Raw genomic sequence first — 57,399 nt, forward strand, 5'->3', positions numbered from 1 at the left:
CCACCCGGCACCAGCTGGTGTCCAAGAGGAGAGACGATGGCATATCGAGGGTCCGAGGCATATCGCCTCGACATGGCCGAGAGACAGGCCCGGTGGCAGGATCACGAGCCGTTTTCTATCGTCAAGGGCGGGGGCCGCGACGCCCGCGAGCGCGAGGGCGTCTCGACACAGTTCATGGGACGCATCAGGCTTGCCCTCGTCTGCATCGTCGCCGTCATTGCCCTGGGCGTCGCCCGCGTGGTGCTCACGACGGCGACGGTTACCGCCCTACAGGCAAACGGCGTCACGCAGACGGAGCTCTCCGATGCCCAGGCGCTCAATGTGTCGCTGCGGATAACGAATGCCGACCTCTCCAACTCCGCGCGCATCGACCAGATTGCGACCGAGAACTACGGCATGGTCTACGCTCCCGCCCCCGAGCGCGTCTCGACTCAGGACCCCTCCGCGGCCGCATCCGACTCCGGCCAGGCGTCGTCTGCAGAGCCTGCGCAGACTCAGGCGCACTAGCACGCTCCCGGTGCCAGGGCTCTAGAATGGTGCGTCGTGAGAGACACGGGCACATATCGAGACGGGCGTCCCCGCCAGGGGACGACGGGGAGGGGCTCCGAAGGCGGGGCCCCTCGCCAGGCCTACGGCGCGCAGGCTCGGTTGGGCGCAGGGGTGCGCGGGAAGGGTGACGCGCCCCTTGGCGTCGAGGAGCGTGACGTTGCCGTCTCGGGCAGGACGATCGCCATCGTGCTCGCCGCCCTGCTTGCCATCGTGTCCATGCGCCTCGTCTACCTACAGGTGATCGACGGGCCACGCCTCAAAGAGCTCGGAACGAGCGTCCGTTCCAACGAGTTCCCGGTCAAGGCCAAGCGCGGCACCATCTACGATCGAAATGGCAAGGTGCTTGCCACGAGCGTCGCCTGCACGACCGTCACCTGCAACCCCAAGGAGGTGACCGATCAGACCGCCGTGGCGCAGATCATGGCACAGGACCTGGGTGGAGAGCCCTCCTCGTACCTCTCGGCCCTCTCGGGTGACACGACCTTCTCCTACGTGCGCCGTCAGGTTGACACGGACAAGGCCGACCAGCTCAAGAGCGACCTCGCCGCCGCCAGGCTCCCGGGCGTCTACTACATGGATGACATGCGCCGCGAGTATCCCTATGGAGCGGCGGCGAGCCAGGTGCTTGGCGTGGTGGGCGTCGATGGCGATGGCCTCACGGGTCTCGAGAAGTACTACGACGGCGTTCTCTCGGGCACCAACGGCACGCTCACGCTGGAAACGGGCAATGGAGGCATCCCCATCGCGGGCGGCGCGCGCACCCAGACGACGGCGGTGGGCGGCACGGACATACAGATCTCGCTCGACATCGACGTCCAGCAGAAGGCCGAGGAGGTCATCAGCAGGGGCGTCAAGGACTACAAGGCGGACTCTGGATCGGTGATGGTGAGCGACCCCAGGACGGGGGAGGTCATAGCCGCCTGCTCGACACCCCTCTTCGACGTGACGGACACCTCACGGATGGAGGAGGGGGCCACCTCGCTCAAGCCCGTCTCCTCGTCCTTCGAGCCCGGTTCCATCTTCAAGCTCATCACGATGTCCATCGGCATCGAGGACGGCCTCATCACGCCAGACTCGACCTTTGACGTGCCCGCCCAGGTGAAGGTGGGCGATGACATGGTGCGCGACGATGACAAGCGCAAGCAGCGTATGGACATGACGATTCGCGAGATGCTGCGACGCTCCTCGAACGTGGGAACCGCGCTCGTGGCCCAGAACGTCATTGGGGCGGATCGCTTCGCCCAGGGGCTTCAGTGGTTTGGCATCGGAACCGCCACGGGCATCGACTTTCCGGGCGAGGCCAACGGCATCGTGAGGCAACGCAGCGAGTACGACGGCGCCAGCCTGGGATCCATGTCGTTTGGGCAGTCGCTCTCCATCCCGCTCGATCAGATGGTCAAGGCCGTGGGCTCCATCGCCAACGATGGCGTCCTCGAGACGCCGCACTTTCTCCTGAGCAAGGGCGGCGAGCAGGCGAGCTGGCCCAGCCCGGGAACCTCCGTCTCCCCATCGACCGCCTCTCAGGTGACGGACATGATGCGTACGGTGGTGAAGGAGGGAACCGCCGAAAAGGCCCAGGTACGGGGTTATGACATCGCAGGCAAGACGGGTACGGGCGAACAGGCGAGCGAGAGCGGCGGCTATGAGGCCAACAAGTACGTCTCGTCACTCATAGGCTTCGCGCCGGCGGGTGACGCACAGGTCCTGGTGTATGTGGGCCTCAACGGGACCCCGTACCTCGCGACGAACTCCGCCGCCCCGCTCTTCTCGACTATCATGGGTGAGGCCCTCTCCGAGCTCCAGATCCCGCCGGGGACGTAGGCGTCTGGCCCGCAGGGACACGATCGAACGGTTTCGCATGCCAAAGGGGTTGTGATGGTTTGCATGACAGTGGGGGACATCGTTGGCGCGACGCGGGCACGCCTTGCGGGTGGCGCCGATGACGTCCAGGTGAGGGGGGTCGCCATCGACTCACGTATGGTGGGGCGGGGAGGGCTCTTCGTCTGCTTTCCAGGTGAGCGGGTCGATGGCAACGACTATGCCGTGGCGGCCATGGGGGCGGGGGCCGCGGCCGTCGTCATGACCCGCGAACCCGAGGCCGAGGTGCTGGCGGAAGCCCGCGACCTGGACGCCGCGGTCCTCGTTGCCGAGGGCGGCGATGCCGAGGAGTTCATGCTGCGCCTCGCTGGCGCCTGGCGCACGCGCAATCCCCAGTGGGTCGTCGTGGGCGTGACGGGCTCGGTGGGGAAGACCACCACCAAGGACATGCTCGCCGTCGCACTCGCGACGCGCTACAAGGTGCATGCCACGGAGGGCAACCACAACAATCTCATCGGCCTGCCGCTCACGCTGCTCTTGGCCTCGGCCGACGACGAGGTCGTGGTGGCCGAGATGGGCATGAACCACGCTGGGGAGCTTACGCGCCTCTCGGCCTGCGGCCGTCCCACCGTTGCCGTGATAACCAACGTGGGCACCAGCCACATTGGCAACCTGGGCTCCCGCGAGGCCATCGCCCGTGCCAAGGCAGAGATCCTCTCGTCCATGCAGCCCACCGTTGCGGGGTGCGGGAGGGCGAGATCCTGCCTGGTCATGACCTCCGACAACGACTACGCCACCCTCATCGAGGACGAGTATGCCCGCCCCCGAGGCATCGAGGTGCTCTCCGTCGGCGCGGACGGGCGCTGTTCCGTGCGCGCCGCACGCGTGGCGCTTGTCGGGGATGGCCGCGCCCATGTCGCCGTCACCTGCTCGGATGGCTGGAGGGACGAGGTCACGCTGCCGATGCCCGGTCGCCATGTGGTGAGCGACTTCCTGCTTGCCCTGGCCGTCTCGTGGCGTGTGGGCGCAGACCGCACGGCGGCCTGCACGGCCATGGCGCACATGCCCCAGACGCACATGCGCATGGAGATCGCCGGCGGCCCCGGCAGGCCCCGCGTGATCGACGACTCCTACAATGCGAGCCCCAACTCCACGGCCGCGGCCCTCGACGTGCTTGCGTCACTGCCCTGCGAGGGTCGCCGCGTGGCCGTGCTGGGTGAGGTTGCCGAGCTGGGGGAGGCGGCGCCCCGCCTGCACGGCTACATGGGCGCCTATGCCGCCGCCAAGCCGCTCGACCTCCTGGTGCTTGTGGGCACCGATGACGCGGACCGCATGGCCGAGGCCGCCCTCACGATGGGGTTCTCCGAGGATCGCCTGGAGCGCGTGCGCGATGTGGACGAGGCCATACGGGTCATCGCCCCGATAGTGGACGAGGGAGACCTCGTGCTGGTCAAGGCGTCGCGCGCCGCACGACTCGACGCCTTCGTGAGGGAGGTGCTTGCCTAATGATCGGAGATCCCAGCTACCCTACCTACCAGGTGTTCATCGCCGCCGCCGTGGCGGCGGCACTCACGGCGCTCGCCATGCCCCTCTTCATCAAGGCCATGCGTCACGAGGGGATCGGCCAGCAGATTCGCGCCGATGGTCCCCAACGGCACCTCGTGAAGCAGGGCACGCCCACCATGGGCGGCGTCGTCATGCTCCTGGCGACGGTCGTGGCCTGCGCCGTGCAGGGCACCTGGAGCCTGGGGCTCGTCCTGGCCGTGCTTGTCATGCTCGTCACGGGATCGCTCGGCCTGCTCGATGACATCGAGTCCGTGGCCCACAAGCGCTCGCTTGGCCTCACGCCCTCCCAGAAGATGGTGGGCCTCGTCCTCATCTCCGTGACGTTCTGCCTGGTCGCCGTCAACGGCTGCGGCATCTCCCCGGTGGTCGAGCTGCCCGGTGGCCTTGGCATCGACATGGGTGCCCTCACGACCTCCGTTGCCGTGGGCGACGCCACCATCGCGGTTCCCTGGATCTATATGCTCTTCGTCTTTCTGCTGATGGCCGGCCTCTCCAACGCCGTCAACCTCACGGATGGCCTCGACGGACTCTCGAGCGGCTGCGTGCTCGTGGTCATGATCGTGATGTCCATGGTCGCGTTTCGCTTTGGCTCGGTCGACCTCGCCGTGTTCGCCGCGTCCATCGCAGGCGCCTGCATCGGCTTCCTCTGGCACAACTGCTATCCGGCATCCATCTTCATGGGCGACACGGGCTCGCTTGCGTTGGGCGCCGCCCTCGCCGCCCTCGCCGTGCTCACCAAGACCGAGATAACGTCCCTGGTGATGGGGGGGCTCTTCATTTGCGAGGCGCTGTCCGTCATCATCCAGGTGGCGAGCTTCAAGCTCACGGGCAGGCGCGTGTTCCTCATGGCGCCCATACACCATCACTTCGAGAAGCTGGGCTGGAGCGAGACGAAGGTGGTCATTCGCTTCTGGATCGTGTCGGCCGCCTTTGCGTCGCTCGGCTTCGCCCTGTTCTTCCAACTGGCCTAGGAGGTCGCGATGTCTGAGAGTGCCATTCAAGCGAATCGGCCCCTGGGCAGCGTCTGCGTCCTGGGCCTCGGCCGCACGGGGTGCGACGTCGGGCGCTACCTGCTGGGCCTTCCCAAGGGCAGGGTCTCCTCCGTCACGGTCTTTGGGGGGGCGAGCTCCACCGTGGGGGGCACCACCCGTGAGCTCGAGGCGCTGGGTGCCGTCGTGCACGTGGGTACCGAAGAGGTCTCCGGCAGCTTCGACCTTGCCATCGCCTCCCCGGGCATTCCCGAGTCAAGTGACTTCCTTGCCTCTGCCAGGGCGCATGCCACCGAGGTCATCGGCGAGCCCGAGCTCGCATGGCGCGAGAGCCCGCACGACTGGGTGGCCATCACGGGGACGAACGGCAAGACCACCACGACCTTGCTCACCCAGGCATTGCTCGCCCAGGGCGGGTTGGACGCCGCCTGCGTGGGCAACATTGGCACGCCCACCATCGACGCCGTGGAGGATCGCCCCGCGGGCCGTTGGCTCGTGGCGGAGCTTTCCAGCTTCCAGCTTGAGGAGACGCGCCTGCTGCATCCGCGCTGCGCTTGTCTGCTCAACATCACGCCCGACCACATCGAGTGGCACGGTTCCCTGGAGGCCTATGCGGCCGCCAAGGAGAAGGTCTTTGCCAACCTCACGGACGGGGACCTGGCCGTCATCGGCGACACGGACGACCGGTGCCGTGCCGCTGCCGGTCGCCAGCGCGCTCGCGGCCTGCGCACGCTGGTGGTGGACGTCGAGCGGGATCCGGGGGGGCCTCACGCCGCCTTCGTGCGCGGCGGCGTCCTCGTGGTGCGCATCGACGGCGTCGAGCACGTGCTCCTTCGCGCGGACGAGCTGCGCATCAGGGGCGCCCATAACGTGGAGAACGCCCTGGCGGCGGCATCCATGGCGCTCGAGCTGGGCGTCTCCGCCGAGGATGCCAGCGTGGGCCTGCGTGCCTTCAACCCCATCGAGCATCGCATCGAGCCGTGCGGCGCGGTGGGGGGCGTCCACTTCGTGAACGATTCCAAGGCGACCAACCCCGACTCCGTCGAGAAGGCGCTCACCGCCTTCGACCAGGGCAGGATCGTGCTGCTCCTGGGAGGCCACGACAAGGGGCTCGACCTCGACCCCCTTGCCCGCTCCGTCGCCTCCCGCGCCCGTGTCGCCGTCTGCTTTGGCGATGCCGGCGCACGCCTCGCCCAGGCCTGTGCCACGGAGGGCATGGGGAAGGACAGGGTGCTCGTGGCCGGCAGGCTGAGGGATGCCTTCAAGGCGGCCGTGTCCGCGGCATGCCCCGGCGACACGGTGTTGCTCTCGCCCGCCTGCTCCTCGTTTGACGAGTTCCATGACATGGGGGAGCGCGGCAGGCTCTTCAAGCGGCTCGTGAGCGACCTTGCCACCTCGCGTGAGGGCGTCCGCTAGATGGCACGCCGTCGACGGACAGACACCGCGCGCTTGAAGGGAGGCGAGCAGGCCCCCACCCGCACCGCGCACGGGGAACGCTCGGCCCGCCTCATCATGGGCGTGCCCGCGCGCATCATGATGCCACGGCTCGTCTTTTTGGTGACGGCGCTGGCCCTGCTCGCCTTTGGCCTGCTCATGGTGTATTCCAGCTCGTCGATCACGGCGCTCTCCAGCGCGGCCTTGGGCAATGACCCCACCTATTACCTCAAGCGCCAGGCGCTGTTTGCGGGGCTGGGCATCCTGGGGGCGGCCGCCATCGTGGCGTTTGGCTACCACAGGCTCCTGGGGAGGCTCATGCGGCCCCTCTGGGGTGTGACCATACTCCTTCTGGCGTTCGTGCTGCTGCCCTTTGCCGGCAGGGACGCCTACGGCGCGACCCGTTGGATCTCCCTGGGGCCCTTCTCGCTGCAGCCCTCGGAGTTTGCCAAGATCACGGTCATCCTGGTGGCCGTCCGCCTCTTCGACCGCTTCTACGTCGCCCGTGACATCGATCAGCGCACGTTTCTCAGGGGGGTGGCCCTGGGCATCGCGGTGCCCCTCGTCCTCATCATCTGTCAGCCCGACAAGGGCACGGTCATGGTCATCGCGCTCTCGCTGGTGGTCATGGCCTACATCGCGGGCTTTCCCGTGCGCTATCTCCTGCTGTTCTTGGCCGTGGGCATCATCGTGTTCCTGGCGCTCTCGCTCAAGGACGACTACTCCCGTGCTCGCCTCATGGCCATGCTCGATCCATGGTCCGATCCCTACAACAACGGCTACCAGCTCATCCAGGGCTTCTATGCCTTCGGCGCGGGTGGGCTCTTTGGTGTGGGCATCGGCATGAGCAAGCAGAAGTACAACTACCTGCCCTTTGCGCATAACGACTTCATCTTCGCCGTCATCGGGGAGGAGTGCGGCGTCGTGGGCACGGTGGGCATGCTCGCGGGCTTTGCCGTGCTCCTGTGGGCGGGCTATCGCATCGCGATCAATGCGCCCGACCTCGCCGGCCGGCTCGTGGCCATGGGCTGCTCGTCCATCCTGGTCATACAGATGCTGCTCAACGTGTGCGGCGTCATCGGCATCTTTCCCCTGTCGGGCAAGCCCATACCCTTCGTCTCGTATGGCGGGTCCTCCATCATGTCGAGCATCATGATCGTGGGGCTCGTCTTCTCGGTCTCCAAGGAGTCGCGCATGCCCCTCTCGGAGTATGATGAGCGCCGCAGCGCGTGGAGCGTGACCGCGGCACAGGGCACCCCGCTTGGCCCCACGGAGGGTGCGGGCGCGCCAATGCCGCGTTCGGGGCGCCCTGTCGGGCGTACGGGCTTTCGGATGTATGGCGGGGGCGAGGTGGCATCTCGCGTGCGGCCGACGAAGCCCGCCAACGTGCGCTTGGGAAACGCGCGGGCGCCGCGCATAGACCTTGGACCGGATGCAGGCGACCGCCTGCGCGGTGATGACTCGAAGCCACACGTCAGGGGGACGCGCGGCGGCAAAGGGAGCTGATCTCATGGCGAAGAGCCTGTGTGTGGCCATTGCGGCCGGCGGAACCGCAGGGCACATCAACCCAGCGCTGGCACTTGCCGAGGAACTGCGGGACCGTGGCCACGAGGTGCACTTCTTTGGCCAGGCCACCAGGCTCGAGGCGCAGCTCGTGCCCCAGGCGGGCTTCGACTTCACCCCCATACGGGTCACGGGCTTCGACCGCGCGCGTCCCTGGACGCTCGTCTCCGCCCTGTGGCGCATGCGACGCGCGCAGGCGGCCATCGGGAGGCACCTCGCCGCCACGCGCCGTCCCGACGTGGCCGTGGGCTTTGGCGCCTATGTCGAGCTTCCCCTCCTCAACTGGTGTGCCAGCCAGGGCATCCCCGTCGTGCTCCATGAGCAGAACTCCGTTCCGGGCCTCGCCAACAAGGCGCTTGCGGCCAAGGCCGCGCGCGTGTGCGTGTCGCTCCCCGTCGCCATCGACGCCTTCAGAGAGCGCGTGGGTGCCGCGACGCAGATCGTGGTCACGGGCAATCCCGTGCGCTCCAGCGTCATCAGGGCAAGCGGGGCGGCCGGGCGTGCCCACAACGACATCCCGGCCGACGCCACGCTGCTTGTGGTCTTTGGCGGCTCCTTGGGTGCGGCACACCTCAATGAGGGCGTCATCGCCCTCAAGGACGAGCTTTTGGGCCGCGAGGGGCTCTACCTCATCCACTCCACGGGCCAGAGGGACTATGACCATGTGGTGAGTGCCCTCGATCTCACGGACGAGGAGGCAGGTCGTTGGCAGGTGCGTCCCTACATCGATGCGATGGGGGAGGTCCTGGCGGCATCCGACCTGGTGCTCGCGCGCGCCGGTGCATCCTCCATCGCCGAGATCGCCGCCTTGGCGGTTCCCAGCATGCTGGTGCCCTATCCCCATGCCACGGCCGACCACCAGACCACCAATGCCACCTACCTCGTTGGGGTGGGCGCCGCGGTCATGTTGGCGGATGATCGGATCGATACGCCCGCGTTCTCCCATGAGCTGCTCTCGCTCGTGGATGATGGCGCCCGGCGCGAGGCGATGCGTGTGGCGGCACGTGGCCTCGGTCAGGATCGCGCCGCCTCCGCTCTCGCAGACCAAGTGGAGAGTGCGGCGCAGACGGCCGGGTAAGCCGATCGATGAGCTAGAGTAGTCAAGGCACAACCGAGTGCCCCTTCTCACGTTGCCATCGACTTTGGGAGGATCCCCCCATCATGTCCATCACCACCTCGCAGGACTTCAAGAGCGCACACTTCATCGGCATCGGTGGTGCGGGCATGAGCGGCATCGCGCTCGTGCTCCATGAGCGTGGCTATGCCGTGACGGGTTCCGACCTCAAGTCGTCGCGCTATGTGCGCGACCTCGAGGAGGCTGGCGTCAAGGTGTATGTCGGCCATGCGGCAGGGACCGTCGACGAGGTCGCGCCCGACGTCGTGGTCATCTCCTCGGCCATCCCCGAGACCAATCCGGAGGTCGTACGCGCTCGTGAACTGGGCATCCCCGTCTGGCCACGCGCAAAGATGCTCTCTGCGCTCTCGGATGGCGCCGAGACCATCGCCGTCGCGGGCACGCACGGCAAGACCACCACGTCATCCATGATTGCCACCATGCTCGACCACCTGGGCAGGGATCCCTCCTTCCTCATCGGGGGCATCGTGGAGGAGTACAGGACCAATGGCCGCAATGGCAACGGCGGCTACTTCGTGTGCGAGGCGGACGAGTCCGATGGCTCCTTCCTCTACCTCAACCCCAACGTGGTCGTGGTCACCAACATCGAGGCGGATCACCTGGATCACTACGGCACGCTCGAGAACATCGAGAGGACGTTCTGCAAGTTCATGGACCTCGTTGGTGACGATGGCGCCGTCATCATCAATGGAGACGTGGAGCACTATGTCGAGCTGGCCACGTCCACGGGGCGTCACGTCGTCACCTATGGCTTCGACGAGTCCTGCGACTATGTCTGCGCACGCAGGAAGGTCGTGGGTGCCCACAAGCTCGAGAGCGACCTCACCGTGCGCACGCCTGCCGGCACCAGCGTGAACGTGAGCCTCATGGCTAACCCGGGGGACCACAACATCGCCAACGCGACGGCCGCCCTTGCGGTCGCGGACGTCTGCGGCTTCGACATGGGCGAGGCCGCGTGCGCCCTCTCGCGCTTCAAGGGCGCACATCGCCGCTTCACCCACGTGGGGGACGTGGATGGCATCACCGTGGTGGACGACTATGGCCATCATCCCACGGAGATCAGGGCCACGCTCACTGCCGCCAAGGCGCTGGGCTTCCGGCGGATCGTGTGCGCGTTCCAGCCCCACCGCTACAGCCGCACCCAGGCCCTTGCCGACCAGTTTGCCACGGCCTTTGACGATGCGGACGTGCTGGTGGTCACGGAGGTCTTCTCGGCGGGGGAGACGCCCATTCCCGGCGTTTCGGGCAAGGTGGTCGCCAACCAGGTGAGCGAGCGGGGACACGTGGCGGACGTGAGCTTTGCCGCCAACCCACGCAAGCTCGTGGAGCGCCTGCTTGCGGTGTGCCGGGAGGGCGACCTGCTCATCACCCAGGGTGCCGGCGACATCACCGCCATCGGGCCCGCCTTCATCGAGGCCAGGCACGAGGCCGACGCCGCGGCCCGGGCCTAGGCGGCTGGATGGGGACGTGGGCATCTACAACGCATACATGACCCTCTCGGGGGCGTATGACGCGGACGTCACGCGCGACGAGCGCATGGCGCGCCGCACGACCTGCCGCATCGGTGGGCCGGCGGCGCTCTTCTGTCACGCTCACAGCCTTCAGGCGCTCAGGAAGGTCCTTGCCGTTCTCGCACACGAGCACGTGGAGTGGGTCATCCTGGGCAAGGGGTCCAACATCCTGGTCTCAGACGGGGGCTACGATGGCTGTGTCATCGAGTTGGGGAGGGAGTTCTCGCGCATCTCGTTCGGGGACGATGGCATCGTGACGGTGGGGGCGGCCGTTCCCCTGTCCAGGCTCGTGCGTGAGACGCTCTCGCATGAGCTTGCGGGCCTGGAGTTCTGCATTGGTATCCCGGGGACGCTGGGCGGTGCCGTCTCGATGAACGCGGGCACGCGCCGCGACTGGATCTCGCGGTGCATCGAGAGCGTCGTCACCTGCGACCTGCACGGCATGCTGCACCGCCTGTCGGCAGACGAGGTGGCATGGGGCTATCGCACCACGTCCATCGACCCCGCGTCGGTGATCCTCGAGGCAACGCTGCGCCTGCGGGGTGGCACCAAGAGGGACATCTCGGCTCGCATGAACGCGCTCATCGCCCACAGACAGCGCACGCAGCCCGTGGGCAGGCCCTCCTGTGGCTCCGTGTTCCGCAACCCCGCGGAGGGTTCCGCCGCGTCGCTCGTGGAGGGCTGTGGCCTCTCGGGTGCGCGCGAGGGTGCCGCCCAGGTGAGCGAGAGGCATGCCAACTTCATCATCAACACGGGTGGAGCCACGGCTGACGACGTGATCAGGCTCATGACGCGCATGCACGACGCGGTCATGGACACGTACGGCACGGACCTCACGCCTGAGGTCAAGTTCCTGGGATTCGGGGCCTAGCATGGCTGGCATGCGACCCACACGGCGCGGCTCCACCCCACGGCCACGTGCTGCCCCGGGCGTGAGCACGCACAGGACCAGCTCCCGCCCCACGAGGCGGGGGGGAGCGCCCAGGCGGGTGGGGCGCGTGGGCGCCCGGGGCGGCTTGCACCCGAAACGGGACCGTCGTTCCGCCAGGCGCGAGCTCACGCCCGACCGCCGCGGATCGGGTGCCGAGCGCTCCCAGAGGTATCTCCCGATACGACGCCTCATCATCGGCACCATCGTCATCGCCTCCCTTGCGCTCGTTGGGCTGCTCGCCGTGCTCATCCTCTCGTACACGCCCGTCTTCACCATCACGGGCGTCGATGCCGACGCCACCGCTCACATGGACTCCGACTCCATCGTGCGCCTCGCCGCCGTGGATGACGGCGCGACCCTCCTCAACCTGGACGAAAGCAAGGTCACGAACAACCTGCGCAAGAATCCCTGGGTTGGGTCGGTCGAGTACGTGCGCGAGTTCCCCGATCGGCTGCGAATCGTGGTGCATGAGCGGGACATCGAGGCCATCGTGGTCATGGGCACCGGAAGCGTGGCGTGGTGCCTCGGGGCAGACGGCGTATGGGTGGAGCCCTATCCCATCGACGTGCCCGACGGCTCGTCGATGGGCGACGTGGCGCTGGGCGAGGCGCAGTCGCTGGGAGTCCTGCTGATCACCGACGTGCCGGCGTCCGTCAGTCCCGTTGCGGGCACGACGGCGACCGATTCGGTCATCACGGCCGTCAGCTCGTATCGCAATGGCTTCTCGAGTGCCATGAACGCGCAGGTCGTGAGTTATTCCGTCCCCAGCCTGGATTCGATCGCGTGTACGCTGTCGAGCGGCGTGGAGGTGTCGCTGGGGGCGCCTACGGACATCGAGGCCAAGGAGACGGCCGTGGGTGCCATCCTCGCCGCGCACGAGAACAAGGTGACGTACATCAACGTGCGTGTGCCCTCGTCACCCACGTATAGGGCCATCGCCTCGGACGACGTGCAGGCGGGGACGGGCGCCACGGGCTCTGCGACCTAGGGGACGTACGGCTGTGGGGTGTCGGGGCCGTGCGCATGTGACGTGCAGTCGAAGTCAGAGACCCACAGGCAGATGGCTTGCCGCCTCTGCAAGCACCGAGCTGCCCTCCCCACATAGTGAGGAGGGCTCGGGGGAGGGGCGCGTCCACCGAGCCATGCGCCATCCCTGTCCCTCGGATGCTCGCAAACTCTAACCCTCAAGGCCTGCCTGAGGGACTCAAGGGTTCTAAAAACAGGACTCTACCTGCTGACTTCATGGAACGAACAAATTTGACAGCACAAGGGCCTCCGGTGTGCAAACATGACGCGCCTTGTATAAGCCATAGGGTTCTACCTGAGGTTTAGGGTTGCTCATCCAGCATGTTGGCTGCGCGATTCACAGGCGGGAAGGTTCGTTGCACACGAAGTAAGGTCAAACCATGAAGTCGAAGACAAAGGCGCGCCGTCTCGATGTCGAAGCCAACCGTGGCTTTGCCACCAAGCAGGGGCTGGCGAGTGTCCAGGGGGCAGAGGCGGCCGTCTCCGCTGCCGGCGCCGAGCAAGGAGGAGCAATGATGGACAACGACATTCCGAGCAACTACATGGCCGTCATCAAGGTGGTGGGCGTAGGCGGTGGCGGCACCAATGCCGTCAACCGCATGATCGAGGAGGGCATCCGCGGCGTCGAGTTCGTTGCCATCAACACCGATGCGCAGGCCCTCGCCATCTCCGATGCCGACATCAAGGTGCACATTGGCCAGGACATCACGCGCGGCCTGGGCGCAGGTGCCAACTCCGAGGTGGGCGCCGAGGCGGCCGAGGACTCGCATGATGAGATCAAGCAGGCCCTTGCCGGTGCCGACATGGTCTTCATCACCGCGGGCGAGGGTGGTGGCACCGGCACCGGTGCCGCTCCCGTCGTTGCCGACATCGCCAAGAACGATGTGGGCGCCCTGACGGTCGGCGTCGTCACCAAGCCGTTCTCGTTCGAGGGACGTCCTCGCTCCAACCGTGCCGCCGATGGCATCCAGTCGCTCTCCGAGAGCGTCGATGCCCTCATCGTGATTCCCAATGATCGCCTGCTCGACCTCTCCGAGAAGAAGACCTCCTTCCTCGAGGCGTTCCGCATGGCGGATGACGTGCTGTGCAAGGGCACCCAGGGCATCACTGACCTCATCACGGTCCCGGGCCTCATCAACCTCGACTTTGCGGACGTCTGCACCATCATGCGCGGTGCCGGCACCGCCATGATGGGCGTGGGTACCGCCTCTGGCGACAACCGCGCCACCGATGCCGCCGAGGAGGCCATCGCCAGCCGCCTGCTGGAGAACTCCATCGATGGGGCCACACGCGTGCTGCTCTCCATCGCCGGCAACAAGGACCTGGGCATCCAGGAGATCAATGACGCCGCTGACGTCGTTGCCAAGAACGTCGACCCCGAGGCCAACATCATCTTCGGCACGGTCGTCGATGAGAGCCTGGGCGACCAGGTGCGCGTCACCGTCATAGCCACGGGCTTCAAGGATGCCAACATCCAGCAGCCACTGCCCACGCTCTCCGCGGATCGCTCCCGTAGCGCCAGCCGTCCCGCTGCGCCCGCCTCCAAGGCCCGCACGTCCAGCCCCTCGTCCTCCAATCAGAATGGCGAGAACAAGGAGTTCGACATTCCCGAGTTCCTCAAGCGGAGCCGCATCTAGCATGTGCTCCATGCTGCGTGAGCGACACGGCGGGCATGGTGTGACCCTACTTGGCGGGACCGACCGCCCAAGTGGGGTCACGCTTGCATTCACCGAGCGTGCGGGAGGGGTCTCGACAGGGGCGTGGTCCTCGCTCAACCTGGGCTCGGCCTGCGGCGACGATTCGGCGCATGTGGCCGAGAACCGTCGTCGCGCGCTCGAGGCCATGGGGTTTGCCGGTGGCCTCGGGCGGCTGGTTGTTCCGCGCCAGGTGCACGGTGACCATGTGGTGTGCGTCACCGCGAATGACGACGCGTCTGTCGCGCGGGCACGCGAGGAGGCCGCGGCTGGTGCCGATGCCATCGTCTGCACCGTGTCCGACGTCGCCGTGATGCTGTGCTTTGCGGACTGCGTCCCCGTGGTGCTGACCGCTCCTGATGGCTACGCCGTCGTGCATTCGGGTTGGAGGGGAACGCTCAGGCGCATCGCCGCGACCGCGCTTGCCAGGCTGTGCGAGCGGTCGGGCGCCGCACCCCAGGACGCGCGCGCCTACATCGGACCCCACATCATGGGAGAGGACTACGAGGTGTCCGCGGAGCTGCTCGATCGGTTCGTGGGAAAGTTCGGCCCGCGGGCCCGCGCCAGCGAGCGCCATCTCGATCTGGGGGCCTGCGTCCGCACGGCCCTCGTGGACGCGGGGCTCCCGCAGTCGGCCATCGAGGGCACGGGCATCTCCACGCCCCGGGCTACCGACCGCTTCTATTCGTACCGAGCGGAGCGGGGTGCCTGTGGCAGGCATGCGGCCGTTGCCTTCAGGGAAGGGTAGGGTGATGAACATGGCAGACAGTCCGGAGGGCTATGATGCCTTCCTACGTGAGCGACGGGCCCAGATCATGGGCCGCATCGCCGATGCCGCCCGGCGCTCGGGTCGGAGCGCGGGGGACGTCGCGACCCTCGCCGTCTCGAAGACGGTCGGTCCGGACGAGGTCTTTCGGGCCTGGCAGGCGGGATGGCGCGCCTTTGGGGAGAACCGCCCGCAGGAACTCAAGCGCAAGCTGGCCGGCGTGGCGGCACATCCCGAGATGGCCTCCGTTCGCTTCGACATGATCGGCAACCTGCAGACCAACAAGATCAACCAGGTCATCGGTAACGTCGCGCTCATCCATTCGGTCTCCTCGGAGCATCTTGCCTCGTCCATCTCCAAGCGTGCCCGGGCTCGTGGGCTCACGTGCGACGTGCTGCTGGAGGTCAACGTGAGTGGGGAGCAGTCCAAGGGCGGGTTCTCTCCCGATGAGGTCACGGCGGCCATGGACGCGCTCATGTCGCTTGAGGGCATCGCGATCTGTGGCCTCATGACGATGGCACCGGCTCACCAGCCGGACCGGGCACGCAGGACCTTCTCGGGCCTGCGCGAGCTGGCGGAACGGCTGCGGGGTGAGACGGGCCTCGCGCTCGATGTGCTCTCGTGTGGGATGAGCGACGACTTCCCCATCGCCATCGAGGAGGGGTCGACGCTGGTGCGGCTTGGCAGGGTCGTGTTCAGCGATGGATACCGGCTGGGATAGAATTAGTCACGAGGAGGGTGCCGCACCGCGGCAAGGAAGGTGGGAACCATGGGATTCTTCGACAACCTCAGGGATAGGCTCCATCCGCAGGATGACGGCTACTATGATGACGACGAGTACGACGAGTACTACGACGAGGGATCCGATGCGCGCCCCGCGAGGCGGGGTGTCGCGTCGCCGGACCCTGGCACGTCCGGTGTCTTGGGCAACACCCGTCGCCCCGAGGCCGAGAGCGTCTCCGTCTACACGCGCTCCGGCAGGCCTGTGGACAACAACCGTGGCGGCGGCTCGTATGCCCAGCAGGCGGAGGGCTATCGCCCCGCCGCACCAGCCCGCCGTGCCCCCGAGCGCGAGTATGCTCCGCGCGAGCGCGAATACAGCCGCCGCAATGACTACAACAACGCCTATGGCGCGGGTGGCTACACCCAGGAGGAGACCGCGCCCGTCGCCTCCCACGGCGCATCCGTGCTGGGTAACACCACCGATGGCAGTACCCCCGCCGACATCGGCCTCAAGCCCATCCCGCGCCAGAGCACCTCGGGCAAGCTCCCGCCCTATGTGCTCAAGCCCGCATCGTACGATGATGTCCAGATGGTGGTGCGCCGCGTGCGCACCGGCCAGCCCGTCGTGCTTGCCTTCAAGAACACCAACATCGACACCGCCAAGCGCATCCTCGACTTCTGCTTCGGGCTGTCCTGCGGCATCTCTGGCTCCGTGGAGGAGCTGGGCGACCGCGTGTTCGCCGTCATCCCCCAGGGCATCGAGCTCTCGCAGACCGACGTCGACAAGCTCGTGCAGGACGGAACCATCGAGAGGTAGGACATGCCCCCTTCCACAGAGAAGACCATTGCCGTTCTGGGTGCCGGTGCGATGGGCGGCTCCATCGCCCGGGGCCTGGTGGCGTCCCACACCGTTGATGCCGCGCACGTGCTTGCGTGCGACCCCAGCCAGGACAGGCTGGACAGCCTGGCGCTCCTGGGCATCCAGACCTTCGCAAGTGCCCAGGACATGCTCGCGGGTAGCCTCGACGTGCTCGTCGTGGCCGTGAAGCCCCAGGTGCTTCCTGCCGTGCTCGAGGACGTCGCGGACAAGTTGGAGGACAGGCTCGTGATCTCCATAGCCGCTGGCGTCTCGCTCGAGACGCTCACGGAGCTCGTGCCCAGCGCCCGCCTCGTGCGCGCCCTGCCCAACCTGCCGGTGCAGGTGCTCTCGGGCGCCACGGCCCTCTGCCTGGGCGACACGGCCACCCCACAGGACGGGGAGCTCGCCGTTGCGCTGTTCTCGTGCCTGGGCTCTGCCCATGTGATGCGCGAGGATCAGCTGGACGCCGAGGGCGCCGTCGTGAGCTGTGGTCCCGCCTACGTGGCGCTCTTTGCCGACCTCATGGTGCGCGCCGCCGTCGAGCACGGCATGACGGCCCCTGCCGCCCGCGAGATGGTGCTTTCCACCATCTGTGGCGTCTCACGGCAGCTGCTGGGGTCGGGCGATCATCCGCGCGCCTATATGGAGCGCGTGACCTCGCCTGGCGGTACGACCGCCGCTGGCCTGCGCGCCATGGAGCCCATCCTGTTCGATGCCATCGAACGGGGCGTGGACGCAGCGCTCGAGCGCACGGGCCAGCTGGCCGACAAGGGGAGGGCATAGCCCATGCCCGTCCTCCTGAGCCGTCTGCTCACTGCCTATCAGCTCCTCATCTTCGTATGGGCGCTGCTCTCGTGGATCCCCTCCCCGAGCGGGGCGCTCGTGGAGCTCCGTGCCACGTTGGGCAAGGTCGTCGAGCCCTTTGTGGGCATATTCCGGCGCTTCATCCCCATGGCGGGTGTTGTGGACTTCTCTCCATTTGTTGCTATCATCGTGCTGCAGCTCGTTCAGCGTCTTTTGCTGTAGGCAAATGCGATAGACTGTCGGACGTCAGTAATGCATGAATGCTGCACCATCGCAATTCGAAAGGGGCAAAGATGGCTATCACTCCCGCAGACATCGAGTCGATGACGTTCTCTGAGGCCAAGAAGCACGGTTACAGCACCGAGGAGGTCGATGCCTTCCTCGATCAGGTTTCCACCGAAGTCGATGCCATGCTCAAGAAGATCGCGGATCTCAAGGGCCGTCTGAACAACAGCGAGCAGCAGCTTGCCGCTGCCCAAGCTCAGGTCGCACAGCTCCAGGAGCAGCAGAGCGAGACCATGGCCGCCCCGGCTGTCGAGTATGTGCCCGCCCCCGCCCCCGCCGCCTCCGGCGAGAGCAGCCTCTCTGCCACGGAGCGCCAGATTTCCCAGGTGCTCATCGTCGCCCAACAGAGCGCGGACAAGATCGTCTCCGACGCCCGCGCCAATGCGGAGACCATACGCTCCGAGGCCGACCAGAAGGCGCGTGAGGTCATTCGCCAGGCCCTCGCCGAGAAGCAGAGCGAGCTGGATGAGATCGATCGTCTCAAGCAGTCGCGTGAGGAGTTTCGCAACGAGTACAAGAAGCTCCTGCAGCACTTCATCGACGACGCCGACTCCGTCTTCCCCCAGCGCAGCCTGGTGACTCCCAACGGCTCCGCTGCCGCCAGCGTCAGCATTCCCGAACCCCAGGCTGCGGCCCCCACTGCAGGCGGCACCGTTCCCTCGTATCAGCCTGCGGCGAGCGACACCAACTTCAGCGATCTCGACTAGCGGGCGGGCACCGAGCCTGGTCTCAGCCAAGCCAGACATCCTCCCGATGGGATTCCTGGGGAGGGACGGCGCGGTGCGTTGTCCCTCCCCTTGTTGCAGCCTGTTGTAGGCATGTGGTACCTCCCGCCCCGCGGCGGGGCGGCTAGGCGTCCGCGAGCTCCGTGAGGTTCTTCCAAAGGCGCTTGGGCATGAGGCCCACGCGGAGGTCATATCCGCGCTGCGAGGCGTCCCGCCCCGGAAGGGCCACGGCGCCGTAGAAGTTGCGCCAGAGCATGCGGGCAAGCTCCTCGTCCCCCGCAACCTGGCGTCCACGATCCAAGAGGCCATCCAGGAGGGCGCCCCTGACGGTGAGCAGATCCGCCCGCCTGGCACCCCACTGGTGGAAGGCGGCAACATGGTGCACGGGATCCACGATGAAGAACCGTTCCGTTGGCATGCGCCTGACGAAGTGCTGTGCGGTGAGGGGGATGGTGTTGGCCGTGGGTTCGAAGCGCGCCATCCAGCTGCCATCCGACAGGTGGGAGAAGCGAACGAACTGACGCGTGTGCTCGCACTCGGAGAGGGTGGAGCGGGCCAGGCGATTGAGCTCGAGACAGCGCCCGTCCGCCACGAGGTCGAGGAGGGCCGTGCCGCGGGAGAAGCCCAGGCGCACATAGCGGTGGATCGCCTCGGCCGCCCCCGCGTCGTCCGTGGCGGCAGCCAGGACCAGCCGTCGGGCGCAGGTGGCCCCGCAGCGCTGCCGGAAGCCTCCAAGGACGCGGGTGGCCAGCTCCACCATGCCCTCCTCGCTGGGGGAGGGCGCCTCGAGGTAGGCCTCCCCGATGCGCGGCTGGGCGGCGCCGCGTGCGACCAGGCGCAGGCGGCGAGCGTCGGCATGGGCCAGGTACCCCAGGCCCGTGGCGGCAAGGATGCCCTCGAGCGAGGGATCCACCGCCACGGCGACCGGGGACCCGCGCCCGAGGAGCCCCGCCAGCTCACGGACCGTGTCCTCGAGGATGGGGGAGAGGGGATCCCTCCTGCGCGGGACGGCTGCCTCAGAAGAGGGAGAGCTGGCCTTCTGCCGCACGACGTGCGCGGTTGTAGCGGGAGGACGTGGCATCGCTCACCACCCTCTGTCGGATGAGCTCGGCGTCGAGCGGGCTTTCGCGGTCGCGGACTCCCGAGCAGGTGAGGAAGTGACGAGCCCGCTTGAGGGTGACCCCCAGCCTTCCGAGGTCGCCGAAGTCCAGACGCTGGGCGCGACGGGCGCTCATGATGCGCCGGGCACCGACGGGCCCCACGCCCGGCACGCGCAGGAGCATGGGGAGTGGGGCATCCATGACCTCCACGGGAAAGCGGGCGATGTTCCTGAGCGCCCAGGCGAGCTTGGGATCGAGGTCCAGATCGAGCCAAGGCTCGGTGGGGGTGGCCAGCTCGTCGGGCGAGAAGCCGTAGTAGCGCATGAGCCAATCGGCTTGGTAGAGCCTGTGCTCGCGCCTGAGGGGCACGGGCGTGTCCCTCTCGGGCAGCCGGGCATCCTCGATCATGGGCATATAGGCGGAGAAGAAGATGCGCTTGAGGTCGAAGTGCTGGTAGAGCGCTTGCGAGAGCCGCAGGACGTGATGGTCGCTCTCGGGCGTGGCGCCTATGATGAGCTGGGTGGACTGCCCCGCTGGGGCAAAGCGCCGACGTGCCGTGGGCACGGGGCTGGGGGACCTGCCCAGGGTGAGCGCGTTCGCGTTGACGAGCAGCGAGCGCCCATCGCGCTGACGCCCCTGCGGGTGATGGGACGGGATCCCCGTCCCGCGGGTGGCTCCGGACGCAAGGAGGCGCTGCCCCTCTTGGGCATGTCCCTCGGCGATCTGCCGCATGGGGGCAAGCACGGCTCGCTGGCCCTTCTGGGGACAGAGGGTCGTGAGCGAGGCGGCACTGGGCAGTTCCAGGTTGACGCTGAGCCTGTCCGCCAGGCGGCCCAGGGCCTCCACGAGCTTGGGCGACGTGCCCGGTATGACCTTGGCGTGCACGTAGCCGTTGAAGCGCAGCTCGTCCCTGAGGATGCGCAGGCACGCGATCATGCGCTCCGAGGTGGCGTCCGGCGTGCCCAGGACGCCGGAGGAGAGGAAGAGACCCTCGATGTAGTTGCGCCTGTAGAAGTCAACCGTGAGCTGTGCGAGCTCGTGTGGGGCAAACGTGGCCCTTTGGCAGCGGGCACCCGATCGGTTGACGCAGTAGGCGCAGTCGTAGCTGCAGGCATTTGACATGAGCACCTTGAGCAACGTGATGCAGCGGCCGTCTGCCGTGAAGCTATGACAGCAGCCCGCAGGGGAGGTGCAGCCGAGCCTCCCCGCCTTGGGCCCGCGACGTGCGCCAGAAGAGGTGCAGGCGGCATCGAAGCGGGCCGCCTCCGCCAGTATCGTGAGCTTGTCCATGACATCCATGCGCCCTCCCCAATGCGGAACACTCGTTCGCCTTCTTAGTATAGGCGATGGCCCTGAGGACGTACACATGTTCTATGAATAGTGAGAAGGCTGACACAGGCGTCCGGGGCCACTATGCCGAGTGGGAGACGCCACTACCCGTGTGTGCCGCGATGCGGTTGATCAGCATGTCGATGGCCACCTCGTTCTGGCCGCCCTCGGGGATGATGACGTCCGCATAGCGCTTGGAGGGCTCGACGAAGGCCTCGTGCATGGGCTTGACCGTGGTGAGGTACTGGGAGATGACGCTCTCGAGCGAGCGGCCGCGCTCGCGCACGTCGCGCTGGATGCGGCGCAGGATGCGCACGTCGGCATCGGCGTCCACGTAGATCTTGATGTCCATCTGGTCGCGCAGCTCGGGCGCGTGGAAGATGAGGATGCCCTCCACCACGATGACCCTGGCGGGATGGATGGTGAGGGTCTCCTGCGAGCGGTCGTGGATGGTGTAGTCGTACACGGGGCACCGTACCGTCCGCACCTGGCGCAGCGCCGCAAGGTCGCGTACCAGGAGGTCGGTGTCGAAGGCGTCGGGATGGTCGTAGTTGAGGCGGGTGCGCTCCTCGAACGAGAGGTTGTGATGCGCCTTGTAGTAGTTGTCGTGGTAGATGACCACCACGTCGGAGCCGAAGCGCTCCTGGATCCTGCGGGTGATGGTGGTCTTGCCCGAGCCGGTGCCCCCGGCGATGCCTATGACGATGATGTCGTTTGCCTGCATGCTCTGACCCGCCCTCCGGCCAACCAGTATAGGCCAGATTGGCCGGTGTCCGCATGACCCACGCGTGCGGCCTCTGCTCCCGTATGAGTCGTATGCAATATTTGAGGGCATAGTTTCCATTGTCGTGTGGGCAACAACCCTTGTACCTGCATGAACGAGACGGTTTCCACGGCCGTGTCCAAGCCTCTGCGCCTATGTTTGCGAACGACTCGTCCGGGCCAGGGAAATCCGACGGTGCACGGCAGCCCATGCAATCTTGTGTGGATGGCAGCTGCGAGGCGGGCCGGTAAGCCGGGTTCTGTCGTGGACGACCATCTATCTAGGGCCTTGCGTTGCCGCAGGCCTCGAGCGCGCAACCCGAGCGCGGTGCGGGCCACACCATGGCGCTCCTATTTGCGCTTGCTCCGGAAGGGGCTTGCCAAGCCGCCTGGTCGCCCAGGCGCTGGTGGTCTCTTGCACCACCGTTTCAGCTTTTCTCTCATCCCCAAGGGGACAGCGGGAGTCTTCTTTTCTGCGGCGCTTTCCGTCGGGTCACCCCGCCTGGCCGTTAGCCAGCTTCCTGCCCTCAGGAGCCCGGACTTTCCTCGTGACGCACACGTCCCGCGGTCGTCTGGCCCACCTCGCAGCGTGCATTGTACCATACAGTTCGTACGGCCCTGGGAGGTGGGACGTGCGCGTTGGATTGGGATAGCCTCACGTCTGCCCAGGTGCGATTTCTCGGATGCCATCCAACGTACACTTCTGTCGTTCGGTTCTGCTAGCGTAGGCAGCGGGGGAGGTGGACATGCGAAGGTCGTTCGACACGATTGCGGTAGGCGTCGTCGCACGGGGCGAGGTGGAGGAGCGCAGGAGCCGCTTCATCGCGCACATCACCCATGTGGAGGGCGAGCGCGAGGCCCGCGCCTTCGTGGATTCCGTGCGCAGCTCCCATCGCGACGCCCGTCACAACGTGCCCGCCTGGGCGCTCTCGGATGGTCGCGAGCGGCGTTCGGACGATGGGGAGCCACAGGGCACGGCCGGCCAACCCATCCTCGACGTGCTGCACGGTGCGGACCTGGCCGACGTGTGCTGCGTGGTGACGCGCCACTTTGGCGGCACGCTCCTGGGGTCAGGGGGCCTTGCGAGGGCCTACGCGGCCGCTGTCCAGAGAGCGCTCGAACAGGCGCGCACGGAAGGCTCCATCGTGCGCATGGCGCTCGTGACGCGCGTGACGGCCACCATACCCTACGGCGCCTATGGCAGGGTGGAGCGTCTGGTGGCCACGTGCGGCGGCAGGGTGCGTGACACCATCTTCGCCGAGGACGTGCAGATGAACTGCGTGTTTCTGAGCGGTACCGAGGAGGCGTTCGTGTCTGCGCTCGCCGAGCTGTCGGCGGGACGCGACCTCTGCCTGGTGGGTGAGCCCGCGTTTGGGGAGTTCTGATGGTCGGCCTCTTCGCCAGCGATCTCGACGGCACGCTCTTTGGCCTCACGCACCAGGCGGGCAGGGAGGTGCTCTCGTCCGTGCGCATGGCCTGCGACTCCGGGCGCCACTTTGCCCTTGCCACAGGGCGCACAGTGCGTTCGAGCGCGGCCGTGGGCTTTGGGGACGTCCCCGTGGAGGTCGTCTGCGCGAACGGTGCCATCATACTGGGGCGCGACGGCTCGATCGTCCACCACGTGCCCATGGATCCCGCCTTCATCGAGGAGCTGCTCGTCGCATTCCCCGAGCTCCCCCTCGAGTTTGTCACGCTCGACCACACGCTGGAGCGCCGCTCGCGAAAGGAGTACGAGGCCGCCCGCCTCCGCATGTCCCTCGTGCGGCGCATCGTTCTGCGCGGCATGACACGCGACGGGGGCGAGCGCCTCTATGGCCAGACGCCGGACGAGATCTGCTCGCAGGTGGTGGTGAAGGTCAACTATCGCACCGAGCCGGGCGATGACGAGGTGCGCGAGCGCCTGGCGTCCTTCGTCGCGGCCCATGCGGACCAGGCCGTGAATGCCCCCTTCAGCAGGCGCATGTTCGAGATAACCGATCCTACGGCCACCAAGGCGGAGGGCGTCGCCTGGCTTGCGCGGCAGCTGGGCCTTGCCAATGACGAGGTGGCGGTCTATGGTGACGGCGGCAACGACCTCTCCATGCTGCGGCGCTTCGAGCACTCCTATGCGCCTCGCGGCGCCCTCGAGGAGGCCAAGAGGAGCGCGAACGTCGTCATTGGCTCCAACGTGCTCTATGCCGTCCCGCGCCACGTGAAGGCGACCGTACGCCACGAGGGGCCCTTTCAGGTCCCGTAAGCTTCCGGAGGAGCTGCGCTCGATTTGATTCAGATCGATCAGGGGGTATCCCATGAGTCTCGCCGTGCTGCTCTTGGCCAGAGGCGCCTCGCTGCTCGCGAGCTGGATGGTGTCGACGCTCACGCCGAACATGGTCTATTCCATTGGCGGGAGCATGGTCGCGATGGCCTTCCTCATCCTGTGCCGTTCCCTGCCGGCGCTACCCGCCAACGCGGTGCTCGTTGTGCTCGAGCGACGTGGCATCAGGCCCCTGCGCATACTGCAGGTGAGTGAGGTGATGCGGCTCCTGCTGTATGTGCCGCTGCTGTTCGTGACGGGACAGGCGTGGCTGTACGTGCTCTCCGCCTCATGGGCGCTCGTCGAGGCGCTGGTGACCCCCTGCTACTTCTCCCTCGTGCCGAGCCTGTGCAGGCCGGAACAGGTGTCGAGGGCAACCAATCGTCTGCTCACCATCGTGAACGCGGCCTTGGTGTGCGGCCCGCTCGCGAGCTCCGCGCTCTTCTCGGCCTGGGGCCTGAGGCCCACGATCGCATGCGCGCTCGCGCTCATGGTCGTCTCTTCGGTTGCCGCTGGCCACCTCATGCCGCAGGCACAGGAGCCTCAGGGAGAGGGATCCAGCGCGGGTGATGGGATGTCCGCCGAGGGGGACGGCCTCGGAGGGCGGGGCGAGGCGCGGCCCGAGGACACGGCCCACCGGCCGCATGCGTGGGCCCTCCTCCGCTCGCTCGGAGCATCCACGGCCGCGCTCCTTACCATCGACGCGACCTCGGGATTCGCCTTTGGCTCGCTCAATGCGCTCATGCCCATCGCGTCGCAGGTCCAGGCGCTCGACCCCACCGTGCTCTACGGATGGTTTCTCGGCGCGCTCATGGCGGGCATGCTCATGGGGAACGTGCTCTTTGAGCTTGTGGGCTATCGGTTCGAGACGGGCAGGCTCTATCGGGCGCTCACCGTGGGGGCGCTCACCACCTACCTGCTGTTTGGCGTGCTTGTGGGGCCCCTGCTGCGCTGCGCGCTGCTGCTTGTGACGGGCCTGGGCAACTCCATGCAGGACGTCTGCCTCATGACCGCGCTGCAGCGGCGCGCCGCCACCGGCAGGGGCGCCTCCCTCATCGCCCTGCGTGAGTCCCTCGGCTCCGTCGCGGTCACCGTCTCGACGGTGTATGTGGGCGCATGCGTCAGCGTGCTGGGCGTGCCGGGGCTCGTCCTGGTCGCCTATGCCGTCGCCCTCGTCGCCTCGCTGCCCTCGTTTGCGCGCCTGAGGCGCGGCGAGCCGTCACGATAGCCCTCGGCGCGAACGGGGCGGGACCCCTGCCCCCTCGGGCCAGGCGTCACGTTCGCGCAGGTCCCGCTCGAGCCCATCGGCGCCCTCGAACAGGTGCCCCTGCATGCCGGCGGCCTCGGCACCCCGCACGTTGTTGGGATTGTCATCCACGAAGAGGCAGGTGGCGGGATCGAGCTCGTAGCGGTCGCAGAGGAGGGCGTAGATGCGGGCATCGGGCTTCATGAGCCGCTCGAAGGCCGAGACCACCCAGCCGTCGAAGAGGTCCCATGTGGGGATGCGCCGGTGGGCGCGCTCGAAGCGCAGGCCGGCGTTCGAGAGCAGGTAGAGGCCCAGGCCAGCCCCATGGATGCGCTCGACCAGGGCGTTGGTCTCGGGAATGGCTGGCTGGTGGAGGTCCCAGTCGCGCAGGGCATCGTGCAGGCTGTCCCATAGGCGCCTGGGCAGGCTCGCCCGTGCCACGCGCTCCATGGTGGCCTCGTCCACCACGCCCGCATCCAGCAGCGCCCAGGTGGGGCTGGAGAACAGGGCCCTGTCCAGGAGCGTGGCGTCCTTTTCGCCCTCGGTGAAGATGCGCGCGAAGAGCATCCCGTCGAAGCGCAGGAGCACCTGCCCCATGTCAAACACCACGTTGCGTACGGCCATGCCAGCCTCCCTGGTATACACTGCTGTCAGTTGGATCCATGATATCCGTTGCCTAGGTTTGGGAGGACGCCATGAACTTTCGCTTCGTGCATCGCTGCACCCACGTCATCGACCTCGAGGCCACCCGCACCTTCTACGAGCGGGCGCTCGGCCTGGTGGTCGACCACGTGAGTGGCCCTGCGGACGGCTCGTGGTCCAACACCTTCATGACCGACCCGCACAGTGGCTTCCAACTGGAGCTCACCTGGAACCGGGGGCGCACCGAGCCCTATGACAACGGTGGCATGGACACGCACATCGCCTTCGTGGTGGACGACTTCGAGGCGGCCCACAGGCTGCACGAGGAGATGGGCTGCATCCAGAGGGAGAACCCCGCCATGGGGCTGTACTTCATCTGTGACCCCGACGGCCAGTACATCGAGATCCTGCCGGAGCGGTAGGCGATCGCAGGGCATGCACAGGCTGCTCGGATCCCCGTGGCTCCGGGCGGCCTGCCCGCACGCGAATGCTGGGACGGGCCTAGATGCGACGCCTGATGCCCAGGGCGCGGCCCATGCCACTCCAGGGCTCGACCTCGATGTCCCTGCTCTCGTCATCCCACAGCTCGAGCAGCTCGTCGCTCACGTAGCTGCGATGGGCGTCCACCTCGCCGCCGTAGAGGCGGAACCAGTCGGCGCTCATGATGAGGTAGCCGTCCTTGCCGGCGTCCTTGCCCCAGCTGTTCTCCACGCGCCAGGCCTTGGGCGTGCCCTTTGCGTCCAGCTCGACGCCCTGGAAGGTCATGGCGTGGGTCAGCTCGGTCTCGCAGACGTCGATCATGCCCGCACGATCCATGTCGAGGTCGACGCCAAACAGGCCGCTCACGTCCACGGCGTCCGTGGAGAGGACGTGCTTGAAGTCCTCGATGTGGCGGGGGAACTGCTGCATGACGTCGCAGGCCATCGCCACGGGCCTGCCGTCCTTCAGGCTGGCGATGGCCGCCCGCTCGAGCACCTCGGGCGCCACGTTGAGGCAGCGGGTCTTGAGGCCGCCGAGGACGGAGTCGCTGCGCAGCACGCGGTAGACCCTGCCATAGGGGAAGCGCCTTGAGGGGATGGAGACGAGCGCCACGTAGGCATCGGGGTCGAACGGCACGTAGCGCCTCACGAACTCGCGCGGCGTCAGGTGGGCGTCGCGCAGGATCTGTTGGGGTTTCTCGTCATCCCTATCGTCTTTGTCACCCGTGTCGGACGTCCTGGGCTTGGGGTCAGGCACGATGGGGGAGAGCCGGCTGGCGTCCGCCTTGCAGTCCTTGCCCACCTTGAGCTCCAGGTCAAAGGTCGTCGGTGGCTCGCCCAGGCACACGCAGAGGATCTGGTGCACGCCAGCCAGCAGCTCCTGCTTCCTGGCCGCAAGCTCGTCTGCAGCCGCGCCGCCGGCGGCCAGCGCGCGCAGCTCGAAGGCGCCCTTGTGCGTCACGCGGTCGAGCTGGTCATCCATCTGGGTGGAGCTCTTGGAGCAGGCGGTCTCGGGCATGGCGTCCTTGGGAACCAGGCCCCACTTCCTGATGATGTTCATGGCAAACGGGTACCAGCCGCCGTCACCCATGCCCTCCTGGAGGATCTCCTGTACCTCACGCGAGTCGGTGGGCTTGTCCGCGGTCTCGATGACATGCTCGAACAGGGCGTTGGCCTTCTCGAGCTTGTCATAGAACATGCCGTATGCCTGGCTGAACTCGAAGCTGTCGACGTCCAGGAAGCGCATGGTCGCCTGGCGCGCCACGTTGAAGGCGGAGAACATCCAGCAGCGGCCACTCTGGCGCTGGTTGGTGACCTCGCCCGTCTTGGGGATGGAGATGCCATAGGTGTCATGGTAGGTGCGCATCTGGGAGATGTCGCGGGCGGCGGCCATCACGTCCATGGAGGTCACGGAGTTGCGGGCCACACGGTTGGCGCGCTCCCGTGAGAAGGAGTCGTTACGCTCGGTTGCCCAGCTGGTGTCGAGTTCGGTGGTCATGCCTGGTCCCTTCGATGTGCGGCGCGGTCTCTCTGTAGCCACGCCATCATACGGCATTGCCCGTGGGTCGGACGTGTGGGGGATGCCGCCGCCCCGCCGCGTACCTGTGGTTTGGGATCGTTGGGTGTTTGCGACGTCCCATCGGCCTCCACCTTGCTACGATGAGCCCATCCGCAACGCGACGATGGGAGCCAGGTACCATGATCAAGCTCATCCTGACCGACATGGACAACACGCTGCTGCCCTTTCAGCAGCCGGCGAGCGAGCGGGCAATCGACGCCATCCACCAGCTCACCGAGCAGGGCGTGTTCTTCGGTCCCGCTTCGGGCCGCGACTGGGACTCCGTCCTGGAGTCCTTCAGGGGCGACAGCCGATGCATGCAGACGGCCCTGCTCTCCAACGGTAAGAAGATCTACGCCCACGGGTGCCTCATCAACGAGACGGCGGTGGACCGCGACAGCATGGTGACCATGGCCCATATGGTCTACGACCTGCCCGGCGTGTACGTGAGCGGCAGGGGAGACACAGGTGGCTTCATCTCGGGCACCACGTGCAAGAACCTCATGGGCACGTTCTGGGGCTCCAAGCGCGCGAGCGAGCTCTGCGCACCCGATGACATCCCCGAATTCCCCATCATCACGGCGGGTCTGCACTTCGAGGAGGGCTCCGAGGACGTCGACAACGTCGCCTGGGGCCAGCGGGTGCGCGAGGCGTGCCCCAAGCTCGACCTCATCTCGCCGGGCTCGCGCATGTTCGATGTCGTGCCCAGGGGCTGGTCGAAGGCGTCCGGCCTGCGCGTCCTGCAGATCCTGCTGGCCATCGATGCCAACGAGATCGTCTGCTTTGGCGACTCGGACAACGATGCGCAGATCCTGCGGGCCGCGGGCCATTCGGTCGCCGTCGCCAACGCCAACGACAAGGTGAGGGGCATCGCGCGCCATCACATCGGCCCCTGCGACGAGGACGCTGTGGGCCATGCGCTCGAGGACCTTGCCGATCTGGGAGAGGACGCCTTCGAGAAGTGGGACGAGGCCTACGCCGCGTCCCGACGGGGGGAGTGAGGCAGGGCCGGGCGGACGGGCCCTGCCGCCTGAGCGGGCGTCGTGGGCCTAGGCCAGCTGGATCTCCTCGTTCCAGCCGGGCATCTTGATGTCGGGCGTCCTGGCGGTCGCGTACATCTCGGCCATCGCGTCCTGCAGGGGGTAGGCAAAGCTGCGTGCCGCGCGCAGCGTGGTCTCCACGGTGAGGTCGGGCTTCTCGTCGGGGAACCAGCGACAGGAGAAGACCTCCTCGCCCCCATTGGCATAGACCTCCACGACCGAGCCATCCACCAGCACACGCAGGCTCGTCAGTCGCTGCAGGCGGATGAAGCGGTCCGTGCGCCCCGCCGCATGCCTAGCCTCCAGGTAGTTGATGGCCAGGCGGCCCTGCACGTAGCTGATCTGGAACGAATCATCCAGCGTGAGGGTCCCCACGGCGGAGGCGATCTGCTCGAGTGTGATGTCGGCCAGACGCCCCTTGATGTCAAGCGGTTCGTGGCTCTTCAGCACGCACTGCGTGCCCCTGAGCTGCCTGAGTTCGGGGACGGGGTTCTGTTTGAGCAGGTCGGTCTCCTCGTCGCGGGTGACCTCGCGCGGGACGGTCAGGCAGTGCCACCATGCCAGGTTGTCAGGCGTGGCGGAGTAGTTGCCATCGAAGGTGCCCAGCCATCCCACCAGGATCCAGCGGCCCTGCTCGTCCAGGAAGGTCTGTGGCGCATAGAAGTCATGGCCATGATCCCACTCCACGAACTGGCGCTCGTCCACCTCGCGTGTCTCCAGGATACGGCCCTGCAGCGGGAAGTAGCCCGACTGCCACATGTTCTGCCAGCGGTCATAGAGGCTGGGCAGGCCCTGCGGGTTCACGGCGAGGTACTCGTTGCCCTCTATGTGCACGATGTTGGGGCACTCCCACACATAGCCAAAGAAGTACCTGGGGTTGATGGCGTGCGAGAACGTCCAGGTGTACCCATCGGTGGAGTCATAGACAAGCACCATGCCATGGTTGTCGATGTGGCGGGCTCCCAGCAGCATATGGAGCCTGCCGTCCTCCTTCCAGACCTTGGGATCCCGCACGTGCATGGAGCACATGTCGGGATACTTCTCGGCAGAGATGACGACACGCTTGCCCGAGAAGGTGGTGCCATCCTCGCTCTCGCAGGTCAGCACATCGGCATGACGGCCGGCATAGACGAAGTCGAAGTCCTTGTGGTTGTGGTCGGGAGCGGGGCAGATCACGTTGCCGGTATAGAACACGCGCAGCTTGTCGCCACCGTCAGACGCGGTGCCCTTCTCCACGTAGGACGTTCCGGTAAAGACGCCATGCTTGTCATCCTCGCAGGAGGGTTCGAGGGGCATGCCGTCATACGTCCAGTGGATGAGGTCGGTGCTGGAGAACTCGCCCCATGCCTTCTGGTCGATCTCGGGCCAGCCGTGATCGTACTGGTAGAAGAAATGGTAGACGCCGCGGAACTGGCAGCAGCCGTTGGGGTCGTTCATCCAGGCGCGGGGAGAGCGAAGGTGAAACCCTACGTTCCAGGTGCTGTTGGGCATGGTGCTCCTTCTGTCGAAAAGCTCGCAAGAACTATACGGTATCCAGCACAGGGAAGGAGGGGCGAGAATGATTACACGGTTGCGCCAAACCACGAGCCTCGGTTGGATGCCGGGAAACCTACCCCGTGCCTTCCGTCGTGCCCGTCTGTCGCCTCCACTGCCGGGGCGAGACGCCTCGCGCGTTCTTGAAGGCGCACGAGAAGTGCAGCTGCTTGGAGTAGCCCACCGCCCGACCGATGGCCGCAATCGGGAGCGACGTGCATTCGAGCAGTTCGCAAGCGCGATCCATACGATATCCCATGAGGAAGCGCTGTGGGGTCGTTCCCACGGAGCGCTTGAAGAGGCTGCCAAAGTAGCTACGGTCAAGGCCGGAGTTTGCGGCGATGTCCTCGACCGTGATGTCCTCTTGGTAATGCGCCCCCACGAACTCCAGCGCCTCCCTCACATAGAACTCGCTCATGCCGCCGTTCGTGTCCTCCCGTGGCTTGAAGGAGGACCTGATGAGATGATCCAGGAACAGATAGGCGTGGCCGACCACGCCTAGGGTGCTTTCGCGCCCATGTGCCACGATGTAGAGCATCTCCTGCATCATCATATCCCGCTCGTACTGGGATGTGGGCTGGTAGAGGGGGTAGTCCTGCGAGAAGCCCGCCTGCGACAGCCTCTCGGCCATGCGCAGGCCATCGAACTCGATCCAGAGGTACTGCCAGGGGTTGTCGCCATCCGCCTGGTAGGTGGTCACCACGCGGGGAAAGATTATGAATCCCTGGCCCGCATGGATGGGCATGCTGCCCTCCTGACCGTCTGACCGTGTGAAGTCGAGCCTTCCCGTCCCATTGATGACGTAGTGAAAGAGGAAGTGATTGCGCCGTGCCGGACCAAAGGAGTGGTTGGCGGAGCAGCTCTCATGACCGTATTCGTAGGGGACAAGGTCTATGAAGTGACCACCCATGAAGGTGGTGTACACGAAGTCGGGCATGGCCCCTCCGTAGAACATGCGGGAAAATCTAGCATCTGGATATATTTGTATAGCAAAATCCTATATGGAATCCCCTTCATAGTTTGTACATTTATGCCAGTCCGATTGCTTGGGAGGCGTAGACGTAAGGGGAGAGCACTATGGCAGAGGTTATGCTCGAGCACGTCTGCAAGACGTACCCAAATGGGTTTGAGGCGGTCAAGGACTTCAATCTTGACGTAGCCGACAAGGAGTTCATCATCCTCGTGGGCCCCTCTGGCTGTGGCAAGTCGACGACGCTGCGCATGATCGCAGGACTCGAGGGCATTACCTCGGGAACGCTCAAGATTGATGGCAGGGTCGTCAACGGCACGGAGCCCAAGGATCGCGACATCGCGATGGTCTTTCAGAACTATGCCCTCTACCCCCACATGAACGTCTATGACAACATGGCGTTCTCCCTCAAGATGCGCAAGACTCCCAAGGACGAGATCGACCGCAAGGTGCGCGAGGCGGCACGCATCCTCGACCTTGGGCCGCTGCTCAAGCGCAGACCCAGTGCCCTTTCGGGTGGTCAGCGGCAGCGTGTGGCCATGGGTCGTGCGATCGTGCGCGATCCCAAGGTGTTCCTCATGGATGAGCCGCTCTCCAACCTGGACGCGAAGCTTCGCGTCCAGATGCGTACCGAGATCTCGAGACTGCACGATCGTCTTGGGGCAACGATCATCTATGTCACGCACGACCAGACCGAGGCCATGACCTTGGGAACGCGCATCGTCGCCATGAAGGACGGTGTCGTGCAGCAGGTCGATACCCCGCAGAACCTCTATGGCAGGCCCAGCAACCTCTTTGTCGCCGGCTTCATCGGGTCGCCCCAGATGAACTTCATGGATGTCCAGGTGAGCCTAGTGGGCGACAGGGCAATCCTTACCGTGGGCACGCATGCCATCACCTTGGAGGGCGATTGCGCAAGGGCACTCGCTCCCTACGACGGGAAGGTCGTTGTCATGGGCGTGCGTCCGGAGGACGTGCACGAGGCCGGCACGACCGAGGGCCTGCGTCTGAGCGAACCGTTTTCCGCAAAGGTGAGCGTGTACGAATTGCTGGGTGCCGAGGTGATGCTCTACTGCGACGCCGATGGCCTCTCGCTCTCCGCACGAGTGGGTCCGGAGACCAAGGCGGGCGTCGGCCAGACCGTTGGCCTGTGCCTCGACCTCGAGAAGATCCACCTCTTTGACAAGGCTGGCGAGTACGCCATCGCGCACTAGGTTGGGGGTCTGTGACATGACGAGACACGATGACAGGACAGTTCCCGTCACCTCGGGAGGGCCGTCGCTCACCAGGCGCTCCCTTATGAGGCTTGCCGCCAGTACGACCGCCGTGGGGGCGAGCGTCGGGCTGGCCGCGTGCGGATCCTCCTCCGGTAGGACCGAGATCGAGGTCATCCAGTACAAGCAGGAGGCAGTCAAGGTGTTCGAGGAGCTTGAGGGAAAGTTCAATGCCACGCATGATGACATCCACCTCACCATCACCTCGCCCAACGATGCCATGACCGTCATCAAGACGCGCTTCATCCGTGAGGACTATCCGGACATCATTGGCATCGGTGGAGATATCAACTACTCCAACTTCGTCGATGCCAACATCCTGGCGGACCTGTCGGACTATGCGGGCCTTGACAACGTAAAGCAGTCCTATCGGGACATCCTCGAGAGCCTGGAGTATGTGCCCACGGAGGGAAGCTTTGGCGTTCCCTACATGTCCAATGCCGCGGGCATCCTTTACAACCGCCAGATGTTCGAGCAGCATGGTTGGGCCCTACCCGGAACCTGGACGGAGCTCTGCGAGCTCTGCGAACGCATTCGGGGGGAGGGGGTTCTCCCCATCTACTTTGGCTTCAAGGATACCTGGACCTGTGCGGCGCCGTGGAACGCGCTGGCCGTCGAGCTGGCGCCGACCGATCTCTACCAGCAGGTCAACGAGGGGAGGGCCACGTTCTCCGACTACTACCGTGAGCCTGCGGAGAAGTTGCTCAAGCTCTGTACCTATGCCGAGGACGGTCCGGTGGCCTTTGACTACAACTCCGCATGCACGGCCTTCGCGAACGGCGAGGCGGCCATGTACCCCATCGGCTCCTATGCGGTCCCTCAGATCCTCTCGGCCAACCCTGACATGGACATCGACTCCTTTGTGATGCCGGGATCCGATGACACGGACAAGCTCGTGCTCAACTCGGGGGTCGACCTCCAGTTCTGCGTGTGCGCTGCCTGCAGGGACAAGGAGGCCGCCTATGAGGTGCTCGACTTCTTCCAGGAGCATGGCTCTCAGCAGGGATATGTGGACGAGCAGAACGCCGTGCCCTGTTCCACGGGCGACTTCCGGCTGCCAGGCATGCTGGACGGCATGAGGGACTACATCAATGATGCCAAGGTCGCCGACTACCAGGACCATCACTATCCCGACGAGATGTCCGTCCCGGCCATGCTGCAGACGCTTGTCATCGACGGTGACGTCGATGCGTTCCTCGCAAAGTTCGATGCCGATTGGACACGCTACAACCGTGATGTCATCCGTAAGGTCCAGGAGTACAGCCAAGCGCATGGCCAGGGAGGCAACTGATGGGCAAAGAGGAGAGGGCGCAGGAGCGCTCGACAGACAGGAGCAGGACCTTCCGGTGGATGCTCGTTCCCATCCTCATCCTGTTCTTCGTGTTCAATACGGTGCCGCTCATCCAGGGGTTCGTCTACAGCTTCACCAACTTCAAGGGCTACGGCAGCTTCGAGTGGGTTGGCCTCAGGAACTACGCCGACCTCTTCACGGACGGTCGCGTGGGTAACTCGTACCTCTTCACCTTCAAGCTGGCCATCGTCACGACCATCGTCGTGAACGTGCTGAGCCTCATCCTGGCGCTCGCCCTCAACGGCAGGATTCGCCTCAAGAGCACGCTCAGGGGGCTGTACTTTGTGCCCGCCATCCTGGGATCTTTGGTCGTGGGCTATGTCTTCAACTACTTCTTCACCTACATCGTGCCCTTTCTCACCAAGGCGACCAGCATGCTCGCTGACAGGAACACTGCCTGGATAGCCGTCGTGATCGTGTGCGCCTGGCAGTCCATCGCCATGAACACGATCATCTACATCGCGGGCCTGCAGACGGTGCCCGAAGACGTGTACGAGGCGGGCGCGCTTGATGGCGCGACGGGCTGGAACAGGTTCCGCCACCTCACGTTTCCGCTGATCATGCCCTTCTTCACGATCAACGTGGTCCTGTGCATGAAGAACTTCCTGATGGTGTTCGATCAGATCCTCTCCCTGACCTCCGGTGGGCCCGCCCAGTCCACGGAGTCCATCTCGTACCTCATCTACAACAATGGCATGTCCGGGGGGCAGTTTGGCTTCCAGAGTGCCAACGCCGTGCTGTTCTTCATCGTCATCGTCGCCATCTCGGTGTTCCAGATGAGGGTTCTGGGCACCAGGGAGGAGCAGCTGTAATGTCTGCACACGTCAAGGACGCTCGAGAGCGTACCAACTGGCCCGTCACCGTCCTGCTCGTCCTGGGGCTCGTGACCATCCTGTTCCCGCTGTACATGACCATCGTCATCGCCTTCAAGCAGCCCAGCGAGATGACGAACGACATAGGGGGCATCCTGTCCCTGCCCAAGGTCTGGAGCTTTGACAACTTCGCCCAGGCCATCGAGGTCACCGACTTCTGGGGCGCCCTCGGTGCGAGTCTCGTCATCACGGGCGTCACCGTTGGGCTCGCCATTGTCATCCACTCGCTGGCAGGCTATGCCATAGCGCGCAACATGCAGGCGAAGCGCTGGTTCAAGTGGTCGTACTACTACATCGTGAGCGGCATGTTCGTGCCCTTTGCCATCCTCATGATGCCGCTCATCAAGCAGACGGCATACCTACACATCGACAACATCGTGGGTGTCATCATTCTCTACGTGGTGTTCTACATGCCCATGAACGTCCTTCTGTACACCGGCTACCTCAAGAACATCCCCCTGGCCCTCGAGGAGGCCGCCCATGTGGATGGCGCCTCCACGTGGTCGACGTACTGGAGGATCATCTTCCCCCTCATGAGGCCCATGCATGCGACCGTTGCCGTCATCACGGCCCTCAGCGTATGGAACGACGTCATGACACCGCTGGTCATCATGAGCGGTTCGGGCATCGTCACCCTGCCCCTCGCGCAGCTGACGTTCCAGACGCAGTTTGGCACCAACTACAACCTGGCCTTTGCCTCGTACCTGCTGGCGCTCCTGCCCATGCTGGTCTTCTACGTCTTCGCCCAGAGGCAGATCATCAATGGCGTCGTGAACGGCGCCGTGAAGTAGGGCCGAGCCAGGGGCGTGCAACGACGCGCGCGGACGGCAGGCGCGTCTATCCCCGTACGTACCTTTTCGCAGCGTGTTCGCCTGTCGCAAAGACCAACCCCGAGGAGGGACGATGCCCATCGTCATCGACGAGCAGAGCAGCACGATGACCCTCGTCACCGACCACACGAGCTACCAGATGCAGGTGGACATGCTGGGCTATCTGCTGCATCTCTATTGGGGTCCCAGAAGCAGAGGCTGCATGGACTATCTGCTGACCTATGCGGATCGAGGCACCTCGGCAAATCCGGCGGTAGCCCATGACAGGCGCAGCTACTCCCTGGATGCGCTGCCTCAGGAGGCCTCCTTTGCGGGAGGGGGCGATTGTCGCAGCCCCATGCTGCGCGTTCGGGACGCGCGGGGGGCCTTCGGGTGCGACCTGCGCTTTGCCGGGTTCGAGATAGAGGAGGGCAAGTACGCCCTTCCGGGCATGCCCGCCGTGTACGCCGAGCCAGGGGACGGTGCCCAGACGCTCAGGGTGAGGCTGCACGACGTCCGCCTCGGCCTTGAGGTGGAGCTGCTCTATGGCGTGATGCCACACCAGGATGTCATCTGCCGTGCCACACGCGTGACGAATGCCGGCGGCGCGGGCGTGACGATTGACAAGCTGCACAGCGCCTGCCTGGACTTCGTGCATGGTGACTTTGACCTCATGAGCTTCTATGGGCGCCATGCCATGGAGCGTCAGCCCCTGCGTGAGCATCTCGATCATGGCCTGCATGTCATAGGCAGCAGGCGGGGCACCTCCTCGCACCAGTACAATCCCATGCTCATCCTCTCCGACCATACGACATCCGAGACGGCAGGACGCTGCTGGTCCATGCAGTTCGTCTGGAGTGGCTCCTTCCGTGCGGAGGCGGAGCGTGACCAGTACGACCAGACGCGCTTGCAGATGGGGCTGGCGGAGGAGACGTTCTCCTATCCGCTTGCCCCCGGTCAGAGCGTGACCAGTCCCGAGATCATCATGAGCTTCACCGATCGGGGCTTCGAGCGGCTCTCACACAGCCTCCATGACATCATCCGCACGCGCGTGTGCCGGGGCTGGTGGAGGGACAGGGTGCGTCCCATCCTCCTGAACAGCTGGGAGGCCTTCTACATGGACTTCAGTGGGGATGACATCGTCTCGCTGGCCAGGCGGGCAGCCGAGCTTGGCATCGACATGCTGGTTCTGGATGACGGCTGGTTCTCGCGGAGGAGCACGGACGACAGGGCGCTCGGCGACTGGTGGGTCAACGAGGAGAAGCTTGGCGGGACGCTGAGGGACCTCATCGGGCGCGTGAACGACCTAGGGGTCAGGTTTGGCATCTGGATGGAACCCGAGATGGTGAGCCAGGACAGCGACCTCTTCCGCGCCCACCCCGATTGGGCGCTCACCATTCCCGGCAAGGAGCCCGTGGTGGGCCGTAGCCAGCTCGTGCTCGACTTCTCGCGCCCCGAGGTCGTGGATGCCCTGTTCGATCAGGTCTGCAGGCTCCTTGACCAGGGAAACATCGAGTACCTCAAATGGGACTACAACCGTTCGATCATCGACGTGTACTCTCCGTGCGCCAAGGACCAGGGTAGCGTTACCTACGACTACATGCTGGGCCTCTACGACATGCTCGAGCGCATCACCGCCCGCTATCCCAAGCTGCTCATAGAGGGCTGCGCCGGTGGGGGCGGACGCTTCGACGCGGGCATGCTCTACTACACGCCACAGATCTGGTGCAGTGACAACACCGATGCCATCGATCGGCTGAGGATCCAATACGGCACCTCGTTCGGCTATCCCTGCTCTGTGGTGGGGTCGCACGTCTCTGCCTGTCCCAACCACATGAGCGGACGCAGCGTGCCGCTTTCCACACGCGCCTGCGTGGCCATGGCCGGCACCTTTGGCTTCGAGCTCGACCTCGCCGAGCTGCCCGCGGAGGCGTATGACTCCATACGCGGACAGGTGGGGGACTTCAGGCGCTATGCCTCCCTCGTTCAGCGGGGGAGGTACTACCGCCTCACCGACCCCCTGCGCGATGCCGTGACGGCCTGGGAGCTTGTGGCTCCTGATGGCTCGGAGGCGCTCGTGAGCGTGGTCATGAACAGGATGGAGGTCAACAGGGGGTCGCTCTATGTGGTACCACGGGGGCTCACGCCGGACGCGCTCTACAGGGACGAGGAGACGGGCGGGATCTATCCGGCCGATGCCCTCATGTGCATGGGAATGCCGCTCCCATCCGGCCTGCATGAGTATCAGAGCCACAGGTACCACCTGCTGCGCTGTGACACATGCGGCGGCTGAGGGAGGAGGAACGCTGTGAGTGTGACCGATGGGGATGCACGGGCTTCCAGGGACGTCGAGGGTACCGTTCTCGAACTCGTCTCGTATGGGGTCGAACGGGGGCTGATGAAGGAGGACGACCGCACCCTTGTTGCCAACCAGCTGCTGGATGTGCTTGAGGCGAGGCCCTCCGCGACGTTCGACCCTACGGCGACGGTCATGGCCCGCCCGCTGGAGGACATGTTGGCGGACCTCTTGGACGACGCCGTTGCGCATGGGGTCATCGAGGACGGCATCGCGAGTCGTGACCTGTTCGACACGCGTCTCATGGGTTGCCTCACGCCACGTCCGAGCGAGGTCATCCGTACGTTTTGGCAACGCTACGAACGGTCCCCCGAGGCCGCGACCGACTACTTCTATCGGTTGGCTCAGGACTCCGACTACATTCGCACCTACCGTGTGGCACGAGATCTCACCTGGGTGGCGAAGACCGCCTATGGCAACCTCGACATCACGATCAACCTCTCGAAGCCCGAGAAGGATCCACGCGCCATCGCGGCTGCCCTCAAGGCGGGGGCAGACGGCGAGCGCTACCCCCGCTGCCTGCTCTGTCCCGAGAATGTGGGCTATGCGGGTGCGCTCGATCGCCCAGCGCGCCAGACCATCAGGCTCATCCCGCTCACGTTGGGCGGAAGCCAGTGGTTCCTGCAGTACTCGCCCTACGTCTACTACAACGAACACTGCATCGTGCTCTCACGCGAGCACACCCCCATGCTCATCGATCGACAGGCCTTCGTGCGCCTGCTCGACTTTGTGCGGATGTTCCCCCACTATACGGTGGGATCCAATGCCGACCTGCCCATCGTGGGCGGTTCCATCCTCACGCACGAGCACTTCCAAGGTGGCCGCTATGAGTTTGCCATGGCACGCGCGGCGGCACGTGAGCGGCTCTCGTTCGTGGGCTTTGATGACGTGCATGCCTGTGTGGTGGACTGGCCGCTCTCGGTGATCAGGCTCGATGGTGCGAATCCGGCACGGCTGGTCGAGCTGGCGGATCGTGTCCTCACGACCTGGCGCGCCTATAGCGATGAGTCGGCTGGCATCCTGGCCGAGACGAACGGCAGGCCCCATAACACCATCACGCCCATCGCGCGCCGACGTGGGGACGACTATGAGCTCGACCTCGTGTTGCGCAACAACCGCACGAGCGAGGAGCACCCCCTGGGAATCTTCCACCCACACGCAAAATACCATCACATCAAGCGCGAGAACATCGGCCTCATCGAGGTCATGGGTCTTGCGGTGCTGCCTGCGCGTCTCAAAGGGGAGATGGCGCGGGTGCGTGAGGCCATCTGTGCGGGCGAGGACGTCTCGTCGATTCCTGGGGTCTCGGACCATGCCCCATGGGTAGGCGAGGTCTTGACGCGCCATCCCGAGATCGGCAAAGGTGCAGATCCCGCAGTGGTGGGCGCGGTCCTCAAGGAGGAGATAGGGCTCGTCTTTGCGCTGGTGCTCGAGAACTGCGGCGTCTTCAAGGCGGACGAGGCTGGTCGGACAGCCTTCCATGCCTTTGTCGATACGGTCAACCGCTGGCACGGAGAGGGGCAACGATGAGGGTTCCCACCATTGAGGAGCTGGGCAGGGTCTATGGCAATGGGGCGGTGGGTGCCCTGCCGCGCTTCGAGACGCTGGCCGGTGCCTTCGAGGAGCGCTTCGGCGTGCCGACGGATGCGGTCTCGTACTTCTCCGCACCGGGTCGCACGGAGATCATCGGCAACCATACCGACCACAACGGGGGCAAGGTTCTGGCGGCAAGCATCACCATGGACAGCATCTGCGTAGCCGTCCCCGCGACAGGATCGCAGGTGCGCATCGTGAGCGAGGGCTACGACGAGCCCATCGTCATCGCCCTGAACCATCTGGACGAGGTCAAGCCAGGGCCTGGGTCCATGACGCTCGTGGCGGGCATGCTGGTGGCGCTCAGGCAGGCGGGCTTCACGGTGGGTGGCCTCGATGCCCATGTCTCCTCCGAGGTCATTCCCTCGGCGGGTGTCAGCTCGTCCGCCTCGTTCGAGATGCTTGTCGGCACGGTCGTGAGCCATCTGTTCAACGGGGGAGGCATCGATTGCGCGACCATCGCGCGTGCCGGACAGTTTGCCGAGAATCATTTCTGGCTCAAGGCATCGGGCCTCATGGATCAGATGGCCTGTGGTGTGGGGGGCACGATTCTGCTTGACTTCTGCGACGGCGCCCGGTACCAGAAGGTCAGGTTCAGCCTTGACGACGTGGGCTACGACCTCGTGATCGTGAACACGGGCAGGGGACATGCGGATCTCTCCGCCGAGTATTCTGCGATTCCCGATGAGATGCATGCCGTCGCCCATGCCCTTGGCGTTGAGCAGCTCTGCCAGACCAGTGAGGATGCCTTGCTTGAGGCCCTGCCGCACCTGCGGAGGGAGCTGGGATGTGACCGCGCCATCCTGAGGTCGCTCCACTTCTTCGAGGAGTGCAGGCGTGTGGACGAGGCTGCCGCCGCACTTGGTGCCGGAGACGAGGGGCGCGTACTCGATCTCATGCGCGCATCTGGCAACTCCTCCTGGAAGTGGCTGCAGAACACGGTGGTCCCGGGCTCTGCCCAGGACCAGTCCATCCCGCTCGTGCTTGCACTCACGGAGCTGTACCTGAGACGTATTGGCTCTGGCGTGTGCCGCGTGCACGGCGGGGGCTTTGCGGGCGTCATCATGTGTGCGCTCCCCAAAAGGGAGACGGCAGGTTACGTGGACTTCATCTCCTCATGCGTCGGCCGCGAGAACGTGCACCCCATGGGCATACGCCAGGCGGGAGCGGTACGCATCTGTTAGCCCTTGGGGTCACCAGCCGCCGTGCAGACGGCCTCGAGCTCCCCGTACGTCATGGCACGTGCGACGACGATGGACTCGTAGGGCCTGAGCGCCAGACGTCCGTCGGCGCACTTCCCTGTGGGCCCATCCGGGTAGTTGGAGAGGAGGAGCGCGCTATCGTCGCGATAGGCGACAGGCAGCCCCACCGTCGTCCCGTGTGCGCAGAAGTTGCAGGCAACCAACAGACCCTGCTTGTCGAGGACGCGCTCGTACGTGAGGCTCTCCTCGTTCGTGGGGTCGAGCATGCGGAACGTCCCGTGCACGATGAGGTCGCTCGCATGGCGCAGGGCGATGAGCATACGATAGAACGCGAGCACGGAGTCCGTGCGTCCGCGCTCCTCCTCCATGTTGACGGACGGGTAGTTGGGGTTGACGGGCATCCAGGGCGTCCCGCAGGTGAAGCCCGCCTCGTGCCCAGCGTCCCACTGCATGGGCGTGCGGGCGTTGTCGCGGCTGCGTGCCCTGAGCGCCGCCAGTGCCTCCTCGTCCCCCTCGCCGCAGTCCTCCCTGAGCATGCGCCAGGCGTCCTTTGACTCCAGGTCCCTGAAGTCGTCGATGCACGCAAAGGGGTAGTTGCACATGCCCAGCTCGTCGCCCTGAAAGATGTAGGGCGTCCCCTTCATGAGCATGAGACAGCAGGCAAGCATCTTGGCGCTCGTCTCGCGCCACTCATCGCTGTCGGAACCCCAGCGTGACACGGCACGGGGCTGGTCGTGATTGCCCCAGAAGAGGCTGTTCCATGCCCTGCCCTCGAGGCCCTCCTGCCAGCGCCTCACCGTCTGCTTGAGCTCGCTCAGGCGTGGGCGGGCGCAGGTCCACTTGCCATGCGTGGCGTCATCCCCCAGGCTCGTGTGCTCGAACTGGAAGATCATGTCCAGTTCGCTGCCGTCGAGGTTCGCATAGCGGCAGGCCTCCTCCATGCCCACGCCAGGGCACTCGCCGACGCACATGGTGTCATGCCCTGCCAGTGCCCGCGTACGCATCTCACGCAGGTACTCGTGCTCGTGCGGGCCACTCGACGGGATGGTGTCCATGGCGTAGCCGCTGGGGCCGGGGGTGCCGTCCTCGAACGTCGGCCCCTTGGAGATGAGGCTGATGACATCCATGCGGAAGCCGTCCACGCCCTTGTCCAGCCACCAGCGCATCATGGCATACACGTCATCCCTCACGGCGGGGTTGTCCCAGTTGAGATCAGGCTGCTCCTTGGCAAAGAGGTGCAGGTAGTACTGCTGGCAGGTCTCGTCCCACTCCCAGGCGCTTCCACCAAAGCACGAACCCAGGTTGCTGGGCTCGTGCCCATCGACTGCGGCACGCCAGATGTAGTGGTCGTGCAGGGGATTGTCCCGGCCCGACCGCGCGGCCACGAACCAGGGATGCTCGCTTGAGGTATGGTTGACCACCAGGTCCATGACCACGCGGAGTCCGAGCCCATGGGCCTGGGCCAGGAGCTCGTCGAAATACGCCATCGTGCCAAACTCCGGCGCGATGCCTTGATAGTCGCTGATGTCATAGCCCATGTCCACCATGGGCGAGCGGTAGATGGGCGAGAGCCAAAGCACGTCAACGCCCAGCCACGCCAGATAGGGCAGGCGCCTGATGATGCCGCGCAGATCGCCCACGCCATCGCCGTCGCTGTCCTGGAAGCTCCTAGGCCAGATCTGATAGACGACCGCGCGTTGCCACCAACGCTCCGTCGTGAGGGGTTGTGGGATTGTATCGGTCATCATGCTCGCCTCTCTTGTCCTCCTGGAAGCTCGATGAGTTGGGAGCCACACACGTTGATGATCCTCGTGCCGCTGGGGTGTATGAGCTCCCGCTGAATGCGGCCGTACTGCACATGGATGTGTCCATGGAGCATGAGCGTGGGCCTGTACTGGTTCAAGGTCTCGTTGAACGCCTCGAAGCCATGATGCGCCAGGTCATCGAGATCCCCATAGCCACGGGGCGGCGCATGGGTCACCAGGATGTCGACGCCCTGCGCAAGCTCGGATCTCGTCTTGAGCCTGCACATGCGCCTGCGCATCTGTGCCTCGGAGTACAGGAAGGGACCCACGCGATAGCGCATCGCACCGCCCGCCCCAAAGATGCGGAGTCCCTTGCCCTCCCAGAGCCTGCCATCGATGCTCGTGCATCCCCCGGGCGCACGCGTCAGGTACGCCTCGTCATGGTTGCCCGGCACATAGAGCAGGGGGACGCGCGCCATGGTCACGATGAACTCCAGGTAGTCCGCCGAGAGGTCGCCGCAGGAGATGATGAGGTCGGCCTCGTCGAGGCGATCCCGATCGAGGTACTCGTACAGCCAGGGCTCCTCCACGTCCGATAGGGCAAGTATCCTCATGCGCCCATCCCGCCTTGTCGGGGCTCGTCACTCTGCGGGCCGCATGGGTCGTCATGGTTCCGTACGCCCGCCAACGAGGTGCGCAGAACCGCCTCGTCGGGTGGGATGTCGATGACGCCGCTGATGCGGACCATCGCCTTTCCCTGGTCGGTGAGCTCATCGTAGGAGGGGAGGCTCCCCTCCACGTTTTGGGCGAGCCACCGCATACTGGCGATCTGTGCGTCCGAGAGCGATGATCCCTCATGGCCGAGGGATCCCTGCCGCGTGTCGATCACGCCCCCGAAGGGGGAGAGCATGCCCTTGACGATGGCCTCCTTGAGCAGCGTCGCAAGTGTGTGCGAGCCGCGGGGCAGGTCGTCCATGAGGCGAATGTCCACGGCGCCCGTGCCCATGCCCCACCAGTAGTTTGTCGGCCTACGACGCACGGAGCCGCCCCGCTGCCAAAGGTCCTCCATGAGGTAGCGACTGACCAGCTCATAGCAGCGGCCCCATCCCCAGAGAGGGTAGGCGAGCATATGGGGCCCATCGCCCGTCTCGCGCCAGATGCCAAACGAGGCCAGACTCGACGTGGGGTCAAAGTAGTCGCTGCCCGAGATGACGCGGGCGCCCTCGGCGAGCATGTCCTCACGCCAGCCCAAGCCACGGCCCCGTACGGACGCCCACCTCAGGTGTATGCGTGCCTGGGGATCAATCAGCTGGGCGCCCAAGGCAAATGCGTTGACCTCTGCCACGCTGCCATAGACGGGATAGCTGGCAAGGTAGCCAATCTGATGGTTCTCCGCGGCACTGGCCGCCAGTGCCCCTAGGATGAACTTGGGCTCGTACATCCTGCCGTAGAGCGTGCGCACGCGCGCGCTTGCCAGATTGAGGGAACAGTTGAGGAACTCCAGGGCGGGGTGCGTGATGGCGGCCGTGAGAGTCAGCTCCATCTGTCGGGGCGACGTAGTGACGATGAGGTCATCACCATCGGCAACCGCAGCGTCGATGGCCGCCGCGAAGCGCTCGGGACGGTCGCAGTCGTAGAAGGGCACGGTCTCGATCTGGTCACCCAGCTGCTTCTCGAGATATGTGCGGCCATCGTCATGCGCGAGTGTCCAGCCCGAGACCAGAGGGTCCCCCTCGTACAGGAAGGCGATGCGCAGGGGCGCACGCCTGCGCTCGGTCCCCTCATGGACCCTCACCAAGCTCGACACCATGCGGGATACGGCGCCCGTCTCGGTCTTTGGGACGTCCACGAAGTCCACATCCTCCTCGCCCATGCCGAGGGCCAGCTCGTCCCAGATGGCACCAAGGTGCTCGTCGATGCGCGCGGGAGAGCACTCGTGCAGGGCGGCGGGGCCAAAGACCTTGAGATAGATCAGCAGCGCGTCCCCATCCGTGAGGTCCACGGGAGCGGCCTGCTCCGCCCTATGCCAGAAGCGCTCCCTGAAGGTCACCGCAAACGCGTGGAGGTCGCGGACGTCGTCCTCGGGCCACGGCTCCGTGAGCGTGTGACCCAGCTCGCGGGCGAGCAGCGCATAGGAGCCTTCGCGCGTGAAATTGATCCCATACAGGGGACAGACCTGCCAGAAGTCAAGGAACTCCCGGTACAGGCGGTAGGAGGGGTCACGGGAGGGATGGGGCAGCAGACGCGTGACCTCGGCGTGCACGGTGGGCGTCCCCAGAAACTTGCCTACGGAGACACGCTTGTTGCCCTCCAGGACATAGAAGTGCTGGAGGTACTCATAGACGCGGATGGACTCGCGGATGCCCTCGGCGACCTGGGACTCGCAGAGGGCCTCCCACTTTCCCGCGAACTCGCTTCCCGCATCTGCCAGTGGCATGAAGCTCCGGGAGAAGACATTCTGCCTGCCGCGCGTGCGTGTGCCAATGACCAGGTAGAGGGGGATCTCCATGGTCCCCAGGGGTACCTCGTGCATGGTGGCGACGCTGTCCACCATGCCCTCGAGCGCGGGCAGATAGGGGTATGCTCCCCGTGCGATGTCGGAGCGCGCCTCTCGCCGTCCCCTGCTGTGTGCCCTGTGGTAGTAGTCCGCCATGCCTGCCCCTTTGGATGAGTCTCCCACGCCCCTGAGACGACAATCTGGAATCGATTCCATCATAATCAAAGCAGGGCGCTCGTGCCCCTGCAGCATCGATGTGTGACCCACGTGTCAGGTTGGAAGGGACCCCCATGAAGCTCAACAACAAGATCATGCTCATCACCTATGCTGACAGCCTCGGCAAGGACCTCACGGACCTGCGCGAGGTGCTCGACAGCCACTTCGATGCGGCCGTGGGCGGGGTGCACATCCTGCCGTTCTTCCCCTCCTCGGGAGACCGCGGCTTCGCCCCCCTGCGCTACGACGTGGTGGACGAGGCCTTTGGCAGCTGGGACGACATCAGGCGCATCGGCGAGCGGCGCTACCTCATGTTCGACTTCATGATCAACCACATCTCGCGCCACAGCCCCTACTTCGAGGACTTCATGGCCAAGAGGGACGCCTCGGAGTTTGCCGACTTCTTCATACGCTACAAGGACTTCTGGGCGGCGGAGGGCGGCTTTCCCACGCAGGGGCAGGTGGATGCCATCTACAAGCGCAAGCCGCGCGCGCCCTACGTGGACGCCACCTTCGCCGACGGCTCCACCGAGAAGCTCTGGTGCACCTTCGGCGAGGAGCAGATCGACATCAACGTGAGAAGCGAGCGCGCCCAGCGCTTCTTTGCCGAGACGCTCACCACCATGGCCGAGAACAACGCCAGCATCATCCGCCTGGACGCCTTCGCCTATGCGGTCAAGAAGCCCGGCACCAGCTGCTTCTTCGTCCAGCCCGAGACGGGTGAGCTCCTCGAGGCCATGCAGCGCATCATCGAGCCCTATGGCACCATGGTGCTGCCCGAGATTCACGAGCACTACACGATGCAGATGAGGGTCTCAAAGATGGGCTACTGGGTCTACGACTTCGCCCTGCCCGTGCTCACGCTGCACGCCCTCTACGACGGGGACGCCACCTACCTTCAGAGGTGGCTCGAGATGAGCCCCGCACATCAGTTCACCACGTTGGACACCCACGATGGCATCGGGATCGTGGACGTGAGGGACCTCATGCCCGACGACGTCGTGGATGCCACGAAGGAGAAGATGTTCTCCGAGGGCGCCAACGTCAAGAAGGTCTACAACACCGAGGCCTACCACAACCTGGACGTCTACCAGGTGAACACCACCTACTACTCGGCGCTCGGCAACGACGATGACGCCTACCTGCTCGCCCGGGCCATCCAGTTCTTTGCCAAGGGCGTTCCCATGGTCTACTACGTGGGCCTGCTGGCGGGCAGGAACGACCTCGAGCTGCTCGAGGCCACCAAGGAGGGGCGCAACATCAACCGCCACTACTACAGCCGCGAGGAGATCGACCGCGAGGTGGAGCGTCCGGTGGTGCGCGAGCTCATCAGGCTCATGGAGCTGCGCAACAGCCATCCCGCCTTCGACGTGGACGGAGGCTTTGAGGCCACGATTCCCGAGGAAGGTAGGCTCTCCATCCGCCGCACCTCTGCCGATGGCGGCGCCTGGGCCCAGCTCGACGCCAACCTGGCCCATCGTTGCTTCGGGATCTCGCACTCATAGGGAGCCGTGGCAGGAGGCCGCCTACCGGAACGGCGCCGCAGGGGTTCCCTGCGGCGCCGCCGTGCGCCGTGGCGTATGGTGCTAGTGCGCGAGCGATCCCATGGGATCCCAGGGCAGAAGCTCGATGGGCTTCGCGTCGTAGGCGGCGCGCTCCTCGTCGGTGAGGTATTTCCTGTCCACGACCACCTGGTAGACGTACTCGTCGAACCACGCATCGGAGAGGGTGTCGAAGCCGTCGCGGCCGTGGTCCTTGCCCCAGCTGTTCTCCACCTTCCACATGACGGGCGTACCGGCGTCGTCCAGGCGCACGCCCTCGAGCACCATGGCGTGGGTCATGAGGCTCTCGCCATAGTCCAGGCGCTCGCCCCTGTCGAGCGCGCCGGCCACGGGGAAGCCCATGAGCGTGTCGATGTCGATGGCCGCCGGATCCATGATGCCCTCGTCGCGCAGGTAGCTCTGATCGACGTCACAGCCAAACCACACGGGCAGGCCGTCCTTGAGCTGGGCGATGGCCACGCGCTTGAGCTCGTCGATGGGGAGGTTGAGGTGGCGCACGGTGCCATCCTCCCACACGTTGCCCAGGCGGCTCACGGTGAAGCTCCTGTGGTAGGGCTTGTCGGCGGTGGGGGCGCTGATGAGCGAGACGTAGTCGTCGAGCTCCATGCCCACGGCCGCCTCGAAGAACTCCTGGGGCGTGAAGGTGCCACAGAGCACGACCTTGTCGTCCTTGTCGCGCAGGCGCACGTCAAAGTGGAGGGGAGGTTCGCCCAGGCAGGTCACGAGCAGGTGATAGACCTCGTCCATCATCTCCTTCTTCATGGCGCGCAGGTCATCCTCGCCGGTGCCGGAGGCGGCCGTCTCTCTCAGGCGCCTGGTGGCGCCACGCAGGTAGCGCGTGAGATAGGCGTCCATCTCGTGCGTGTTGCGCGAGCAGGCGGTCTCGGGCATGGCCTCCTTGGGCACCACGCCGTACTTCCTCACGAGGCTCCGGAACATGTCCCACTGCCCGCCATCGCCGATGGGGTCGGACAGGAGGTGGGCCATCAGGCGGTCGCCAAGGGGCTCGTCGAGCGTGTCCAGGATGTTCTCGAGAAACCAGTTGCTCTTCTCGAGCTTGTCGAAGAGGAGGGGGTAGGCCTGCGAGAGCTCGAAGGTCTTGAGGTTGAACCTCTTGATGGTGCGGTAGCGCATGGTGTTGAGGCTTGCGAACATCCAGCAGCGGCCGGAACGTTCCTGGTCGGTGCGGTCTCCCTGGGTGACCTCGATGTCGAACTGAAGCGTGTTGTTGGCGATGGCCTCGGGCACGCGTGCGGCAGTGCGGATGCCGGCGGAGCTTACGGCATTCTTGGCGACGACGCTGGTACGGTCGGTGTCGAAGGCCTCGCGCGAGGCCGTGATGTCGTCGGGGGTGATGCTCTTCATGGTGTCCACAGGGACTCCTTTCGGATGGTGGAAGGCGGACGGGCGTACATGTCGAGGATAGCGCACGCGCCGTGACCAGGCTCCGCCGGCTGGCCGCGCCGAGCGCTATACTCAGGGCACCTTCTACCCCTTTGGCGTCACTGCGTGCCACCTGTCTTGGAGAGGCCTCATGACCCCGTCCGCCGCCGAGCTCGCCCACGGTCTGCCGCCCGCCGCCCGCCGGGTGCTCTGCGTCCTTGAGGCGGCGGGCTTCGAGGCGTGGGTCGTGGGCGGTTGGGTGCGTGACGCGCTGCGGGGCGACACCGCACACGATGTGGACGTCACGGCGAGCGCGCCCTGGCAGGAGACGGCTCGCGTGGCGCGATCGGCAGGCCTCGTCGTGCACGAGACGGGCTGTGCCCACGGCACGGTGACCGTGGTGGCCGATGGCATGCCCATCGAGGTGACCACCTTCCGCCAGGAGGGCGCCTACAGCGACCATCGCCATCCCGACAGCGTGAGCTTCGTGGACGACGTGCGGCTCGACCTTGCGCGACGCGACTTTACCATCAATGCGATGGCGTTCCATCCCGAGCGTGGTCTGCTTGACCCCTTTGGTGGGAGGGCTGACCTCGCCCGTGGCGTCATCCGTGCGGTGGGGGAGCCGGCGCTCCGCTTTGGCGAGGACGCCCTGCGCGTGCTGCGTGCCGTGCGCTTTGCCTGCCGCCTGGGCTTTGTGGTGGAGCCCGCCACCCAACGGGCGCTTGAGGTGGCCGCGCCAGAGCTCGCCCATGTGGCACGGGAGCGCATCGGACAGGAGCTGGACGGCATCGTGAGCTCGGGCCGGGCGGGCTGGGCGCTCGAGCATGAGACGGCGGTGCTCGTGGCCGCGCTGCCGGAGCTGGAGTCCTGTGTGGGCTTCGACCAGCGCAGCCCCTACCATGCCTTTGACGTGCTCACCCATACGGCCCACGTGTGTGCTGCGGTGGAGGAGTTCACCTGTGGGCTGGCGTCACGAGAGCTGAGGTGGGCGGCGCTCCTGCATGACATCGCCAAGCCCGAGACGTTCACGCTGGATGCCAAGGGCAGAGGCCACTTCTATGGGCATCCCAGGGTCGGGGCCCAGGTGGCGCGTGGGGTGCTCAGGCGGATGGCGCTCTCCAGCGAGGTCGTCGATCCCGTGGTGGCGCTCGTCCGCCGCCACGACCACGTGACGACGGCAAGGCGCTCCTTGCTGAGGAGGCTCCTGATGCTGCTCGACCGTGCCTGTCCCGGTCGTGCGGCGGAGCTGGCCTTCGAGGTCATCGACCTCAAGCGGGCGGACGCCGTGTCCAAGGCCCCCGCTGCCGCCGGCTATGCCGTGGAGCTTGACCGCGTCACCAGGGCACTGCGTCGGGAGCTTGCGTCGGGCGGTTGCTATCGCGTACGCGACCTGGCCGTGGGCGGTGCGGACGTCATAGGCGAGCTGGGCCTGGCGCCGGGTCCCGCCGTGGGCGACGTGCTGGCGGGCCTGCTCGAGGCCGTCATAGGCGATGAGGTTCCCAACGACCGAGGTGCCCTTCTCGCCTATGCCCATACGCTTCGCAGGTGAGTCGTTCGCATTTCTCGGCGGCATCCGACCGAGTCGTTCGCACTTTCCGACGACGCTAGATTGAGTCGTACGCATTTTTCTGAGACATGGCTCCCAAGCTCGCGCATAAGGGCAGCTAATTTGTGTCGCGCCCCCGTCGCACAATCGGTGCCGCAGGGCGAGGGCGTCGAGAGGGGCTGGGCGGCATGACGAGCATGAGCGCGCGGATGGTGGCGGCGGCGGACGGCGGCGGCGGGGACCTCCTGTCCTGGGTCGCGAGGCACGGGGACGAGGCGTCGTGCGAGGAGGGGCTGATGCGGCTGCGCTTCCCGGGCGGCTGGGTCTGCCCGAGGTGCGGCAACCGCAGGTGCAGCCCCGTAGCGGGCAGGCCGAGGAAGCGGCAGTGCACCCGCTGCAGGCTCCAGTTCTCGGTGACCTCCGGGACCCCGATGCAGGGCTCGAGGCTGCCGCTGCCGAAGTGGTTCCTGGCGTTCCGGCTCGTCGCCGGCTCGAAGAGGGGCGTCTCGGCCGCCGAGCTGGCCCGCGCCCTGGGCACGAGCGAGACCACCGCGCGATACGTGGTCCTGAGGCTGCGCGGCGCGATGTCCGCCGGATTGGGGCGCCTTCGGCCGGGTCTCGGGTGAGGCCGAGGTGGACGACTTCTTCGTGGGGGCCGCGGCCGCAGGGACCGTGGGCAGGGGGACCACCAGGCAGCCGATGATCTGCGCGGTGTCGCGCGGCGGCCGGGGCGGCCCCGGGACGTGCGCCCTCAGGGTCGTCCCCGACGCGGCGGGCGGGGCGTACTCGCGCTTCGCCGAGGAGCACGTGGGGGTGCTCTCGCACGTCCGCGCCGACATGTGGCAGGGCGTCACCGCCGGCCTGCGCGGCTGGCCGGGGCTCGACCAGCGCCCGTTCGACGCGTCGGACCCGGCCTCCTCGCTCGCGCTCGTGCACCACGTGATATCGGACTTCAAGGCGTACGCCCTCGGCACCTTCCACGGGCTGTCGCGGGCGAGGCTGCAGGGCGTGTGCGACGAGTTCAGCTGGAGGTACTGCCACAGGGGCCCCGCGCCGGCGTCCGCGCTCGCCGCCGACGTCGCGGCCGCCCCGCACGTCCCCCGCGCCGAGCTCGAGGCCTCGTTCGGCCCGCAGCCCCGCGTCGCGAGCCCGAGGGCGCGCACGGGGGCGAGGGTCAGGCAGCGCGAGCGCGTCGAGGAGCTGCTGCGCGAGGCCGGGCCGGGCGACGGCCTGCTGGGGCTGCTCGACGACGGCTTCCGGGAGCGGAGGGAGTGAGGGGGTTATGCGCGAGCTTGGGGGCCATGTTCTGAGAACTGCATCTGCAAATGCGCAGTTCATCGAGGTGCATACTCACTTTTCAGCGAGCAAATCCGTGATATTTTGCATACGACTCCCACCAGGAATGCGTACGACTCGTGGGCGTGGCCGGACGTCGCCTGTGGAATTGTTTCGCGTTGGATACGTGTGCGCCGCTGGGGGTGGCGCGGCGTGGCCCCGTGCCGTACACTGCTCGTCAATCGAATAGCTCCACCAAACCTGTGAGGCGGAAGGTAGACGTCGCACGCGCGTACAGAGAGTCCGGGCAGCTGAGATCCGGGCCGAGATGCGGGGCGTCGAGTGGGCCGCCGAGGGCGCAGCGAACGGGCCTTGCCCCAGTAGCCTGCGACGTCTGGCACGCGTGAGCTGCCAGGGATGTGTCGGCATCCCGCAAAGTGCACGGATAACCGTGAATCAAGGTGGCACCGCGAGCCTCAGAGCCCGTCCTTGACGTTCTGTACGCGCAGTTCGTTGGGGACGGACTTTTTTCGTCCCCGAAAGGAGGCCTACCGATGCATCCCTCCCTTGCCGAGGTCAAGGAGATTGCCGCTTCGGGCCCCTACTGCCGGGTGCCGGTGCGACGCGAGCTCTATGCCGATGCCTTCACCACCATCGAGGTGTGTCGGCGCCTGCGTGCGGTAAGCCATCACGTGTTCCTGCTCGAGAGCGCCGAGCCCGACCAGCACCTGGGCCGCTACTCCTTCATCGGCTTCGATCCCAGCCGGGAGATCACCTGCCTGGATGGCGAGCTGCGCGTGCGCACCAACGTGGAGGGCGGCGAGCCCACCCTCGAGGTGCGCCAGGTGGAGCACCCCGGCACCTACCTGCGCCAGGTGCTCGCCGAGCACCGGGCACCGCAGCTTTCCGGCTTCCCACCGTTCTGCGGTGGCCTCGTGGGCTACTTCGCCTACGACTACCTCAAGTACGCCGAGCCCACCCTGCGCCATCCGGACCTCGCACACGAGGACTTCCTCGACATGGACCTCATGCTCTTCGACAGGCTCGTGGTCTTCGACTCCTACCGCCAGCGCGTCGTGCTCATCGCCAGCGTGGACGTGACGGGCGACGACGTGGCGGTCGCCACCTCCTATCAGGCGGCCGCACGTCAGCTCGACGCCCTGGAGAGCCTCATCAGGAACGGTGAGAGCGCGGAGTTCGATCCGCTCCGCCTCGAGGGCGACCTCACGCCGAAGCTCTCCGAGGCGGAGTATGTGGACATGGTCGCCACGGCCAAGCACCACATCCATGAGGGAGACATCTTCCAGGTGGTGCTCTCGAACCCCCTGCGCGCGCCCGCCACGGGCAGCCTCCTCGACACCTATCGCGCGCTGCGCAGCATGAACCCGTCGCCGTACATGTTCTACTTCACGAGCGATGACATCGAGATCGCCGGCGCCTCGCCCGAGACGCTCGCGCGCCTCACCGACGGGCGGCTCTTCACCTATCCCCTGGCGGGCACGCGGCCACGTGGCGCCACGCCCGAGGAGGACGCGCGGCTCGAGGAGGACCTGCGTGCCGACGAGAAGGAGCTTGCCGAGCATAACATGCTCGTCGACCTGGGGCGCAACGACCTTGGCCGCATCGCCGCGCTGGGCTCCGTGCACGTGGACGCCTACCACCAGGTGTTGCGCTTCTCGCACGTGATGCACCTTGGCTCCACGGTGTCCGCAACGATCGATCCACAGGCCGATGCCGTGGACGCCGTGGACTCCATCCTGCCGGCGGGCACCCTCTCGGGGGCACCCAAGCTGCGCGCCTGCCAGATCATCCAGGACCTCGAGGGCGCCAAGCGCGGCATCTACGGCGGGGCGATCGGCTACCTGGACTTTGCCGGCAACCTGGACACGTGCATCGGCATCCGTCTGGCCTACAAGAAGAACGGCCAGGTGTGCGTGCAGTCCGGCGCGGGCATCGTGATGGACTCGGTGCCCGAGCGCGAGTACCGCGAGTGCGTGAACAAGGCGCGCGCCGTGGTGGAGGCGCTGCACGAGGCGGAGGGAGGGCTCGACCGATGATCGTGCTCATCGACAACTACGACAGCTTCTCGTTCAACCTGTACCAGCTCCTGGGTGCCGTCCGTCCGGACATCAGGGTCGTGCGCAACGATGCCCTGGCGGTGGATGAGCTCGCCGCGCTCGCGCCCGCGGCCATCGTGCTCTCGCCGGGTCCGGGACGACCGGCTGCGGCGGGCATCTGCGAGGACGTGGTGCGTCGCCTGACCGGGAGCGTGCCCATCCTGGGGGTCTGCCTGGGCCATCAGGCCGTCTGTGAGGCGCTGGGCGGCGTCGTCACCTATGCGGCGGAAATCATGCACGGCAAGGCATCCCCTGCGCACGCCCGCGACGACTGCCCGCTCTTTGACGGCATCGCCCAGCCCATGCAGGTGGGACGCTACCATTCGCTCGAGGCGGACGCCACGCGCCTGCCCCCGTGCCTCAAGGTGACGGCACAGACCGAGGATGGCGCGGTCATGGCCGTGCAGCACGTGGAGCACCCCACGTTTGGCCTGCAGTTTCATCCGGAATCCATCCTCACGCCCGCAGGCGCACAGTTGGCCAGGAACTTCCTGGCGCTCGTGCGCTAGCCATCGAGCCATACGACGAGAAGGGACATGACCATGATCAAGGAAGCCATCGACAAGGTCGTCCAGCACGGAGACCTCAGCTACGACGAGGCCTACCAGACGATGGGCGAGATCATGCGTGGCGAGACCACGCCCACGCAGAACGCGGCATTCCTCGCGGCGCTCTCCACCAAGAACACCCGGGCCGAGACCATCGAGGAGATCAGCGGCTGTGCCTGCGCCATGCGCGAGATCGCCACGCCCGTCGAGCATCCGGGCGTAGAGACCCTCGAGATCGTGGGCACGGGCGGTGACCGCTCCAACACCTTCAACATCTCCACCACGGCGGCCCTCCTCTGCGCCGCGGCGGGCGCCAAGGTCACCAAGCACGGCAACCGGGCGGCCAGCTCCCAGAGCGGCACGGCCGACTGCCTGGAGGCCCTGGGTGTCAACCTGGATCAGGACCCGGGCAAGGTGCGTGCGGAGCTCGACGGCTGCGGCCTGAGCTTCCTCTTCGCCCAGAAGTACCACCCCGCCATGAGGTACGTGGGCCCCATCCGCAGGGAGCTGGGCTTCCGCACCGTCTTCAACATCCTGGGCCCGCTCACCAACCCCGCCAGGCCTCGCTTCTTCCTTTTGGGTGTCTACGACGGCTACCTCTGCGAGCCCTTGGCCAACGTCCTGTCCGACCTGGGCGTGCGCCGTGCCTTCGTGGTCTATGGCGAGGACCGGATGGACGAGATCTCCATCTCGGCTCCCACCAAGGTCTGCGAGCTCAGGGATGGCTACTACCGTACGATCACCATCACGCCCGAGCAGTTTGGCCTCACGCGTGCCCAGAAGTCCGCTGTGATGGGTGGCACGCCCGCCGAGAACGCGCAGATCACGCGCGACATCCTTGCAGGTGAGGAGACGGGGCCGAAGCGCGATGTGGCCGTGCTCAATGCCGGCGCGGCCCTCTATCTGGCCGAGCGGGCTTCCACCATCGCCGACGGCATTGCACTGGCCCAGGCGCAGATCGACTCCGGTGAGGCCACCAGGACGCTTGGGGCCTTCGTCAGGGAGAGCAACGCGTGATGGCAGAGAACATCCTCCAGACTATCGCCGCACACAACCGCCGGCTCGTGGCGGCGGCCAAGCTCCGCGTGAGTGAGGGCGAGCTGGCCGAGCGGGCGCAAGCGCTGTCCCCAGGAGATCCGCGTGCCTTCGAGCGTGCGCTGTGCGGGCCGGGTCTCTCCCTCATCTGCGAGGTCAAGCGGGCCTCCCCCTCCAAGGGCCTCATTGCGCGGGACTTCTCGCCAGTGGACATCGCCCGCACCTACGAGGAGGCCGGTGCCGATGCCATCAGCTGCCTCACGGAGCCCCGGTGGTTCCGGGGGTCCCTCGACCACCTGCGGGAGATTGCCGCGACGGTGCCCGTGCCCGTCATGCGCAAGGACTTCGTCGTGGACGCCTACCAGCTCTATGAGGCAAAGCTCGCCGGCGCCAAGGCGGTGCTGCTGCTCACCGCCATCCTGGACGATGAGGAGCTGGCGCGGCTGATGGCGCTGGCCGAGGAGCTGGGCCTGGGCACGCTCGTGGAGGTCTACAGCGCCGAGGAGGTCCGGCGTGCCGTGGGCGTGGGTGCCCGCGTGATCGGCGTCAACAACCGCGACCTGCGCGACTTCTCCGTGGACTTCGGGAACGCACGGCGCATGCGCGCGCTCATCCCCTCCGATGCCGTCTACGTGGCCGAGAGCGGGGTGGGGAGCTTGGATGACGTGGCGACCATCGCCCGCATGGGCGCCGACGCCGCGCTGGTGGGGGAGTTCCTCATGCGTGCCGGGGACAAGGTATCCCTACTCGCCCAGATGCGCACCGTGGCGGGAGGTGAGCTGCGATGAGGGACGTGAGCGCGGCGCGCGATCGCGCCCACGAGCTCCTTGCCACGGTGCGGGATGGCGCGCCAGGGGCCACGCACGTCAAGCTCTGCGGCATGTCCCGCGAGGCGGACATCACCGCCGTCAACGAGGCCGCGCCCGACCTCTGCGGCTTTGTCGTGGACTTCCCGCGCTCGCATCGCAGCGTCTCGCCGGAGCGCCTGCGGGAGCTGGTGGCGGGCCTGGAAGCTGCCATCTGTGCCGTGGGGGTCTTCGTGGACGAGGAGCCCGAGCGGGTGGCGGCGCTCACGCAGGGGGGCATCGAGGTGGTGCAGCTGCACGGCGGTGAGGACGAGCGCTATCTCGCGCGCCTGCGCACGCTCACGGATGCCCCCATCATCCAGGCATTTCGCGTGCGCACGAAGAGGGATGTGGAGCGGGCGAACGCCTCCGGGGCCGACCTCGTGCTGTTGGACAACGGCTGGGGCACGGGGGAGCGCTTCGACTGGGCGCTCGCTGGCGGCATCCGGCGTCCCTTCATGCTCGCAGGCGGGCTCACGCCCGAGAACGTGGGGGAGGCCGTGCGCACCTTCTCACCCTGGGGCGTGGACATGAGCTCTGGCATCGAGACGAACCGACACAAGGACCCACAGAAGATCAAGGCGGCGGTGGCCGCAGTGAGGAGCGCACGATGAGCAACTCGCCCGACTCGCGGGGGCGCTTTGGCATCCACGGAGGCCAGTACATCCCCGAGACCCTGATGAACGCGGTGCTGGAGCTGGAGGAGGCCTACGACCGGTACAGGGACGACCCCGCCTTCGTGGCCGAGCTCGAGAACCTGTTCAATACCTATGCAGGTCGTCCCAGCCTGCTGTACTGTGCCCGGAACATGACGCGCGACCTTGGGGGCGCCAAGGTCTACCTCAAGCGTGAGGACCTCAACCACACCGGTGCCCACAAGATCAACAACGTGCTAGGACAGGCCCTGCTCGCCCAGCGCATGGGCAAGACGCGCCTCATCGCCGAGACGGGCGCCGGTCAGCACGGCGTGGCAACCGCCACGGCCGCGGCCCTCTTCGGCATGGAGTGTGTGGTCTACATGGGCGTGAAGGACATGGAGCGCCAGGCCCTCAACGTGTATCGCATGCGCCTTCTGGGTGCGGAGGTGCGCGGGGTCTCGTCGGGCACCGGCACCCTCAAGGACGCCGTCTCCGAGACCTTCCGCGAGTGGACGAGCCGCATCGACGACACCCACTACTGCCTGGGATCCGTCATGGGGCCACACCCGTTTCCCACGATGGTGCGCGACTTCCAGGCCGTCATCTCGCGCGAGGCGCGCCAGCAGTGCCTGGAGGCCGAGGGCAGGCTGCCCGACGCGGTGCTGGCCTGCGTAGGCGGCGGTTCCAACGCCATCGGCAGCTTCTACCACTTCATCGATGACGAGGGCGTGCGTCTCATCGGCTGCGAGGCGGCCGGTCGTGGCGTGGACACCACCGAGACGGCAGCCACCATGTCCGTGGGGTCGCTCGGCATCTTCCATGGCATGAAGAGCTACTTCTGCCAGGACGAGTACGGGCAGATCGCGCCCGTGTACTCCATCAGTGCCGGCCTGGACTACCCGGGCGTGGGGCCTGAGCACGCCATGCTGCGCGACTCCGGCCGCGCGGAGTACGTGCCCGTCACCGATGACGAGGCCGTGGACGCCTTCGAGTACCTGAGCCGCACCGAGGGGGTCATCCCCGCCATCGAGAGCGCCCATGCGGTGGCCCACGCCATCAAGATCGCGCCCACCATGGACAAGGACCAGGTCATCATCGTCACGCTCTCGGGCCGTGGCGACAAGGACGTCGCGGCCATCGCCCGCTATCGGGGAGAGGATCTTCATGACTAGCATCGCCTCCGCCTTCACCGCTGCCGACGG

At 66.1% G+C, this 57,399-nt stretch carries 51 protein-coding genes and 1 other RNA gene (1 of these 52 running past the window's edge); 40 read left to right on the forward strand and 12 right to left on the reverse strand.

All coding sequences use genetic code 11. The annotated features are described in order from the left end of the window. Window positions 1-36 precede the first annotated feature (36 nt). From J2S71_RS08475 to J2S71_RS08555, 17 genes are all read left to right on the forward strand, one after another. Window positions 37-507, forward strand: a complete 471-nt coding sequence (locus J2S71_RS08475; protein ID WP_307390801.1) for an FtsB/FtsL family cell division protein — start codon at window positions 37-39, stop codon at window positions 505-507. Window positions 508-648: 141 nt separating this feature from the next. After that, entirely contained in the window at window positions 649-2,370 is a 1,722-nt protein-coding gene (locus J2S71_RS08480; RefSeq protein WP_307390803.1) for a peptidoglycan D,D-transpeptidase FtsI family protein, read from the forward strand. Window positions 2,371-2,424: 54 nt separating this feature from the next. Continuing rightward, window positions 2,425-3,873 (forward strand): UDP-N-acetylmuramoyl-tripeptide--D-alanyl-D-alanine ligase, encoded by a 1,449-nt coding sequence (locus J2S71_RS08485; RefSeq protein ID WP_307390806.1) that lies wholly within the window; start codon window positions 2,425-2,427, stop codon window positions 3,871-3,873. Continuing rightward, on the forward strand, window positions 3,873-4,904 hold the full coding sequence (gene mraY, locus J2S71_RS08490) for a phospho-N-acetylmuramoyl-pentapeptide-transferase (RefSeq protein ID WP_021725935.1): 1,032 nt from the start codon (window positions 3,873-3,875) through the stop codon (window positions 4,902-4,904). The genes J2S71_RS08485 and mraY overlap by 1 nt, the downstream gene beginning before the upstream one ends. 9 nt (window positions 4,905-4,913) lie before the next feature. Further along, complete coding sequence (murD, locus tag J2S71_RS08495; protein ID WP_307390811.1) at window positions 4,914-6,338, forward strand: UDP-N-acetylmuramoyl-L-alanine--D-glutamate ligase; 1,425 nt, start codon at window positions 4,914-4,916, stop codon at window positions 6,336-6,338. Further along, window positions 6,339-7,862 carry an FtsW/RodA/SpoVE family cell cycle protein gene (locus tag J2S71_RS08500; RefSeq protein ID WP_307390814.1) on the forward strand — a complete coding sequence of 508 codons (1,524 nt, stop codon included), beginning with the start codon at window positions 6,339-6,341 and terminating at the stop codon, window positions 7,860-7,862. 4 nt (window positions 7,863-7,866) lie between these two features. After that, window positions 7,867-8,997: an undecaprenyldiphospho-muramoylpentapeptide beta-N-acetylglucosaminyltransferase gene (murG, locus tag J2S71_RS08505; RefSeq protein ID WP_307390817.1), complete on the forward strand. Its 1,131-nt coding sequence runs from the start codon at window positions 7,867-7,869 to the stop codon at window positions 8,995-8,997. Window positions 8,998-9,080: 83 nt separating this feature from the next. Beyond that, entirely contained in the window at window positions 9,081-10,505 is a 1,425-nt protein-coding gene (gene murC, locus J2S71_RS08510; RefSeq protein ID WP_021725880.1) for a UDP-N-acetylmuramate--L-alanine ligase, read from the forward strand. 16 nt (window positions 10,506-10,521) lie between these two features. Further along, on the forward strand, window positions 10,522-11,436 hold the full coding sequence (gene murB, locus J2S71_RS08515) for a UDP-N-acetylmuramate dehydrogenase (RefSeq protein WP_040651505.1): 915 nt from the start codon (window positions 10,522-10,524) through the stop codon (window positions 11,434-11,436). A 145-nt stretch (window positions 11,437-11,581) separates the two neighbouring features. Then, window positions 11,582-12,484, forward strand: a complete 903-nt coding sequence (locus J2S71_RS08520; RefSeq protein WP_307390822.1) for a cell division protein FtsQ/DivIB — start codon at window positions 11,582-11,584, stop codon at window positions 12,482-12,484. A gap of 550 nt (window positions 12,485-13,034) precedes the next feature. After that, window positions 13,035-14,159 (forward strand): cell division protein FtsZ, encoded by a 1,125-nt coding sequence (ftsZ, locus tag J2S71_RS08525; protein ID WP_040651437.1) that lies wholly within the window; start codon window positions 13,035-13,037, stop codon window positions 14,157-14,159. A gap of 1 nt (window position 14,160) precedes the next feature. Continuing rightward, window positions 14,161-14,964 carry a purine nucleoside phosphorylase YfiH/LACC1 family protein gene (locus tag J2S71_RS08530; protein ID WP_021725938.1) on the forward strand — a complete coding sequence of 268 codons (804 nt, stop codon included), beginning with the start codon at window positions 14,161-14,163 and terminating at the stop codon, window positions 14,962-14,964. A 10-nt stretch (window positions 14,965-14,974) separates the two neighbouring features. Continuing rightward, a complete protein-coding gene (locus J2S71_RS08535) occupies window positions 14,975-15,703 on the forward strand; it encodes a YggS family pyridoxal phosphate-dependent enzyme (RefSeq protein WP_084620859.1) in 729 nt (242 codons plus the stop codon). A gap of 48 nt (window positions 15,704-15,751) precedes the next feature. Next, window positions 15,752-16,522 (forward strand): cell division protein SepF, encoded by a 771-nt coding sequence (locus tag J2S71_RS08540; protein ID WP_307390827.1) that lies wholly within the window; start codon window positions 15,752-15,754, stop codon window positions 16,520-16,522. Window positions 16,523-16,525: 3 nt separating this feature from the next. After that, on the forward strand, window positions 16,526-17,347 hold the full coding sequence (proC, locus tag J2S71_RS08545; RefSeq protein ID WP_021725924.1) for a pyrroline-5-carboxylate reductase: 822 nt from the start codon (window positions 16,526-16,528) through the stop codon (window positions 17,345-17,347). Window positions 17,348-17,350: 3 nt separating this feature from the next. Next, the gene (locus tag J2S71_RS08550) at window positions 17,351-17,590 is read left to right on the forward strand and encodes a YggT family protein (protein ID WP_021725809.1); all 240 of its coding nucleotides are present in this window, start codon (window positions 17,351-17,353) and stop codon (window positions 17,588-17,590) included. Window positions 17,591-17,661: 71 nt separating this feature from the next. Further along, window positions 17,662-18,360 (forward strand): DivIVA domain-containing protein, encoded by a 699-nt coding sequence (locus J2S71_RS08555; protein WP_021725902.1) that lies wholly within the window; start codon window positions 17,662-17,664, stop codon window positions 18,358-18,360. 142 nt (window positions 18,361-18,502) lie between these two features. Here J2S71_RS08555 and J2S71_RS08560 read toward each other — a convergent pair whose 3' ends face one another. The 4 genes from J2S71_RS08560 to rnpB all read right to left on the reverse strand — a co-directional run bounded on the left by J2S71_RS08560 (window position 18,503) and on the right by rnpB (window position 22,153). Next, complete coding sequence (locus tag J2S71_RS08560) at window positions 18,503-19,426, reverse strand: TIGR03915 family putative DNA repair protein (RefSeq protein WP_307390834.1); 924 nt, start codon at window positions 19,424-19,426, stop codon at window positions 18,503-18,505. Continuing rightward, window positions 19,395-20,777 (reverse strand): putative DNA modification/repair radical SAM protein, encoded by a 1,383-nt coding sequence (locus tag J2S71_RS08565; RefSeq protein ID WP_307390836.1) that lies wholly within the window; start codon window positions 20,775-20,777, stop codon window positions 19,395-19,397. Before J2S71_RS08565 ends, J2S71_RS08560 begins: the two co-directional genes overlap by 32 nt. Before the next feature lie 112 nt (window positions 20,778-20,889). Beyond that, window positions 20,890-21,531 (reverse strand): uridine kinase, encoded by a 642-nt coding sequence (gene udk / locus J2S71_RS08570; RefSeq protein ID WP_307390839.1) that lies wholly within the window; start codon window positions 21,529-21,531, stop codon window positions 20,890-20,892. 271 nt (window positions 21,532-21,802) lie between these two features. Then, window positions 21,803-22,153: RNase P RNA component class A (gene rnpB, locus J2S71_RS08575), an RNA gene on the reverse strand. A gap of 162 nt (window positions 22,154-22,315) precedes the next feature. Between rnpB and J2S71_RS08580 the strand changes: the two genes are divergently transcribed. Genes J2S71_RS08580 through J2S71_RS08590 form a run of 3 tightly spaced genes read left to right on the forward strand, consistent with a single transcriptional unit; the run spans window position 22,316 to window position 25,090 of the window. Then, a complete protein-coding gene (locus J2S71_RS08580; RefSeq protein WP_307390842.1) occupies window positions 22,316-22,954 on the forward strand; it encodes an IMPACT family protein in 639 nt (212 codons plus the stop codon). Then, complete coding sequence (locus tag J2S71_RS08585) at window positions 22,954-23,805, forward strand: HAD family hydrolase (RefSeq protein WP_307390845.1); 852 nt, start codon at window positions 22,954-22,956, stop codon at window positions 23,803-23,805. The genes J2S71_RS08580 and J2S71_RS08585 overlap by 1 nt, the downstream gene beginning before the upstream one ends. Before the next feature lie 52 nt (window positions 23,806-23,857). Beyond that, a complete protein-coding gene (locus J2S71_RS08590) occupies window positions 23,858-25,090 on the forward strand; it encodes an MFS transporter (protein WP_307390848.1) in 1,233 nt (410 codons plus the stop codon). Here the strand turns inward: J2S71_RS08590 and J2S71_RS08595 are convergent. Continuing rightward, the gene (locus J2S71_RS08595) at window positions 25,082-25,732 is read right to left on the reverse strand and encodes an HAD family hydrolase (RefSeq protein ID WP_307390851.1); all 651 of its coding nucleotides are present in this window, start codon (window positions 25,730-25,732) and stop codon (window positions 25,082-25,084) included. The genes J2S71_RS08590 and J2S71_RS08595 overlap by 9 nt on opposite strands. Window positions 25,733-25,803: 71 nt before the next feature. Here J2S71_RS08595 and J2S71_RS08600 point away from each other — a divergent pair, with 71 nt between their 5' ends. Further along, window positions 25,804-26,172, forward strand: coding sequence for a VOC family protein (locus J2S71_RS08600; protein WP_021725933.1), 369 nt, complete (start codon window positions 25,804-25,806; stop codon window positions 26,170-26,172). A 79-nt stretch (window positions 26,173-26,251) separates the two neighbouring features. Here the strand turns inward: J2S71_RS08600 and J2S71_RS08605 are convergent, their stop codons facing one another. Beyond that, entirely contained in the window at window positions 26,252-27,727 is a 1,476-nt protein-coding gene (locus J2S71_RS08605; RefSeq protein ID WP_021725838.1) for a C1 family peptidase, read from the reverse strand. 200 nt (window positions 27,728-27,927) lie between these two features. Here J2S71_RS08605 and J2S71_RS08610 point away from each other — a divergent pair, with 200 nt between their 5' ends. Then, entirely contained in the window at window positions 27,928-28,788 is an 861-nt protein-coding gene (locus tag J2S71_RS08610; RefSeq protein ID WP_307390854.1) for an HAD family hydrolase, read from the forward strand. A gap of 48 nt (window positions 28,789-28,836) precedes the next feature. On the opposite strand, the gene J2S71_RS08615 is transcribed toward J2S71_RS08610, so the two are convergent. Both J2S71_RS08615 and J2S71_RS08620 read right to left on the reverse strand, forming a co-directional pair. Then, window positions 28,837-30,318 carry a glycoside hydrolase family 32 protein gene (locus J2S71_RS08615; protein WP_307390857.1) on the reverse strand — a complete coding sequence of 494 codons (1,482 nt, stop codon included), beginning with the start codon at window positions 30,316-30,318 and terminating at the stop codon, window positions 28,837-28,839. 118 nt (window positions 30,319-30,436) lie between these two features. Next, the gene (locus J2S71_RS08620; RefSeq protein WP_307390860.1) at window positions 30,437-31,315 is read right to left on the reverse strand and encodes an AraC family transcriptional regulator; all 879 of its coding nucleotides are present in this window, start codon (window positions 31,313-31,315) and stop codon (window positions 30,437-30,439) included. Between the two features lie 122 nt (window positions 31,316-31,437). On the opposite strand from J2S71_RS08620, the gene J2S71_RS08625 reads away from it, so the two are divergent. The 7 genes from J2S71_RS08625 to J2S71_RS08655 all read left to right on the forward strand — a co-directional run bounded on the left by J2S71_RS08625 (window position 31,438) and on the right by J2S71_RS08655 (window position 40,769). Continuing rightward, on the forward strand, window positions 31,438-32,544 hold the full coding sequence (locus J2S71_RS08625) for an ABC transporter ATP-binding protein (protein WP_307390863.1): 1,107 nt from the start codon (window positions 31,438-31,440) through the stop codon (window positions 32,542-32,544). 16 nt (window positions 32,545-32,560) lie between these two features. Further along, a complete protein-coding gene (locus tag J2S71_RS08630; RefSeq protein ID WP_307390866.1) occupies window positions 32,561-33,895 on the forward strand; it encodes an ABC transporter substrate-binding protein in 1,335 nt (444 codons plus the stop codon). Beyond that, complete coding sequence (locus J2S71_RS08635; protein WP_021725926.1) at window positions 33,895-34,767, forward strand: carbohydrate ABC transporter permease; 873 nt, start codon at window positions 33,895-33,897, stop codon at window positions 34,765-34,767. The genes J2S71_RS08630 and J2S71_RS08635 overlap by 1 nt, the downstream gene beginning before the upstream one ends. After that, window positions 34,767-35,618, forward strand: coding sequence for a carbohydrate ABC transporter permease (locus J2S71_RS08640; protein ID WP_021725856.1), 852 nt, complete (start codon window positions 34,767-34,769; stop codon window positions 35,616-35,618). Before J2S71_RS08635 ends, J2S71_RS08640 begins: the two co-directional genes overlap by 1 nt. 112 nt (window positions 35,619-35,730) lie before the next feature. Beyond that, window positions 35,731-37,929 carry an alpha-galactosidase gene (locus J2S71_RS08645; RefSeq protein WP_307390870.1) on the forward strand — a complete coding sequence of 733 codons (2,199 nt, stop codon included), beginning with the start codon at window positions 35,731-35,733 and terminating at the stop codon, window positions 37,927-37,929. Between the two features lie 15 nt (window positions 37,930-37,944). After that, on the forward strand, window positions 37,945-39,522 hold the full coding sequence (locus tag J2S71_RS08650; protein ID WP_307390873.1) for a UDP-glucose--hexose-1-phosphate uridylyltransferase: 1,578 nt from the start codon (window positions 37,945-37,947) through the stop codon (window positions 39,520-39,522). Beyond that, the gene (locus J2S71_RS08655; RefSeq protein WP_307390876.1) at window positions 39,519-40,769 is read left to right on the forward strand and encodes a galactokinase; all 1,251 of its coding nucleotides are present in this window, start codon (window positions 39,519-39,521) and stop codon (window positions 40,767-40,769) included. Before J2S71_RS08650 ends, J2S71_RS08655 begins: the two co-directional genes overlap by 4 nt. Here the strand turns inward: J2S71_RS08655 and J2S71_RS08660 are convergent. Genes J2S71_RS08660 through J2S71_RS08670 form a run of 3 tightly spaced genes read right to left on the reverse strand, consistent with a single transcriptional unit; the run spans window position 40,766 to window position 45,185 of the window. Then, window positions 40,766-42,535, reverse strand: coding sequence for a glycoside hydrolase family 13 protein (locus tag J2S71_RS08660; RefSeq protein ID WP_307390879.1), 1,770 nt, complete (start codon window positions 42,533-42,535; stop codon window positions 40,766-40,768). The genes J2S71_RS08655 and J2S71_RS08660 overlap by 4 nt on opposite strands. Next, window positions 42,532-43,146, reverse strand: coding sequence for a metallophosphoesterase family protein (locus J2S71_RS08665; protein WP_307390882.1), 615 nt, complete (start codon window positions 43,144-43,146; stop codon window positions 42,532-42,534). The genes J2S71_RS08660 and J2S71_RS08665 overlap by 4 nt, the downstream gene beginning before the upstream one ends. Beyond that, window positions 43,143-45,185 (reverse strand): BMP family ABC transporter substrate-binding protein, encoded by a 2,043-nt coding sequence (locus tag J2S71_RS08670; protein ID WP_307390885.1) that lies wholly within the window; start codon window positions 45,183-45,185, stop codon window positions 43,143-43,145. The genes J2S71_RS08665 and J2S71_RS08670 overlap by 4 nt, the downstream gene beginning before the upstream one ends. A 134-nt stretch (window positions 45,186-45,319) precedes the next feature. Here J2S71_RS08670 and gtfA point away from each other — a divergent pair, with 134 nt between their 5' ends. Further along, complete coding sequence (gtfA, locus tag J2S71_RS08675; protein WP_307390888.1) at window positions 45,320-46,750, forward strand: sucrose phosphorylase; 1,431 nt, start codon at window positions 45,320-45,322, stop codon at window positions 46,748-46,750. 81 nt (window positions 46,751-46,831) lie between these two features. On the opposite strand, the gene J2S71_RS08680 is transcribed toward gtfA, so the two are convergent. Beyond that, entirely contained in the window at window positions 46,832-48,181 is a 1,350-nt protein-coding gene (locus tag J2S71_RS08680) for a C1 family peptidase (RefSeq protein ID WP_021725762.1), read from the reverse strand. A 160-nt stretch (window positions 48,182-48,341) separates the two neighbouring features. Between J2S71_RS08680 and J2S71_RS08685 the strand changes: the two genes are divergently transcribed. From J2S71_RS08685 to trpA, 10 genes are all read left to right on the forward strand, one after another. Next, window positions 48,342-49,742, forward strand: coding sequence for a CCA tRNA nucleotidyltransferase (locus J2S71_RS08685; protein WP_307390892.1), 1,401 nt, complete (start codon window positions 48,342-48,344; stop codon window positions 49,740-49,742). A 185-nt stretch (window positions 49,743-49,927) separates the two neighbouring features. Further along, entirely contained in the window at window positions 49,928-50,365 is a 438-nt protein-coding gene (locus J2S71_RS08690; RefSeq protein ID WP_307389114.1) for a transposase, read from the forward strand. A gap of 7 nt (window positions 50,366-50,372) precedes the next feature. Further along, window positions 50,373-51,014, forward strand: coding sequence for a transposase (locus J2S71_RS08695; protein ID WP_307389112.1), 642 nt, complete (start codon window positions 50,373-50,375; stop codon window positions 51,012-51,014). Window positions 51,015-51,568: 554 nt separating this feature from the next. After that, entirely contained in the window at window positions 51,569-53,071 is a 1,503-nt protein-coding gene (locus tag J2S71_RS08700) for an anthranilate synthase component I family protein (protein ID WP_307390895.1), read from the forward strand. Further along, entirely contained in the window at window positions 53,068-53,640 is a 573-nt protein-coding gene (locus tag J2S71_RS08705) for an anthranilate synthase component II (protein WP_307390899.1), read from the forward strand. The genes J2S71_RS08700 and J2S71_RS08705 overlap by 4 nt, the downstream gene beginning before the upstream one ends. Window positions 53,641-53,673: 33 nt before the next feature. After that, window positions 53,674-54,696, forward strand: a complete 1,023-nt coding sequence (gene trpD / locus J2S71_RS08710; protein WP_307390902.1) for an anthranilate phosphoribosyltransferase — start codon at window positions 53,674-53,676, stop codon at window positions 54,694-54,696. Then, a complete protein-coding gene (trpC, locus tag J2S71_RS08715) occupies window positions 54,696-55,502 on the forward strand; it encodes an indole-3-glycerol phosphate synthase TrpC (RefSeq protein ID WP_307390905.1) in 807 nt (268 codons plus the stop codon). The genes trpD and trpC overlap by 1 nt, the downstream gene beginning before the upstream one ends. Continuing rightward, window positions 55,499-56,173 (forward strand): phosphoribosylanthranilate isomerase, encoded by a 675-nt coding sequence (locus J2S71_RS08720; protein WP_307390908.1) that lies wholly within the window; start codon window positions 55,499-55,501, stop codon window positions 56,171-56,173. Before trpC ends, J2S71_RS08720 begins: the two co-directional genes overlap by 4 nt. Further along, complete coding sequence (trpB, locus tag J2S71_RS08725; protein WP_307390911.1) at window positions 56,170-57,369, forward strand: tryptophan synthase subunit beta; 1,200 nt, start codon at window positions 56,170-56,172, stop codon at window positions 57,367-57,369. Before J2S71_RS08720 ends, trpB begins: the two co-directional genes overlap by 4 nt. Then, window positions 57,362-57,399, forward strand: partial view of a tryptophan synthase subunit alpha gene (gene trpA / locus J2S71_RS08730; protein ID WP_307390914.1) — the 5' portion only. 760 nt of this gene lie beyond the right edge of the window; the window shows 38 of its 798 coding nt (coding positions 1-38); the start codon lies at window positions 57,362-57,364; its stop codon lies beyond the right edge, outside the window. The genes trpB and trpA overlap by 8 nt, the downstream gene beginning before the upstream one ends.

It is taken from the genome of Olsenella profusa DSM 13989, from assembly GCF_030811115.1.
GTDB lineage: Bacteria > Actinomycetota > Coriobacteriia > Coriobacteriales > Atopobiaceae > Olsenella_F > Olsenella_F profusa.

Bases quoted from the DNA above. Each gene is read 5' to 3' on its own strand.
- trpD (WP_307390902.1), top strand. From the start codon at position 53,674: ATGATCAAGGAAGCCATCGACAAGGTCGTCCAGCACGGAGACCTCAGC.
- J2S71_RS08565 (WP_307390836.1), bottom strand. From the start codon at position 20,777: ATGGATGTCATGGACAAGCTCACGATACTGGCGGAGGCGGCCCGCTTC.
- J2S71_RS08605 (WP_021725838.1), bottom strand. From the start codon at position 27,727: ATGACCACCGAACTCGACACCAGCTGGGCAACCGAGCGTAACGACTCC.
- J2S71_RS08485 (WP_307390806.1), top strand. From the start codon at position 2,425: ATGGTTTGCATGACAGTGGGGGACATCGTTGGCGCGACGCGGGCACGC.
- J2S71_RS08660 (WP_307390879.1), bottom strand. From the start codon at position 42,535: ATGATGACCGATACAATCCCACAACCCCTCACGACGGAGCGTTGGTGG.
- proC (WP_021725924.1), top strand. From the start codon at position 16,526: ATGCCCCCTTCCACAGAGAAGACCATTGCCGTTCTGGGTGCCGGTGCG.
- J2S71_RS08700 (WP_307390895.1), top strand. From the start codon at position 51,569: ATGCATCCCTCCCTTGCCGAGGTCAAGGAGATTGCCGCTTCGGGCCCC.
- J2S71_RS08530 (WP_021725938.1), top strand. From the start codon at position 14,161: ATGTGCTCCATGCTGCGTGAGCGACACGGCGGGCATGGTGTGACCCTA.
- J2S71_RS08585 (WP_307390845.1), top strand. From the start codon at position 22,954: ATGGTCGGCCTCTTCGCCAGCGATCTCGACGGCACGCTCTTTGGCCTC.
- trpC (WP_307390905.1), top strand. From the start codon at position 54,696: ATGGCAGAGAACATCCTCCAGACTATCGCCGCACACAACCGCCGGCTC.
- J2S71_RS08580 (WP_307390842.1), top strand. From the start codon at position 22,316: ATGCGAAGGTCGTTCGACACGATTGCGGTAGGCGTCGTCGCACGGGGC.
- murC (WP_021725880.1), top strand. From the start codon at position 9,081: ATGTCCATCACCACCTCGCAGGACTTCAAGAGCGCACACTTCATCGGC.
- J2S71_RS08645 (WP_307390870.1), top strand. From the start codon at position 35,731: ATGCCCATCGTCATCGACGAGCAGAGCAGCACGATGACCCTCGTCACC.
- mraY (WP_021725935.1), top strand. From the start codon at position 3,873: ATGATCGGAGATCCCAGCTACCCTACCTACCAGGTGTTCATCGCCGCC.
- J2S71_RS08640 (WP_021725856.1), top strand. From the start codon at position 34,767: ATGTCTGCACACGTCAAGGACGCTCGAGAGCGTACCAACTGGCCCGTC.
- J2S71_RS08475 (WP_307390801.1), top strand. From the start codon at position 37: ATGGCATATCGAGGGTCCGAGGCATATCGCCTCGACATGGCCGAGAGA.
- J2S71_RS08655 (WP_307390876.1), top strand. From the start codon at position 39,519: ATGAGGGTTCCCACCATTGAGGAGCTGGGCAGGGTCTATGGCAATGGG.
- gtfA (WP_307390888.1), top strand. From the start codon at position 45,320: ATGAAGCTCAACAACAAGATCATGCTCATCACCTATGCTGACAGCCTC.
- J2S71_RS08500 (WP_307390814.1), top strand. From the start codon at position 6,339: ATGGCACGCCGTCGACGGACAGACACCGCGCGCTTGAAGGGAGGCGAG.
- J2S71_RS08600 (WP_021725933.1), top strand. From the start codon at position 25,804: ATGAACTTTCGCTTCGTGCATCGCTGCACCCACGTCATCGACCTCGAG.
- J2S71_RS08625 (WP_307390863.1), top strand. From the start codon at position 31,438: ATGGCAGAGGTTATGCTCGAGCACGTCTGCAAGACGTACCCAAATGGG.
- J2S71_RS08620 (WP_307390860.1), bottom strand. From the start codon at position 31,315: ATGTTCTACGGAGGGGCCATGCCCGACTTCGTGTACACCACCTTCATG.
- udk (WP_307390839.1), bottom strand. From the start codon at position 21,531: ATGCAGGCAAACGACATCATCGTCATAGGCATCGCCGGGGGCACCGGC.
- J2S71_RS08690 (WP_307389114.1), top strand. From the start codon at position 49,928: ATGACGAGCATGAGCGCGCGGATGGTGGCGGCGGCGGACGGCGGCGGC.
- J2S71_RS08590 (WP_307390848.1), top strand. From the start codon at position 23,858: ATGAGTCTCGCCGTGCTGCTCTTGGCCAGAGGCGCCTCGCTGCTCGCG.
- J2S71_RS08630 (WP_307390866.1), top strand. From the start codon at position 32,561: ATGACGAGACACGATGACAGGACAGTTCCCGTCACCTCGGGAGGGCCG.
- J2S71_RS08635 (WP_021725926.1), top strand. From the start codon at position 33,895: ATGGGCAAAGAGGAGAGGGCGCAGGAGCGCTCGACAGACAGGAGCAGG.
- J2S71_RS08550 (WP_021725809.1), top strand. From the start codon at position 17,351: ATGCCCGTCCTCCTGAGCCGTCTGCTCACTGCCTATCAGCTCCTCATC.
- J2S71_RS08615 (WP_307390857.1), bottom strand. From the start codon at position 30,318: ATGCCCAACAGCACCTGGAACGTAGGGTTTCACCTTCGCTCTCCCCGC.
- J2S71_RS08720 (WP_307390908.1), top strand. From the start codon at position 55,499: ATGAGGGACGTGAGCGCGGCGCGCGATCGCGCCCACGAGCTCCTTGCC.
- J2S71_RS08555 (WP_021725902.1), top strand. From the start codon at position 17,662: ATGGCTATCACTCCCGCAGACATCGAGTCGATGACGTTCTCTGAGGCC.
- trpB (WP_307390911.1), top strand. From the start codon at position 56,170: ATGAGCAACTCGCCCGACTCGCGGGGGCGCTTTGGCATCCACGGAGGC.
- J2S71_RS08540 (WP_307390827.1), top strand. From the start codon at position 15,752: ATGGGATTCTTCGACAACCTCAGGGATAGGCTCCATCCGCAGGATGAC.
- J2S71_RS08535 (WP_084620859.1), top strand. From the start codon at position 14,975: ATGGCAGACAGTCCGGAGGGCTATGATGCCTTCCTACGTGAGCGACGG.
- murG (WP_307390817.1), top strand. From the start codon at position 7,867: ATGGCGAAGAGCCTGTGTGTGGCCATTGCGGCCGGCGGAACCGCAGGG.
- J2S71_RS08670 (WP_307390885.1), bottom strand. From the start codon at position 45,185: ATGGCGGACTACTACCACAGGGCACACAGCAGGGGACGGCGAGAGGCG.
- murD (WP_307390811.1), top strand. From the start codon at position 4,914: ATGTCTGAGAGTGCCATTCAAGCGAATCGGCCCCTGGGCAGCGTCTGC.
- ftsZ (WP_040651437.1), top strand. From the start codon at position 13,035: ATGATGGACAACGACATTCCGAGCAACTACATGGCCGTCATCAAGGTG.
- J2S71_RS08705 (WP_307390899.1), top strand. From the start codon at position 53,068: ATGATCGTGCTCATCGACAACTACGACAGCTTCTCGTTCAACCTGTAC.
- J2S71_RS08685 (WP_307390892.1), top strand. From the start codon at position 48,342: ATGACCCCGTCCGCCGCCGAGCTCGCCCACGGTCTGCCGCCCGCCGCC.
- J2S71_RS08595 (WP_307390851.1), bottom strand. From the start codon at position 25,732: ATGGCCGTACGCAACGTGGTGTTTGACATGGGGCAGGTGCTCCTGCGC.
- J2S71_RS08610 (WP_307390854.1), top strand. From the start codon at position 27,928: ATGATCAAGCTCATCCTGACCGACATGGACAACACGCTGCTGCCCTTT.
- J2S71_RS08665 (WP_307390882.1), bottom strand. From the start codon at position 43,146: ATGAGGATACTTGCCCTATCGGACGTGGAGGAGCCCTGGCTGTACGAG.